The sequence below is a fragment of the Pseudoxanthomonas sp. genome (genome assembly GCF_035999195.1).
In the GTDB taxonomy this organism is placed as follows: Bacteria; Pseudomonadota; Gammaproteobacteria; order Xanthomonadales; family Xanthomonadaceae; genus Pseudoxanthomonas_A.
The window spans coordinates 1705971-1763641 of sequence record NZ_DASYGY010000009.1 but is presented as its reverse complement, the minus strand read 5'-3'; the positions used below and the strand labels follow the sequence as shown (position 1 = coordinate 1763641).

At 68.0% G+C, this 57671-nt stretch carries 48 protein-coding genes (2 of these 48 cut by a window edge); 29 read left to right on the top strand and 19 right to left on the bottom strand.

Annotated elements, in window-relative coordinates; translation table 11 throughout:
- On the bottom strand, positions 1-343 hold the beginning of the coding sequence (locus tag VGN58_RS15270; RefSeq protein WP_327484031.1) for an SDR family oxidoreductase. Its footprint begins 524 nt before the window's first position; the window shows 343 of its 867 coding nt (coding positions 1-343); it begins with the start codon at positions 341-343; its stop codon lies beyond the left edge, outside the window.
- 120 nt (positions 344-463) lie between these two features.
- On the bottom strand, positions 464-853 hold the full coding sequence (locus tag VGN58_RS15265; protein ID WP_327484030.1) for a sensory rhodopsin transducer: 390 nt from the start codon (positions 851-853) through the stop codon (positions 464-466).
- Between the two features lie 107 nt (positions 854-960).
- On the opposite strand from VGN58_RS15265, the gene VGN58_RS15260 reads away from it, so the two are divergent.
- Both VGN58_RS15260 and VGN58_RS15255 read left to right on the top strand, forming a co-directional pair.
- Positions 961-1923: a TIGR03885 family FMN-dependent LLM class oxidoreductase gene (locus VGN58_RS15260; RefSeq protein WP_327484029.1), complete on the top strand. Its 963-nt coding sequence runs from the start codon at positions 961-963 to the stop codon at positions 1921-1923.
- 3 nt (positions 1924-1926) lie between these two features.
- Positions 1927-4191 (top strand): glycogen debranching N-terminal domain-containing protein, encoded by a 2265-nt coding sequence (locus VGN58_RS15255; protein WP_327484028.1) that lies wholly within the window; start codon positions 1927-1929, stop codon positions 4189-4191.
- A 17-nt stretch (positions 4192-4208) separates the two neighbouring features.
- On the opposite strand, the gene VGN58_RS15250 is transcribed toward VGN58_RS15255, so the two are convergent.
- Entirely contained in the window at positions 4209-4895 is a 687-nt protein-coding gene (locus VGN58_RS15250) for a DUF4142 domain-containing protein (protein ID WP_327484027.1), read from the bottom strand.
- A 178-nt stretch (positions 4896-5073) separates the two neighbouring features.
- Here VGN58_RS15250 and VGN58_RS15245 point away from each other — a divergent pair, with 178 nt between their 5' ends.
- On the top strand, positions 5074-5256 hold the full coding sequence (locus tag VGN58_RS15245) for a hypothetical protein (RefSeq protein WP_327484026.1): 183 nt from the start codon (positions 5074-5076) through the stop codon (positions 5254-5256).
- A 20-nt stretch (positions 5257-5276) separates the two neighbouring features.
- On the opposite strand, the gene VGN58_RS15240 is transcribed toward VGN58_RS15245, so the two are convergent.
- From VGN58_RS15240 to VGN58_RS15230, 3 genes are read right to left on the bottom strand one after another with little or no spacing between them, the layout of a single operon-like run.
- A complete protein-coding gene (locus VGN58_RS15240; RefSeq protein ID WP_327484025.1) occupies positions 5277-5675 on the bottom strand; it encodes a response regulator in 399 nt (132 codons plus the stop codon).
- Between the two features lie 58 nt (positions 5676-5733).
- Positions 5734-5979, bottom strand: a complete 246-nt coding sequence (locus VGN58_RS15235; protein ID WP_327484024.1) for a hypothetical protein — start codon at positions 5977-5979, stop codon at positions 5734-5736.
- Positions 5980-6036: 57 nt separating this feature from the next.
- Complete coding sequence (locus VGN58_RS15230; protein WP_327484023.1) at positions 6037-8355, bottom strand: PAS domain-containing protein; 2319 nt, start codon at positions 8353-8355, stop codon at positions 6037-6039.
- Positions 8356-8578: 223 nt separating this feature from the next.
- On the opposite strand from VGN58_RS15230, the gene VGN58_RS15225 reads away from it, so the two are divergent.
- The 6 genes from VGN58_RS15225 (at position 8579) to VGN58_RS15200 (ending at position 17325) form a co-directional block, all read left to right on the top strand.
- Positions 8579-8983 carry a hypothetical protein gene (locus VGN58_RS15225; protein ID WP_327484022.1) on the top strand — a complete coding sequence of 135 codons (405 nt, stop codon included), beginning with the start codon at positions 8579-8581 and terminating at the stop codon, positions 8981-8983.
- Positions 8984-9118: 135 nt separating this feature from the next.
- Positions 9119-10801: an ABC1 kinase family protein gene (locus VGN58_RS15220; RefSeq protein ID WP_327484021.1), complete on the top strand. Its 1683-nt coding sequence runs from the start codon at positions 9119-9121 to the stop codon at positions 10799-10801.
- A 62-nt stretch (positions 10802-10863) separates the two neighbouring features.
- A complete protein-coding gene (locus tag VGN58_RS15215) occupies positions 10864-12027 on the top strand; it encodes a two-component system sensor histidine kinase NtrB (protein ID WP_327484020.1) in 1164 nt (387 codons plus the stop codon).
- Positions 12024-12377: a response regulator gene (locus VGN58_RS15210; RefSeq protein WP_327484019.1), complete on the top strand. Its 354-nt coding sequence runs from the start codon at positions 12024-12026 to the stop codon at positions 12375-12377. Before VGN58_RS15215 ends, VGN58_RS15210 begins: the two co-directional genes overlap by 4 nt.
- Positions 12378-12460: 83 nt before the next feature.
- Positions 12461-14365: a diguanylate cyclase domain-containing protein gene (locus VGN58_RS15205; RefSeq protein ID WP_327484018.1), complete on the top strand. Its 1905-nt coding sequence runs from the start codon at positions 12461-12463 to the stop codon at positions 14363-14365.
- Between the two features lie 32 nt (positions 14366-14397).
- Positions 14398-17325, top strand: a complete 2928-nt coding sequence (locus VGN58_RS15200) for a bifunctional diguanylate cyclase/phosphodiesterase (protein ID WP_327484017.1) — start codon at positions 14398-14400, stop codon at positions 17323-17325.
- 78 nt (positions 17326-17403) lie between these two features.
- On the opposite strand, the gene VGN58_RS15195 is transcribed toward VGN58_RS15200, so the two are convergent.
- A complete protein-coding gene (locus VGN58_RS15195; RefSeq protein ID WP_327484016.1) occupies positions 17404-18135 on the bottom strand; it encodes an SOS response-associated peptidase in 732 nt (243 codons plus the stop codon).
- Between the two features lie 353 nt (positions 18136-18488).
- Positions 18489-20420 carry a M61 family peptidase gene (locus tag VGN58_RS15190; RefSeq protein WP_327484015.1) on the bottom strand — a complete coding sequence of 644 codons (1932 nt, stop codon included), beginning with the start codon at positions 20418-20420 and terminating at the stop codon, positions 18489-18491.
- 143 nt (positions 20421-20563) lie between these two features.
- On the opposite strand from VGN58_RS15190, the gene VGN58_RS15185 reads away from it, so the two are divergent.
- From VGN58_RS15185 to VGN58_RS15160, 6 genes are all read left to right on the top strand, one after another.
- A complete protein-coding gene (locus tag VGN58_RS15185) occupies positions 20564-21214 on the top strand; it encodes a helix-turn-helix transcriptional regulator (RefSeq protein WP_327484014.1) in 651 nt (216 codons plus the stop codon).
- 226 nt (positions 21215-21440) lie between these two features.
- Positions 21441-23594, top strand: a complete 2154-nt coding sequence (locus VGN58_RS15180) for a TonB-dependent siderophore receptor (RefSeq protein WP_414710805.1) — start codon at positions 21441-21443, stop codon at positions 23592-23594.
- A 7-nt stretch (positions 23595-23601) separates the two neighbouring features.
- Positions 23602-24756, top strand: coding sequence for a PepSY-associated TM helix domain-containing protein (locus VGN58_RS15175; protein WP_327484013.1), 1155 nt, complete (start codon positions 23602-23604; stop codon positions 24754-24756).
- A 407-nt stretch (positions 24757-25163) separates the two neighbouring features.
- Positions 25164-25676, top strand: a complete 513-nt coding sequence (locus VGN58_RS15170) for a DUF2975 domain-containing protein (protein WP_327484012.1) — start codon at positions 25164-25166, stop codon at positions 25674-25676.
- A 1-nt stretch (position 25677) separates the two neighbouring features.
- Entirely contained in the window at positions 25678-25899 is a 222-nt protein-coding gene (locus VGN58_RS15165; RefSeq protein WP_327484011.1) for a helix-turn-helix transcriptional regulator, read from the top strand.
- A 58-nt stretch (positions 25900-25957) separates the two neighbouring features.
- Positions 25958-26956, top strand: coding sequence for an alpha/beta hydrolase family protein (locus tag VGN58_RS15160; protein ID WP_327484010.1), 999 nt, complete (start codon positions 25958-25960; stop codon positions 26954-26956).
- A gap of 175 nt (positions 26957-27131) precedes the next feature.
- On the opposite strand, the gene VGN58_RS15155 is transcribed toward VGN58_RS15160, so the two are convergent.
- The gene (locus VGN58_RS15155) at positions 27132-28067 is read right to left on the bottom strand and encodes an alpha/beta hydrolase (RefSeq protein WP_327484009.1); all 936 of its coding nucleotides are present in this window, start codon (positions 28065-28067) and stop codon (positions 27132-27134) included.
- 128 nt (positions 28068-28195) lie between these two features.
- Here VGN58_RS15155 and VGN58_RS15150 point away from each other — a divergent pair, with 128 nt between their 5' ends.
- Positions 28196-28789: a CGNR zinc finger domain-containing protein gene (locus VGN58_RS15150; protein WP_327484008.1), complete on the top strand. Its 594-nt coding sequence runs from the start codon at positions 28196-28198 to the stop codon at positions 28787-28789.
- A gap of 189 nt (positions 28790-28978) precedes the next feature.
- Here the strand turns inward: VGN58_RS15150 and VGN58_RS15145 are convergent, their stop codons facing one another.
- From VGN58_RS15145 to VGN58_RS15110, 8 genes are all read right to left on the bottom strand, one after another.
- Positions 28979-30265 (bottom strand): hypothetical protein, encoded by a 1287-nt coding sequence (locus VGN58_RS15145; RefSeq protein ID WP_327484007.1) that lies wholly within the window; start codon positions 30263-30265, stop codon positions 28979-28981.
- Positions 30266-30418: 153 nt separating this feature from the next.
- Positions 30419-31360 (bottom strand): SDR family oxidoreductase, encoded by a 942-nt coding sequence (locus VGN58_RS15140; protein WP_327484006.1) that lies wholly within the window; start codon positions 31358-31360, stop codon positions 30419-30421.
- A gap of 199 nt (positions 31361-31559) precedes the next feature.
- Complete coding sequence (locus tag VGN58_RS15135) at positions 31560-32612, bottom strand: SDR family oxidoreductase (RefSeq protein WP_327484005.1); 1053 nt, start codon at positions 32610-32612, stop codon at positions 31560-31562.
- A 165-nt stretch (positions 32613-32777) separates the two neighbouring features.
- Positions 32778-34151: an NTP/NDP exchange transporter gene (locus VGN58_RS15130; protein WP_327484004.1), complete on the bottom strand. Its 1374-nt coding sequence runs from the start codon at positions 34149-34151 to the stop codon at positions 32778-32780.
- A 34-nt stretch (positions 34152-34185) separates the two neighbouring features.
- Positions 34186-35262, bottom strand: a complete 1077-nt coding sequence (locus VGN58_RS15125; RefSeq protein ID WP_327484003.1) for an SDR family oxidoreductase — start codon at positions 35260-35262, stop codon at positions 34186-34188.
- 177 nt (positions 35263-35439) lie between these two features.
- Positions 35440-35946, bottom strand: coding sequence for a DUF1097 domain-containing protein (locus tag VGN58_RS15120; protein ID WP_327484002.1), 507 nt, complete (start codon positions 35944-35946; stop codon positions 35440-35442).
- A gap of 72 nt (positions 35947-36018) precedes the next feature.
- Positions 36019-36918 carry an SDR family oxidoreductase gene (locus VGN58_RS15115; RefSeq protein ID WP_327484001.1) on the bottom strand — a complete coding sequence of 300 codons (900 nt, stop codon included), beginning with the start codon at positions 36916-36918 and terminating at the stop codon, positions 36019-36021.
- Positions 36919-36943: 25 nt separating this feature from the next.
- Positions 36944-37684: an SDR family oxidoreductase gene (locus VGN58_RS15110; RefSeq protein WP_327484000.1), complete on the bottom strand. Its 741-nt coding sequence runs from the start codon at positions 37682-37684 to the stop codon at positions 36944-36946.
- 103 nt (positions 37685-37787) lie between these two features.
- Between VGN58_RS15110 and VGN58_RS15105 the strand changes: the two genes are divergently transcribed.
- A complete protein-coding gene (locus tag VGN58_RS15105) occupies positions 37788-38678 on the top strand; it encodes a LysR family transcriptional regulator (protein WP_327483999.1) in 891 nt (296 codons plus the stop codon).
- Between the two features lie 40 nt (positions 38679-38718).
- Here VGN58_RS15105 and VGN58_RS15100 read toward each other — a convergent pair whose 3' ends face one another.
- Positions 38719-41454, bottom strand: a complete 2736-nt coding sequence (locus tag VGN58_RS15100; RefSeq protein ID WP_327483998.1) for a protein kinase domain-containing protein — start codon at positions 41452-41454, stop codon at positions 38719-38721.
- A gap of 152 nt (positions 41455-41606) precedes the next feature.
- On the opposite strand from VGN58_RS15100, the gene VGN58_RS15095 reads away from it, so the two are divergent.
- The 7 genes from VGN58_RS15095 (at position 41607) to VGN58_RS15065 (ending at position 47495) form a co-directional block, all read left to right on the top strand.
- A complete protein-coding gene (locus VGN58_RS15095) occupies positions 41607-42497 on the top strand; it encodes an OmpA family protein (protein ID WP_327483997.1) in 891 nt (296 codons plus the stop codon).
- 55 nt (positions 42498-42552) lie between these two features.
- Positions 42553-43506, top strand: a complete 954-nt coding sequence (locus VGN58_RS15090; RefSeq protein WP_327483996.1) for a hypothetical protein — start codon at positions 42553-42555, stop codon at positions 43504-43506.
- The gene (locus tag VGN58_RS15085; RefSeq protein WP_327483995.1) at positions 43493-44311 is read left to right on the top strand and encodes a hypothetical protein; all 819 of its coding nucleotides are present in this window, start codon (positions 43493-43495) and stop codon (positions 44309-44311) included. The genes VGN58_RS15090 and VGN58_RS15085 overlap by 14 nt, the downstream gene beginning before the upstream one ends.
- Before the next feature lies 1 nt (position 44312).
- Entirely contained in the window at positions 44313-44618 is a 306-nt protein-coding gene (locus VGN58_RS15080; protein ID WP_327483994.1) for a hypothetical protein, read from the top strand.
- Positions 44619-44684: 66 nt separating this feature from the next.
- On the top strand, positions 44685-44957 hold the full coding sequence (locus VGN58_RS15075; RefSeq protein ID WP_327483993.1) for a DUF4282 domain-containing protein: 273 nt from the start codon (positions 44685-44687) through the stop codon (positions 44955-44957).
- Between the two features lie 124 nt (positions 44958-45081).
- Positions 45082-46149: a hypothetical protein gene (locus tag VGN58_RS15070; RefSeq protein ID WP_327483992.1), complete on the top strand. Its 1068-nt coding sequence runs from the start codon at positions 45082-45084 to the stop codon at positions 46147-46149.
- Between the two features lie 5 nt (positions 46150-46154).
- On the top strand, positions 46155-47495 hold the full coding sequence (locus VGN58_RS15065; RefSeq protein ID WP_327483991.1) for a hypothetical protein: 1341 nt from the start codon (positions 46155-46157) through the stop codon (positions 47493-47495).
- Between the two features lie 82 nt (positions 47496-47577).
- On the opposite strand, the gene VGN58_RS15060 is transcribed toward VGN58_RS15065, so the two are convergent.
- Positions 47578-48297: an XRE family transcriptional regulator gene (locus VGN58_RS15060; RefSeq protein ID WP_327483990.1), complete on the bottom strand. Its 720-nt coding sequence runs from the start codon at positions 48295-48297 to the stop codon at positions 47578-47580.
- 238 nt (positions 48298-48535) lie between these two features.
- Here VGN58_RS15060 and VGN58_RS15055 point away from each other — a divergent pair, with 238 nt between their 5' ends.
- The 5 genes from VGN58_RS15055 to VGN58_RS15035 all read left to right on the top strand — a co-directional run.
- A complete protein-coding gene (locus tag VGN58_RS15055; protein WP_327483989.1) occupies positions 48536-50548 on the top strand; it encodes a serine hydrolase domain-containing protein in 2013 nt (670 codons plus the stop codon).
- A gap of 64 nt (positions 50549-50612) precedes the next feature.
- The gene (locus tag VGN58_RS15050; RefSeq protein WP_327483988.1) at positions 50613-52772 is read left to right on the top strand and encodes a DUF819 family protein; all 2160 of its coding nucleotides are present in this window, start codon (positions 50613-50615) and stop codon (positions 52770-52772) included.
- 107 nt (positions 52773-52879) lie between these two features.
- Entirely contained in the window at positions 52880-54571 is a 1692-nt protein-coding gene (locus tag VGN58_RS15045; RefSeq protein WP_327483987.1) for an N-acyl-D-amino-acid deacylase family protein, read from the top strand.
- A gap of 135 nt (positions 54572-54706) precedes the next feature.
- Positions 54707-57043, top strand: a complete 2337-nt coding sequence (locus VGN58_RS15040) for a TonB-dependent receptor (protein ID WP_327483986.1) — start codon at positions 54707-54709, stop codon at positions 57041-57043.
- Between the two features lie 60 nt (positions 57044-57103).
- On the top strand, positions 57104-57671 hold the 5' portion of the coding sequence (locus VGN58_RS15035; protein ID WP_327483985.1) for a DUF1611 domain-containing protein. It continues 485 nt past the right edge of the window; only the first 568 of its 1053 coding nucleotides appear in the window; the start codon lies at positions 57104-57106; its stop codon lies beyond the right edge, outside the window.

Below are 57671 nucleotides of genomic sequence, written 5' to 3'. Positions count from 1 at the left end.
GCACCAGGCGCTCGGCCTGCGCGGGGTCGCTGATGTCGCAGGCGAAGGTCACCGCGTTGCGTCCGGCCTCGCGCACGAGGGTGGCGATGCGATCGGCGTCCTCCCCTTCGCACGGCAGGTGGACGATGGCCACATCCGCGCCTTCCCGGGCGAAGGCGATGGCCACGGCTGCGCCGATGCCACTGTCGCCGCCGGTGATGAGCGCCTTCTTGCCCTCCAGCAACCCGTGTCCTATGTAGCTCTCCTCACCATGGTCCGGGCGTGGATCCATGCGGTTCGTCTTGCCAGGAAACGACTGCTGCTGTGGCTTGAAGGGCGGCTTCGGATAGTCGGGGACCGTCATCGTGGTGTCTCGTCCGGAAGGTGAAGGATCAGTATCCGCAGCGCGCGAGAAGAGAATGCGAACATGGACCCCGCGCACGTGACGGCGGAGCGGCACAACGATGCGCGATCGACGTGACCATCACGCGGGATAGGCGAGCGAGGTCATCAACGCGTTCTCGGCTTGCCTCGAATCCAGCCGGGTGTGTTGCACCACCACCGGTACGCTGGCGACCACCACACTCGCGTACGGCGTCGCGCGCGGCAGCGGGGCCGGGTCGGTCAGATCGTTGTAGCGCAGGTGCCGCGTACGCCGGGCAGGTACCGTATGCCGGTAAGGCCCCACCGGTTCGCGATCGGTGTAGTAGATCGTGATCTCGATCTGCGCATCCGTATCGCCTGTGTTGACGATGCAGCACGCTTCGTGGCTTTCCAGCTCGGGAGCCGGACCATGGCTTCGGTCCGGCAGATAGCCCTCGGCTATCACCCACCTGGTGTGGCCGAGGGGGCCGTGGTCCACGGGTATCGACATGCATCGGCTCCATCGCAGGACGCATGCAGGCTGCAGTCGCGCGGGTGAGGAGAATGTGCATCGGTGGTTCACACCGGTACGACAGTCGCGTCGTCTACTGTCGCGACATGGCACTGATCGGCTACCACGCATCGCACGAACAGTTCGCCCCCGCGGAGCTGCTGTCGTGGGTCGCCAGGGCCGAACAGGCGGGTTTCAAGACCGCGATGTGCTCGGACCACCTGCATCCCTGGAGTCGTGCGCAGGGCCAGAGCGGGCATGCGTGGACCTGGTTGGGCGCCGCGATGGCGCGGACGTCCCTGCCGTTCGGCGTGGTCAACGCGCCGGTGGGCCGCTACCACCCCATCGTCATCGCACAGGCAGTGGCCACGCTAGGATGCATGTTCGGCAATCGCTTCTGGCTGGGTGCGGGTAGCGGGGAAGCCCTGAACGAGCATGCCGCCGGCGTCGCTTGGCCCTCAAAATCCCGACGCAACGCTCGCCTGCGCGAGGCGGTCGACGTGATGCGCGCACTCTGGCGCGGCGAGTGCGTGAGCCACGAGGGCAGCTTCACCGTGCGCGACGCGCAGCTGTTCAGCCGGCCCGCGCATACGCCGCCGGTCCACGTCGCTGCGCTGACCCCCGATACCGCGCGCTGGGGAGCGGGATGGGCCGATGGCCTCATCACCATCGGCACGCCTGCAGCGCCGCTGGCCGACATCCTGGCGGCCTTCCGCAGCGCCGGCGGTGCGGGCAAGCCAGTCCATCTGCAGGTCAAGCTGTCGTATGCAGCGACCGAAGCGCTTGCGCGGGATGGCGCGCTCGAGCAGTGGCGTTGCAACGCCCTGACGGCCCGCGCGACCGAAGAATTGCGGACGATCCGCGATTTCGAGCACGCAGCGCGCGATATCGGAATCGAACAGGTGCAGGATGCGGTCCACATCAGTGCCGACCCTGAGGTGCATGTCGACACGCTTGCGCGTTACCTGGCGATGGGCATCGATGGGATCCACCTCCACAATGTCAATCGATGGCAGGCAGACTTCATCGATGTGTTCGGCAGGCATGTGCTGCCGGCGCTGGGACGCTGATCGATGACGACGCACGGTGCCTCAGCCGACCATCCCCGTCATGATCGGGGGCTGGTCAATCTGCGTGCGCGGCCCCATCGACACATCGTCAGCCACGGCGAGACGGCGCTGGTGGTGGATGCCGCAGGCGAAATACATCCGGACGAGGACCTCGGCCTGTTCGTCCGCGGCACCCGCGTACTGAGTACGCATGCCTGGCGGGCGGGCGGGCGGAGACTGGTGCCGGTATCGCTGTCGGCGGCGCGCCAGGATCAGTGGCATGGCTACTACCTGGTGCCTGCGTCCGGAGACGATGACGGCGACCCGCGTGCCAACGCCGCCAAACAGGGCATCGAGGTGCTCGTCGTGCGTGTGGTCGGCGAGGGGCTGCACGAGGATGTCCGCATCACCAACCACGCCGGCCATCCCGTCTCCTTCGTGCTCGAATTACGTGCCGGCGCCGACTTCGTGGGACAGGACGAGGCCGGCAACGTGTCTCCCGGAAGGGGTCGCAGCACCTGCGTGATGGCCGATACCGCCGATCGGGTGGATCGGCGCTGGCGTTACCGGGCGCGCCGGACCGATCCCCGCGACGGAAAGGTGCGGCGTGTGGAGATGGTGGTGCGGCTGCAGGTCGATCGTCCGGCCGAAGGCGTGGTATCGCCCGATCAGTCGCACCGGATCCGCTTCCGTGTGGCGCTTCCGCCGCGCGGCCAATGGCATGCCTGCCTGGCGTGGAGCGTGGAACGGGATGGCGGGGTGCTGGACGCACCCCCGTGTCCGGGGCGCGCCTCGCCCTCGCTGAAGGAACGTGTGCAACCGACGTGGCTGGAGACGTCGCTGTCGGTGGGCGATGCACGGTCGGTGTGTCGCGCGGCCTACGTGGACGTCGTCGGACTGCTCGGTCGTGCGCAGCGCGATCTGCACGCGCTGCGTATGCCGCGTCTGGACGACGCTGATGCCTGGACCGTCGGTGCGGGCGTGCCGGCCTACCTGGCCACGTTCGGACGCGACATCCTGACCACGGGATGGCAGTCGGCGATGCTGGGCGACGAACTGATGCGCGGCGGCCTCAACGAGCTGGCGAAGACCCAGGGCAGGCGGCGCGACGACTGGCGCGACGAATCGCCCGGACGCATGCTGCACGAGGCACGGCTCGAGCCAGCGGCCTGCCTCAACGAGCGGCCGACGGCGCGGTACTACGGCAGCCTGACGTCGTCCAGCCTGTTCCCCTTCGTCGTGGGTCAACTGTGGCAATGGACGGGCGACCCCGCGCGCGTGCAACCGTTCGTCGATGCGGCGATACGCGCGCTGCGCTGGCTCGACGACGAGGCCCTGCAGGTGCCGGGCCCCTTCTACGCGGTGCGTACACGCTCATCGCAAGGCCTGGACAACCAGACGTGGAAGGACTCGTCCGAATCGGTCGTCGACAGGGAGGGGAACGTCGTCGGGCAGCCGGTGGCCACCTGCGAAGAGCAGGCGATCGCCTACATCGCCAAGCGCGACTTCGCAGACGTCCTCGAGGCCGTGGGTCGGCGCGACGACGCCGAGACCTTGCGCCGGCAGGCCGAGGCGCTCAAGCGCCGGTTCAACGAACACTTCTGGGTCGAGGAGACCGGGTTCCTCGCGATGGCGCTGGATGCTCGGGGCAGGCCGATCGCGTCGGTCGGCTCCAACGCGCTGCGGTGCCTGGCCAGCGGAATCGTGGAGCCTGGCACTGCACGACGCATCGTCGAGCGCGCCTTCGCACCGGACATGTTCAGCGGATGGGGGATCCGGACCCTGTCCTCGGACCATCCCGCCTACAACCCGCATGGTTACCATGTCGGCACGATCTGGCCGGTGGAGCACGGGCCGTTTGCCCTGGGCCTGCGACGCTACGGTTTCGTCGAGGCGTGCCAGCGGCTGTGCCTGGCCCAGTTCCAGCTGGCCGATCTGTGCGAGGGGCAACGCCTGCCCGAGTGCGTGACCGGACACGCCCGCGATGCGATGCATCCGTTCCCCGCCATCTATGCGGCGGCGAACGCTCCGCAAGCGTGGTCGGCATCGACACCGGTCGTGCTGTTGCAGGCCCTGCTCGGCATCCGCGCGGATGCACCCCATGACACGTTATGGCTCGATCCCGCCCTGCCGGAGTGGTTGCCGGAGTTGCGTTTGCAACGATTGCGGGTCGGTCGGGCGTCGGTGGATATCGACTTCGTCCGCGACGACACGGGAGCGACCCGCTTCGACGTGACAGGCGGCGACGAACGGCTGCGGGTGCGTCGCGGCGTGCCGGACGCACCCTGAGCCGGCGAGCCGCTCCGTCAGTTCGCGGGCGCGGCGGAAGCGAGGCGCTGTGCCTGCTCCAGGTGGGCCGCGACATGGCCGCGGGTTGCCGTCAGGTGCTGGCGCACCGGCTCGGACGTGGCGGCGGGGATCAGGCGCGTATCCAGCGCATCGAGCGCTTCGGTGTGGCCTTTGACCATCGCGTCGACGTAGGCGCGGGCGTACTCGTCGCCTGACTTGGCATCCAATGCCGCGAGCTCTGCCTCGCCCTTGCGTTGCTGCGTCATGGCGTCCTGGGCTGCGGCATCCGGATCGAGGGCCTGGGTCTTCTCGCGGTTCTCGGTATGCTGATCGATCATCATCCGTGCGAACGCGGCCACCTCACCCTTGACGCCCTTGTCCAACGCCTGCTCGCCGGCGGCGATCTCATGCGCATTGATCGCATTGAGCACGCCCAGCGCAGCAGGTTCTGGCATGCCGGCCGCCGGGGCCGTGCCGTCGGTTGCGGTGGAGGTCACATCGGCGGTCGCGTCCGTCACCGCATCGGCGGGCTCGGCAGCGGCCAGGGGAGTATCGGAGGCCATGTCGGCATCGTCGGGATGGGTACGGTCGTTGCAGCCGCACAGCAGCAGTGCAAAAGCGAAGGAAGCAGTGGCGGGGGCAGACAAGCGATTCATGGATTCGGTCCTCGATAAGGGGATGCGCATGGCAGGCAGGGTCGCCATGCCACGGCTCGCAATGTCGGCGCGAGGGCATGAAGAGGATGTCCGGAACGCGTCCCACCGGTGACCGAATGCATCACGTCGTGTCCACGCGCGGAGGACTAGAAGAACGCCATATCGTCCCGTCCAGCTGTGCGCCCTGCGCGGGTCAGCCGGCCGGTCAGCAGGAGAGGAAAACCCCATGATCACGTCCGCACTGCCTGGCTTGATATCGCATCCTGTCGTTCTTGCGACCGTGTCATTTTCGGCCGTGATCGCCGTGGTGGGCTATCTGGCCACTGCCGACAGGCCCCCGGTGACCAGACGCTGCGCATCGGCAGGGCTCTTCGCCGTCGCGATGGGCGCGGGCTTGCAGTACATCTAGATGAAGAGCTTGGACCTGATTCAGTTGCGGCGGGTGTCGCTCTGGCGCTTCGCGGCGAATGCCAGGCCCTCCAAGGCTGACGACACCGAAGCCAGATCGAACGGTTTGCGCAGATACGACAGCGATCGGTAGGCCTCGGGTAGTGCATCCGGGTCGTAGCCGGTAATGAGTACCGTGGGAATGCCCCGTTCGGCCAACGCATCGGCCAGCGGATACGAATACTCGGAACCCAGGTTCACATCCAGCAGGCCGACGTCCGGCATGTCGCCGCTCTGGATCGACTGCATCGCCTGCTGTACGCGAGCGAAGGGGCCCACCACGCGGCCGCCCAGCAATTCCACCGCTTCCTGCAGCGCCGAGGCGAGCAGGTACTCGTCTTCCACGATCAGGACGTTGCGTCCGCTCAATGAAGGGGACATGGAGCCTCCTCTTGATGTATCCGTGCCATGCGGCGCTTCCACAGTCACTCCATCCCGTTCATCGTCTGCGCGTCAGCACGTGCCCGATCACGGCGGTGATCAGCAGGCAGGTATTGGTGACTGTGAAGACCCAGTTCTCCAGCATCACCGAGTAGACGACGAACAGCGCCGATGCGCACGCCTGCCCGATAAAAAGCCACGTGGAGACAGTCCGATCCTCGGGACGGCGCGCCTGCTTCATGATCTGCCTGCCCAGCGTGACCAGCAGCACGATCGACGCGGTCCAGCCAATGATTTCCGCCATGGAACATCACCTCAGGCGTGATTATTGGCCTTCGGAGTGAAGAAGATGTCCTTGCCATCACGTTGCCGTCAACAGATCGGGCAAGCATGCCGCCAGCGCCTGCACGATCCGGCCCGCGTCAGTCGGCTTCTGCAGGACCGGCGCATCCCGCAGCGCCTCGGGCAGCACGAACGGGTCGTAGCCGGTGACGAAGACGAACGGGACCCGCAGTCCGGCCAGCCGCTCCGCCGTCACAAAGCTCGCGCCTCCGCCCAGATTGATGTCCAGCACTGCGCCGGTCGGCGGTACATCCAGTGCGTCGAGCGCGGAGGCCGTATCGGAGAACGGGCCGAGCACCGCAGCTCCCGCGGAGCGCAGCGCCGCAGCCGTATCGTTCGCAAGATAGAAGTCATCATCGAGCACCAGAATGCGGTGACCCCGCAAATCCACGCGGCCATGCAGGTCGTTCGATCCGCCCTCGACCCGGACGGGCACCGGCGCCTGCGTCTGCAGGATGCTGCTGCCATCCATCAGCGGAAACTCGATCGATGCCACCGCTCCCGTGGCCTCGAAGGCGATCCTGCCGATGCCGCCCAGTTCGTACGGCACGCGTTGTTCGATCAGGGACGTGCCGAAGCCGCAGCGCTGCGGCGGGAACCATCCGGCCGGCGCAGGATGCCGCTCCCGCCACTCCATACGCAGCCAAGGTCGCCCATCCTGCGGTTCGACCTTCCAGCGCAGCGAAACATGTCCATCCTCGCGGGACAGCGCGCCGTACTTCAGGGCGTTGGTGGTCAGCTCGTGCAGTGCGAGGGAAAGCACCTCGGTCGCCTTCGCCGGCAGGGTAAGGTCGGGGCCGGCAAGGTCATACTGCGCATCACTGTGCGCCTGCGCCTTCAGTTCCTGCTCGGCGAGCGCGTGGACGGAAACCCCGGCGTTGGCGGCCTGGGTCAACAGGGCCTGGGTACGCGCCAGCGACATCAGGCGACCCGACAACAGGCGGGCGTACTCGTCCACCGTGTCGGCCGACAGCCGGCTGCGCGTCACCAACGAGCCGAGCATCGCCATGATGTTGCGCACCCGATGCTGCAGTTCCGCCAGCAGGATCTGCTGGTGTTCGTGCGCCCGGCGTGTCTCGGTGACGTCCGTCGCGATTCCTGCGACACGGTGCACATTGCCTTCGGCGTCGTAGAGCGGGAAATCGGTGCTCATGATCCAGCGGAAACCGCCCTCGTCCTGGCGTTGGATGCGGAATTCCTGCGTGAGGGATTCCCCGGCGCGGACGCGATCCAGATTCCGCAGCACGGTCTGGCGATCATCCGGCACGACGTGCGCAGCCCAGTGACGGACATCGCCGAGGGCGTCCGCGACCGGCAGGCCGTAGATGGTCTCGAACGCCGGGCTGGCGAACTCCATGGCCAGCGTAACGGCCGAGCGGATCCAGAGGATGTTCGAGGATGCGCTGGCGAACTGTCGGAACCGCTCTTCGTTGATGCGGATGCGTTCGGCGCTCTGCTTCAGGTCGTCGATGTCGATCACGATGGACAGGGCGCCGGAGACCTCGCCCTGTGGGTCGAACATCGGCGCCGATGCGACGCGTGTCCAGCGTTCGCTGCCGTCGTCCGCCTCGAACAGGAACTCGATCCCCGGCACGACCACCTCGCCCCTCAGCGCGCGCGCGGTGGAGAAATCCGTGCGTTCTATCGGACGTCCATCCGCATGCCAGCCCCGCCAACACCCGACGTTGGCATCGTCCAGCGAGGGAATGCGATCCCCGGGGAGGTACTTCTTCATGACGTCGTTGGACATCACGACATCGCCGCTGCGGTCGACGATGGCCACGCCCACCGGCAGCAGTTTGAAGGCGAGCGCCAGCCGCTGCTCGCTCGCCTGCCGCTCGGCCTCACTGGCGTCGCGGGCGATGCGCGCGCGCTGGCCGAGGCTGGTGTCGAGCATCGTCACCAGGATGCCGTCCACCGTGCCGTCGGCTCCGCGCACCGGACAATAAGTGAGGGTCAGCCAGGTGTCTTCCACCATACTCCCGCGCTTCAAGGGATACGGCTTGTCTTCGAACGTGACCGTATCGCCTTGCCAAACCCTGTCGTAGATAGGCGCATTGATATGCCAGACCTCAGGCCAGCACTCGGCAGTGGGTTGGCCCAGTCCGGCCGGGTGTTTCTCACGCATGATGGCGGCATAGCCATCGTTGTAGATCTGTACCAGGTCCTTGCCCCACAGCAGGATCATCGGGAACCCGTGCCCCAGCATCACGTCCACGATGCTGCGCAGATGCGCAGGCCATTCGTCCCGCCCGCCCAGCGGCGTAGCGCTCCAATCGAATTCGACGACGCGCCGTGCCATTTCCCCGCGCGTGCCGCGGTCATCATCGATCGGCATTGCAGTACCTACGGCGATCTTCCCGATCCAGGAGTGAGAAGCGGGCCTCACACTCCGGCGAGTTCCGTGGGCCTGAATCTACCGATGTGTCGAGTGAAAGCAGCGTAAAGCGTAACGTGTGTACAGTGGCGCAGGAACCTTTCATCGGACCGCGGTGCGTTTTTCACGCGTCTCTTCAGGCAGCGTGCCATAGTCGACGTCCATACACCCAAGGAGCAGGGTCATGAACATGTCGATGGAATGCGCGACCGCAGGCAGTCAGCAAGATGGACTGTTGCTGTCGGGACAGCGTGTCCTGATCGTGGAGGAGAACTATCTCATCGCGGACAGGAATCGTGAATTGGTGACAGGCGAGGGCGCCAGCGTGCTCGGCCCGTTCGCCAGCGCCTACCCCGCGTTCCAGGCATCGATGACGATACCTCCCACGGTCGCGCTGTTGGATCTGGACCTGGATGGCAGGCCGTGCTTCAGATTGGCGGACGCTCTGGTGTCGCTTGGCGTGCCGATCGTGTTCCTCACGGGCTACGAGCCCGACATCGCTCCCTCGCGTCACGCCAGTGCCGCCTGGATCACCAAGCCTGCATGCGTGGATGACGTGCTGAAGGCGCTCTCTGCCGCGGTCGCATAGCAGGTGATGGCCCGGGCGCACTGTAACGTGCGTCCGCGGCATCCTGATCCTTGCGGGGACATGGTGTCGTCCGTTCACTCCACGATCACCGCATGCAGGCGAAAAACATCGCCTGCGAAAACGCGTGGAGACGCCATGAATTCAGCCACCTCCGCGCCCGTCGAAGGCAAACTGCCGCGCCGGGCCGCGATCCTGCGCTTCCTGTTCCGGTACAGGAAATCGGGCGTGTTCAACGGCCTCTCGCTCGAGCCCACGATGCTCGACGAGGGTGGCGACGATGATGGAAGTCCCGAGCAGTTCGCCGATGAGCTCGAGGCGCTCGGACCGACGTTCGTGAAGCTGGGCCAGATGCTGTCCACGCGTCCGGATCTGGTGCCGCCGGCCTATGCGTCCGCGCTGGAACGCATGCAGGAGGATGTCACGCCGGTGCCTTTCGAGGTGATCCGGGAGCAGGTGGAAGACGCGCTGGGTGTCAGGATCAACAAGGCCTATGCCAGTTTCGAGGAGGTGCCGCTGGGGTGCGCGTCGCTGGCGCAGGTCCACCGGGCGCGACTGCGCGATGGGCGCGAGGTCGCCGTCAAGGTGCAGCGGCCCGGCGTGGCGCAGCAGCTGATGGCGGACCTGGACCTGTTGCGCGGCATCACCGGCACCGCAGACCGGTTCACCGACATCGGACGCCACGTGCGTTTCTCCGAGTGGCTCGGGGAGTTTTCCCGCTCGCTGACGGCCGAGCTGGACTATGTCGCCGAGGCGGAGAACCTGGAGCGTTTCCGCGAGCACCTGGCGCCGTTCCGACAGTTGTGGGTGCCGGCGCCGGTGTGGGACTACACGGCCAAGCGCGTGCTGACCATGGAGCTGGCCGACGGGCGTCGGGTGGACGAGATTTCCGGATTGCGACGTACCGAGCAGGACATGACCCCGCTGGCGGAGGATCTGCTGCGCGGCTATCTGGACCAGATGTTCGTGCACGGCGAGATCCACGCGGACCCGCACCCGGGCAACCTGAGGGTGACCGAGGACGGTCGCCTGGCGGTCTTCGATCTCGGCATGGTCGCCAATGTGCCGCCGCGCCAGCGCGATCGGCTGCTCAAACTCCTGTTCGCCGCCGTGGACGGGCGCGGCGAGCAGGTCGCCGAGGAGTGCATCGCACTGGGCATTCGCCTGGAAGACTACGACGAGCCGAAGTTCCTGCGGGAAGTGGGCCAGCTGATCGCGCGTTACGGCGCGCACCAATCGTCGATGTCCGAGGGACGGGTGGTGCTCGACCTGGTGCGCATCGCCATGCAATGCGGACTGCGGCCGCCGCCGGAACTGAGCCTGCTCGGCAAGACACTGTTGAATCTCGATACGGCCTGCCATCTGCTGGCGCCGGCGCTCGATACGCAGCGCGTGGTGGAAGACCAACTGCAGCACGTGATGCGTGCCCGCCTGCGCAAATCGCTGTCATCGCCCAGCCTGGCCAGCGAGATGATGGAAGTGCAGGCGCTGCTGCGCGACGGCCCGCGAAAGGTGTCGGACATCCTCTCGCTGGTGGCCGAGAATCGCCTGCAGATGCGTCTGACCGGTCTGGAGGAGTCGCGGTTGATGGAGAATCTCCAGAAGATCGCCAATCGCATCTCGGTAGGCGTCATCACGGCGGCGCTCATCCTGGCGTCGGCGATGATGATGCGCGTGCCGTCCGCGCATACGCTGTGGGGTTATCCCGTCGTCGCATTGCTGCTGTTCCTGCTGGGTGTGGCGCTGGGTGCCGGCATCGTCGTCAGTTCGCTGGTCAGCGATCACCGGACGCGTTCGCGGGAGGAACGCGGACCCCGATAGTTCATTTTGCGGTGCCGCATACCCACATTGCATTCACGTCCGCATACTTACCGTCGATCGTCATGAATCAAGTTGACGAGCCGATGCTGGGACCACGTGGCCCGTTGTCGGACGAGGCGACCCAGTTCCGTCTGCTGCTCGACAGCGTCACCGATTACGCGATCTACATGCTCGACCCCGATGGATACGTGAAGACGTGGAATCCGGGCGGGCAGCGCATCAAGGGCTATTCGCCCCAGGACATCGTCGGCACCCATTTCTCGCGCTTCTATACGCCCGAAGACGTGGCCGCGGGTTTGCCGCAACGTGGGCTGGACGCGGCCCGGAATGACGGTCGCTTTTCCGCGGAAGGCTGGCGTCTGCGCAAGGATGGCACCCGCTTCTTCGCCAGCGTCGTCATCGACCCGATCTGGGTGGGCGATGAACTGGTCGGCTATGCGAAGGTGACCCGCGACATCACCGAGCGGGTACAGGCACAGCAACGCCTGCGCGAGGCCGAGGCGTCCCTGCTGCAGGCGCAGAAGATGGAAGCCATCGGCAAGCTGACCCTGGGGCTCGCACACGATTTCAACAATCTGCTCGGCGTCGTGATCAATGCGCTGGAACTGATCACGATGCGGGTCAGTCACGATCCCCGGCTGACAAGGAACGTGGATGCCGCGTTGCGAGCCGCAGAGCGGGGTGCCCTGTTGACCCGCCAGCTGCTGACGTTCGGACGGGGACAGAACCTGACGCCGCAACCGCACGACCTCAATCGCCTCATTCTCGAGCTGGCGGACCTGATGCGCCGCAGCTGTCCGGAAAACATCGAACTCCGCTTCGATCTGGCCCCCGGGTTGCCCGTCCTGCAGGTCGACAGGTCGCAGCTGGAAGCCGCCATCCTGAACATGGTCATCAACAGCCGCGACGCCATGCCCGAGGGCGGCGAAATCCTCATCCGGACCTGGCGTGCACATACCGCCATGCCGGCAGCGACGGAGCACGCGGCACAGGACATGGTGTGCGTCAGCGTCCAGGACACTGGCACAGGAATTCCGTTGGAGTTGCAGCAGCGGGTCTTCGAGCCTTTCTTCACCACCAAGGATATCGGCAAGGGCAGCGGACTGGGCTTGAGCCAGATATTCGGGTTCGCCCTGCAGTCCGGCGGCTTCGCTTCCCTCGACAGCGAACCGGGGAACGGCACGACGGTGTACGTGCATCTGCCGGTCGGGAGCACGAGCGAATGATCCGGGTGCTGCTGGTGGAAGACGAGGTCGATCTCCTCGAGATTGTCTCGGAAGGGCTTGATGCCCACGGTATGCACGTCACCGGTGCGCGCTCCGGCGCGGTTGCCCTGTCGCACTTGCGAGGTGGTGGCGCTTTCGATGTGTTGGTATCGGATATCGCCATGCCGGGAGGCGTCTCAGGCATCGATGTCGCCGTCGAGGCATCGCGTGCGCACATGCCGTTGCGCATCATCCTGACGTCGGGCCATCCGTTGTCGCACTTTCCTGCCTTGCCCGAAAACGTCACCTTCCTGAGCAAGCCCTATCGCCTCAGGCAGTTGCTCGAGGCCATGCAGGCGGCGATACCCTAAGCGCGGCCCGGACTGTTGGGGCATGTGCGGGTGGTGAGGCAGGCGGCCCGTGTCTACGCCGCGTAAACGGGCGCGGCGCGAGGATGCCGGGATGTCCAAGACGACAGGACGTTGACATGTCCATCTGGCGGCTCAGGGACGGAAGCGCGGACACGGCGTGGCTGGCGGGCCTGGTGGGAGCGGGTGCGTGGCAATCCACCCGCTGGGCCGACGGGACAGGTGATGTTCCCGCCCTTTGGATACCGGCCGGGGTGCTGTGTGCGTGGCTGTTGATGAGGCCACGGTCGACGTGGCCCATGGCATGCCTGGTGGCGCTTTCGGCCGACGCGGCGGGTCAGGTGCTGGCGGGTACACGTCTGATGCCTGCCGTCTTCCTTGCGGTTTGCCATCTGGCCGAAGTGCTGTGCGTTGCGGTCTTCATGCGGCGTGCCATCCCGGACGCCCGGGATCCCCGGCACTGGGGGCATGTCGGGCGTGTCGCGACGGTCGGCACGCTGGCGGGCTGTGCGATATCGGGCCTGTTGGCACTTGCGGTCTACCGCGCCTTCTCTGGCGCCGCGACGCTGGAAACGTGGTTGGCCTGGTACGGCGCTCATGTGCTCGGCATGGTGATCGTGGGGACGACGGCATGGGTGGTCCACGTGAAGGGGATCCGGGCGCTGGTGCCCCCCGGGCGCCGCGTCGGCTTCGTGCTGGGCATGGTGTTGCTCGTGGGGGGCGTGGGCCTGGCATTCCGCTTCCGCTATCCCGTCCTGTTCCTCACCTACCTTCCCCTGCTGATGGTGGCCTTCCGCTACCGGTTCGGCGGTGCGGCGGTAGGCGTGTCGTTGTTCGCGTTCATCGCCGTGGCCAGCACGGTGGCCGGCCATGATCCCTGGACGGAGGTGGTCGAGCCGGCATGGCGGACCGCGCTGCTGCAGCTTTACCTGGCCGGCGGATGCCTGATCACCATTCCGGTGGCGTTGGCCATGGCGGAGCGGGATCGGTTGACCGCGCGTGTGCGGGAAAGCGAACAGCGGTACCGCCTGCTTGCCGATTTTTCGGGTGACCTGGTCGTGCGCCTGGATGCCTCGGGTGAACGGACCTATGTGTCCCCCTCGGCGCTCGACATGCTCGGATGGATGCCCGAAGAGATGCTGGGGACCCGCTGGGACCTGCTGCATCCGGACGATCGCGAAGCGCAGCGACAGGCGATGCGCGAAGTCGTGGCGTCCGGCCTGCCGCAGACGCATCGCTACCGCGTGCGGCACAAACGCGGGCACTTCGTATGGACGGAAGTCGTCATGCGCGCCGCACCGCCGGATCCGACCGGGGGCGCCGTGCTGATCCTGTCGGGACGCGACATCAGCAAGCGCGTGGCTGCCGAGCGTGCGCTGGAAGCCAGCCGCGCGGACCTGCAGCGACTGACCATGATCGATGCACTGACCGGCATCGGAAATCGGCGACAGCTGGAGCAGCAGTTGGCGCGGGCCATCACGGGATTGGGTACGGAGCGCCACGCGGTGGCGCTGTTCTTCCTGGACATCGATCACTTCAAGGGCATCAACGACACCCATGGCCACGCGACGGGCGACGGCGTGATCCGCGCTTTCGCGCAGCGGCTCCAGCGTCAGGTCGGCGTGGCTGGCCTGGTGGTGCGATTGGGTGGAGACGAGTTCGTCGTACTGCTGGAGGGTGACATCGGCACGACGAGCGCCACCGGCATCGCGCGCAAGGTACTGGCCGCGGTCAGGGCGCCGATCCGCATCGGTGAGCGCATGCTGACCGTGACCACCAGCATCGGCATCGCCTTCGCGCACGGCCCTGCAAGCCAGGACGATCTGTTGTCAGCGGCCGACGAGGCGCTGTACAAAGCAAAACAGAAGGGCCGCGACCGCTACGAGGTCGTGGTCATCGCTGCGACGGAAGGCGGCGCCCGGACAGGCAAGGCAGAGCCCGGGCATGGCCGCGAGGCGGGGGGGACAGGGAGCGGGGTTCGATGGGGCTGAAGAGGCGATCGCCGGCTGCGGGGCTGGCGCGCATGAAGGTGGTGCGTCTGGTCGGTGTCTTGCTGGGGCTGGTGATCAGCGTCGGCCTGCTGCTGGCTATCCTGCTGGATCGTGCTGCGCGTATCGAAGCCGCACGACGCCAGAGCATGGCGGTCACGGTAGGCGTCGACCGTTTGCTTCATCTGGAGATACGCAATCTCGAACGCGCGCTGCGTGGCATGGCGGTGGTCGCCGACGGATATGCGGACGACCGGGGCGACCGGGAGCGTTGGGATCTGTCGGGCGAAATCCGCGGCGTGATCGCGCGCCATGCGGAGCTGCAGGATATCGATCTGTACGGGCGGGACGGACGCGCCCTCTACCGCGGTGTCAGCCCCTTAGGAGACGACACGCTGCCGGACATCGACGCGAACGCGACGGCGTCGGCGCTGCGTGTCGGACCGCTGGTGCATACGGGCCGCACCGAGCCGATCGTACCGTTGATGCTGCAGACCCCGGAAAGGAACTGGCTGGTGGCACGCCTGCGTACCTCAGAACTGCAGAGGATGCTCGAGGATCTCGACGTCGGCGAGCAGGGCAGTGTGGGCATTCTTTCCCCTCAAGGAACGGTTCTTGCGCGCCGGGGCGCTAGCGGCGCGCATGTGGGCAAGCGCGTGCCCGTCCCTGCCACACTGTTGCCGGGATCGACGGTCCAACAGGACCTCGTGAGCCAGCTCGATGGGGTGGAACGGTTCGCCAGCTTCTCGTCCACCAGCGGCTACCCGTTCGTGGTCGCGGCGGGGCTGGCCAAGCGTGAAGCGCTTGCGCCATGGCGCACCCAAGCGGCGATCGCCGTCAGTCTGCTGCTGCTGTACTGGGCAGTCACGCTTTACCTGCTGCGAAAGTCTTCCCGTCTGGAGGCCGCCCGTGATCGCGCCCACGATGCGTTGTCGCGACATGCGGACTGGCTGGCCAAAGCCCAGCTGGCGTCGCAGACGGGGGTATGGGCAATGGAGCGAAACAGCGAGCAGGTGCAGGCCTCGGATCACGCCGCGCGTCTGTTCGGCTTTCCTGCCGTCTCCGGGCCGCTGCCGCTGGAAGCGTTCTTCCAGCGGATGCACGAGAGCGACCGGGCGCAGGTGCAGACGGACTTCGCCCGCGCCTGGAATGAAGGCAAGCCGTTCCATGCCGAATACCGCATCCTGCTGCCTGACGGACGGCAGCGCTGGATCAGTGCGCAGGGCGCGCCGGTACACGATGGCGACGAAGCCCCACGGATGACGGGGACGGTCATGGACATCACCGAGCGCCGCCACCAGGAGGAACAAGTGGAGCGCGCAGAAGCGCAGTTCCGCGAGCTGTTCGAGCTGAATCCGTTGCCGTTCTGGGTCTTCGACATCCACAGTCTGCGGTTTCTCGCGGTGAATGCCGCCGCGATCCGGCGCTATGGGTATACGCGCGAGGAGTTCCTCGCCATGACGATCCTGGAGATCCGTCCTTCCCATGAGAGCGCGGCCGCGCGCGCGAGCGTGGACGATCGTTCCGAACCGCGCGATGCGGATCGTGTCTGGCTGCACAGGACCCGGGACGGGCGGGAGATGCATGTGCGCATCCACAGCAGCAGTATCCGCTTCGACGGCCGCGACGCGCGCTTGGTGCTGGCCGAGGACGTCAGCGAGCGCGTGGCCTACGAGGCGGATCTCGCGTGGCGTGCCGCGCACGACGAAGTGACGGGACTGCCGAACGTGCGCGCGTTCCTGAAGGCACTGGACACGATCGGGCCGGAAGAGCCCGATGCCGCCTATGCGGTGATCCATCTGCAGATAAGGGAACTCGATCTGGTCGCCTCCACACTGGGTCCGCGTGCACGCGATGGGATCATCCTGGAGGTGGCACGGCGCCTGTCGAGCTCGGTGGGAGCGGCGCGCGCGATCGCGTACAGGCCGGCAAACGTCTTCTTGGCCGCGGTGCCCAGCGTCGAGTGGGACGCGGCGGTCGATGCATTGCGGGCGGTGCTCGAGACACCCGTCGTTTCCGAATCGGGCAGCCACCGGATCGAAGCATGGATCGGCATCGCGTTCCAGCAACGCTCCGATCAGCCGGCCGAGGAGGTCGTGAGCCATGCGGCGTTGGCGGCCCTGCATGCCAGAACCGAGAACGCGCCGATCATGCACTACACGGATGCCCTGGCCGAGAGTGCGAACAAGCGGATCGCGACAGTCGGCAAGCTGCGAAGCGCGCTTGCGCGCGACGAGTTCGAGCTGCACTTCCAGCCCATCCGTCGTGTGTACGATGGACGCGTCGTGGCCGCCGAAGCCCTGCTGCGCTGGCGGTCGCAGGAGGGCTATGTGTCTCCGGCGAGCTTCATTCCGCTGAGTGAGGAGTCCGGGCTGATCGTGCCGATAGGCGAGTGGGTGATCGACCAGGCGGCAAGGGCACAGTCCGTGCTGTCCGCTGCGGGCTTTCCGGAGGTCGCGGTTGCGGTGAACGTGTCGGCTGTACAGTTCATGGCGGCCTCGGTTCCCCGCCTGATCCGCGATGCCAGCGCGCGCTACGGCCTGGCGCGCGGCGCCCTGCACGTGGAGCTGACCGAAAGCGCCATGCTCCGGCGCCCCGAAGTGGCCAAGCACGCGATGGAGGAGTTGCAGGGCGACGGCGTCTGCGTATCGGTGGACGACTTCGGAACCGGCTTCTCCAGCATGGCCTACCTGCGGGACCTGTCGTTGGATCACCTGAAGATCGATCGCAGGTTCGTCGACCATGTCGACGAGGATGTCGGGAATGCGTCGATCTGCCGGGCGCTGGTCGCCCTCGGAAGGGGGCTGGGACTGACCATCATCGCCGAGGGGGTCGAGCGGGCCGAGGAATATGCGTGGCTGGCAGAGCACGGTGTGGATCATGCGCAGGGCTATTACATCGCGCGCCCCGCGCCGCTGGAACAGTTCATGGCGTGGTTGAGGCAGGCAGACGGACACGCATGATCCGCAACTGCGCGGTCGTAGCACCTGCATGCAGCGAGGCGGTCGGCTTCCGGCCTCGGGATGCGATTTACCGCAATGTCATCCCTCGTCCCAAGGATCCTCGTCTTCCCTGGGATGCATCGATAGGGGGACCTCCGCTTCCGGATCGACAGGTTCCAGCAATGTGTACGCGTCCACTTCGGTTCTCGCGATCTCGCGACTCACCGTGTAGCTTTCCAGCACGGGTCGCTGTGCGCGCCGCAACAGCGAACGGTGACTGGATAACGAGCCACTCAGCCAGCGCACGGCGGGCGCGCCCTCCAGGAAGACCGGTCCGTCCTGCGTCAGCGGTGCAGGGATCGCCGGGTTGGGCGCTGTCAGAAGGGTGAAACTCAACAGCGACGTCCCGTCCTCGCCTTTCCACTCTTCCCAAAGGCCGGCTGCCAGCAGAGCGCCGCCATCGCGTCGCTGGATGAAGTGGGGCCAGGGCGGTTTCCGCTGACGGTCCCACTTAAAGTAGCCGCTCATCGGTACCAGGCAGCGTCGCGTCTGCCAGGCTTGGGCAAAGATGCGGCTCTTCGGCGCGCGATCCACTCGCGCGGTAACGGTCGTGTAAGACGTGAACGGTTCCTTGGACCAGCGAGGGACGAGTCCCCAGATCATCTCGCTCAGTAGCACAAGGCGGTCGTCGGACATTATGACGACAACCGCAGGCTTCCCCTTGCTAATGTTGTAGTGCGCCGGAGTGTCCACGATGGCCTGCGCGATGGCCGCGGGCAGAGTACTGGCCAGTTGATCCACGTCTGCGATGGCTTGTACGAAACGGCGCATGCGGCCACCCTAGGCTCCCCGACGTGAGCTGGGGGTCTAGGTGAGTGGGTGCCTGCAAAGGGGTTTTCGCCCAGGCGCGGACATGGGCCAGGTTGACGCCGGACAGGACGGGTCATCCCGAGACGTCCGGTACCGGCCGAAGGCTGCCTTTTCGGAAGTGAGTCAGAAAGTGAGGCAGGTTGTTCTGCCGCCTGCCATTTAGCTAACAAATACAGCCACTTGAGTGAATTGTTCGATTGCTGGTGGGCCACCAATGCCGTCGAAGCGTTTGCACTTACGTTGAAGTCCACAAGATTCTGGGAGTCGTTGGCTCACGCCTCCCCAGTCACCTCGTCAAAGTGAGAGAGCGACTTCTACGGTGATCGTGACGTCAGGAGGCGCGTCAGCCGGTCAGGGCGGTCGCGCATTCTGCGCAGATGCGGATAGCGAGTGCCTCCGTCATAGTCGATCTCCAGGTCGTATCGATCCCCACCTTGACGGATCCGCACGGCGACGCGTCTGTCGACGCTTTTCCTGATTGCGCTCAACAGCGCTTCACGGGAAAACGCTTCGCCGTTGATCGCCTCCAGCACTGCACCGGGGCCGATACCTGCGCGGAACGCCGGACTGTTCCAGATGACCGACTGCACCCTTCCGTGCGTGTCGACCACCATGCCAATCGAGTGGCGCACGTCGTAGCCTCCGATCTCCGCCTCATTCTGCAGAAACGTGGCCGTCGGTGTGTCGTCGTAGACCAGTTCCCAGCCGGCGCGACCCAGGCCGCCCAGTACCAGTGGCACGTGCGTGTCGAGCCGTTCGTCGACATGTTTCGACCAGTCGATGGGCACCATCCTGTGCAGGGCGGCGCAGAGATCATCGAAGGTGTACGTGTGCGGACCTGGCCCGAGGTCGGCCGAGTAGAACGCGGCAGCCAAGTCGTCCAAGCCGTATCGGCCGCCGGAACCATCGCGGAGCATCATGTCGACCTCCAGCCAGAGCAGGACTCCCTCGGTGTAGTAGTCCTTGCGGCGCTGCCACTCCGGCCACACCGCCGCGCGGCCCGACATGTAGAGCGGGTCATTGGTGGTGTCGCGGAGCGTCTTCCACGCCCGGCCGTTCGCCGCCTCGACGTTGGCCGCATCCAGTGCGAGCTTGTCCAGCGTCTCCTGATGGCTGCGGAGACCGCTCCTGGCCGCCAGCACTCGCCCCCAGAACTCGGTCTGACCCTCGTAGCTCCACAGCATTCCGTTGCGTATCGGGGTGTTCGGTGTCGGCGTCCATTGTCCGACCGGCACGCGGAAGCGGCCGTTCCATGCGTGCACGTGCTCGTGGACGATCAGGTCGAGGTTGTTGAGCTGGCGGGAACGGTCCCGGAAGTAATCCGCAGGGAGATGGATTTCAGCCGAACCGGCGTGCTCAATGCCCCCGGGAGGGAACGCGTCGCTCAGGATCACCATGGCCTCGAACCTTGCGTAGGGCGCTCGGCCGAATACCGCGTGGGTTTCCCGCAGCATGCGGCGCATGTCGGCCGCGTCCCGATCCGTCAGATCCGGAGTTTCCCCGCTATCCGACAGCAGGCTCAGCCGGAAGGCGGGCTGTCCGGCCGGGCCCATGTCGTAAGTGCGGACATGTCTGGCCGCTATCGCCGGCGCGTCCAGCAACGTGTCCAACGTCGTGACCGCGTACCTCACCGATCCGTCGGAGGCTTCTTCGGCACGCAATGAAGAAACCGCATGCAGGCCGCTCGGGAGACGAACAGCGGCCTGGACGGGGATGTTGCTTGCGTACCAGCCTGCGGGGTAGAGCAGCAGCCTTTGCCACTGCACCGCGACCAGATCGGGGCCTAGGATCGCGTCGCCCGGCCTGACGACGTACTGGAACTCGACAGTGATGTCGTCGACACCTTCAGGCACATCGAGGTGGAAGGCGTGCATTTCGAGCTCATCCCGCCGCCACTCCAGACGCTGCGAGCCGGCAAACATCATCAGCCCGGCCAAATTTGCCGCCGACAGCGTACGCGCGTGGCTCGATGGTTCCCACGCCGGGTACAGCAGGGTTGTCCTGCCCGGCATCTGCACAGGAATGGTTTCCCGGACACGGAAGACCCAGCGATTCAGATCGCTGGCATCGACCTCCAGGCGTATCGTGCCGTCGAATCTGCGGTCTTGCGGTGTCGGTGTCTCGGAAAGCGGCAGCCCCCACTGCGGACGACCACCTGCTGCCGATGCCGCGCCCGCCATGATCAGCGCGCAAAGGATCAGAGCCAGGTAGCGGGAGATGACACCAGGACCTTTATCGCTTTCCACTTCGTCATGCCTCGCTGTCGTCGCCCAGACATCCGGGGCACGTACGATAGGTGCATATAGACAGATTGTAAACAAGAGACTATTTGAAAAGATCGCCTCGATCAGGCACGCTGCCCGCTTTCTGCGGACCGCCACATACTGAAATGCCGAATCGTTCCCCTCGCGCCGCGGCCCTTGCGCCGCATTTCCCTGTCGCCGATGCGATAGCGGCGCTGTTCCGGCCTCATGTCGAAGTCGTCGTCCACGATCTTCTGACGATGAAGATCGCTCACATCGCCAATCCGATCTCCAAGCGCAAGGTGGGCGACAGCTCCAGCGGCGATCGCTTTCCGGACGAGGCGCTGACGCATCAGATGATCGGCCCCTACCGGAAGACCCAGGCGGATGGCCGCAACATGCGGTGCATGACGGCGGTGTTGCGCGATGAGAAGGGACATCCACACGGAATGCTCTGCATCAATTTCGATGTAGGCATGTTGGAGCGCGTCCGCGAGAGCCTTGGGACACTGGCCTTCCTGCCCCCGTCCCCGGAGCCGGAGAGCTTCTTCCACGATAACTGGCGACAAGTGCTGGAGCGCATCGTCAGCAACCATGAAACCGAGCAGGGGATGTCAGTCAGGGCACTGGATACGTCGGGACGCCTCACCCTGATTGCCCGACTGCACGAGGCCGGGATCCTGGATATACGCAACGCCGCACCCGCCGTCGCCAGCAGGATGGGCATCTCCCGTGCATTGCTCTACCGATATCTGAAAAACGTTCGGGAATCGATCCGGCCGGCGCACAGTCCTTGACTGCAATCGCCTGGCGCTCGACGTGCGTCATGCGCTGGCGCCACGTCAGCTTCCGTCCCGTAGTCGACCTGTAAGGCCTGTCTGATCGGCCTCTCCTGGAGGGGGCATTCGGAGCTCATCGCGTGCGGATCGGCGCCATCCGAGGGCGCCTTTCCGCGGGACCTGCTGCCATTGACGGGGCTAGGTGGTAGACTGGTGTTGATAATCATTCGCATCAATCCCCCTCATGCAGCTTCGCTCAATTCAGCAAACGATGTTGGCCACGGCCCTGTCCTTGGCGTTCTTTCAGGCTCATGCCCAATCCGCGCCTGAGGCGGTGCCGGCCTCCGATGTGACGGAACTGGATTCGGTCCAGGTGCTGGGGCGGGCGCAGACGCTGTACAAGGCCGACGACGCGGCCGTCGGCACCCGCACGGATACGCCGCTCGTCCTGGTCCCGCAGTCGGTGCAGGTCATGCCGCGCGAGCTGATCGACGACCAGGCCGCGCGCCAGGTGACCGATCTCTACCGCAGCATCAGCGGGATCAGCTTCTTCAGCTACGCGGGCGTCACCCTGCGTGGTTTCCGCCAGGAGAACGTGCTGTACGACGGCCTGCGCGGCGATCCCTATGCCGGCTTCTCGGTCCCACAGCTGTTCAACATCGAGCGGGTGGAAGTGCTCAAGGGGCCGGCCGGCGCGCTGTACGGCGGCGGCGATGCCGGCGGCGTCATCAACTACGTCACCCGCAAGCCGCAGGCCAAGGCGCAGCGACGGGTGGAGCTGCAGGCCGGCAACGAGGATTTCGTCGCCGGTTCGATGGAAGCTACCGGGCCCGTCACCTCAACCGGCAACGTGCGCTACCGGCTCGGCGCCTATGCCGACGGCGAGGAGGGCGTGCGTTGGAATGCCGACAGCCAGAGCGTGATCGGCGACGCGTCTGTCGCCTTCGATGTCGGCCAGACGGGCGAGCTGATTCTGCAGTACACCGATATCACCCAGACCCTCGGCGGCAACCGGCTGCGCGGCGTGCCCGTGAACGACAACGGCGCGTTCCTCACCAGTCGCCGCTGGAACCACAACGAGGCCACCGACTTCCTCGACATGCAGGCCAAGGTGGTGCTTGCGCAGTATCGCTTCTCGCCGTCACAGGCGTGGGATGTGGATTTCGCCGCCCGCTGGTTCGAGAACAGCGAGCACCAGATCTACCACGAGCCGATGGGACTGATCGATCGCGACGGCGACGGCACTGCCGAATGGATGACGCGCCAGCTGCGCAACCAGTACCGCGACAACGACGCTTATGCCGCCAATGGCAACGCGGTCTGGCGTTTCGCCACCGGAAACATCGAGCACAAGCTGCTGTTCGGCGCCGACTACTATCGTGGCGATGCCGACTTCCGCGCACAGACGGCCAACAGCGCGGACCTTCCGCGCAACGCCGGCCCGGTACCGGGCATCGACCTGTTCGATCCGGTCTACGGCGTCACGTCGTACCGGGACTACGACCTCGCCGGACTGCCCTGGCGCGACACGCGCACGCGCGGCCTGCGCTACGGCGGTTATCTGCAGGACGAGGTGACGGTGACGCCGCGCTGGTATGTGCTGGCCGGGCTGCGCTGGGACGGCTTCGAAGACGAAGACCTGATCGCGGGCGCCCGCGTGGACGGCCACGACGTCAGCTGGCGCCTGGGCAGCACCTTCGTGCTGCGCGACGGCCTGAACGCCTACGCCAGCGTGGCCAGCGGTTTCGTGCCGCAGGCCACCGGCAACCAGAACCCGGCCGCGGGCGGGCCGTTCGATGCGGAGCAGAGCCGGCAGTGGGAAGTCGGCCTGAAGACGCTGCTGGCCGAGGGGCGGCTGACGCTTAATACCGCGTTGTACCGGATCGAGCGCAGCAACATCGTGCAGGCGACCGGGGAGGTGGTGGACGGCGTCAACCAGCTGGCGGCGCTGGGACTGGTGCGCAGCGAGGGACTGGAAGTCGACCTCCTGGCCGACGTGACCGACCGCTGGGTAATCAGCCTGGCCTATGCGTACAACGATGCGCGGGTGGTCGATGCCGGCAGCAACGGTATCACCAATGCGTCGGGTGACCGTTTCGCCAACGCACCGCGCAACAAGCTGGGATTGTGGACGCGCTACGACCTTCCCGCCATCGCGTCGGCCATCGGGTTCGGCGCCGACTACACCGACGAGCGCATCAGCCTGGACGGACAGCGGGTCAAGCCATACACGATCTTCGACCTGAGCTGGCAGACGCAATGGCGCGACTGGAAGTTCCAGGCCAACATCAAGAACCTGTTCGACAAGGTCTACGCGGCGAGCGGCTTCATCGAGCGCAACGGCCACTTCCCGGGTGAACCGCGACGGCTGTACCTGCAGGCGGCCTATACCTTCTGATCACGCCATGCACGCGCCGCCGCCAGCGACCGCAGCCGCCTCCCTGCCTACGCCGTCGGCCAGGGCGGGCACGCGACGTCGCTGGTTCGATCTGCACAGTTGGATAGGACTCAAGCTGAGCCTGTTCATGGGCTTCATCTGCCTCACCGGCACGCTGGCGGTGTTCGCGCAGGAACTGGACTGGCTGCTGCATGCGGAAATGCGCGTGGTGCCCAGCGAGCAGCGTGCGAGCTGGGGCACGATGGTGGACGCCGTGCAGCGTGCCCATCCCACCTGGGAACTGCAGGGACTCACCGCACCGCATGCGTCGCGCTTTGCCGCACGCGCCCAGATGCGCACCGATGAGGGCAAACTGCGCTTCGTCTGGGTCGATCCGTATACCGGCAAGGTGACCGGCGATACCCACTGGTTCAACGCCCACCGTTTCCTGCGCAACACGCATCGCCACCTCATGCTGCCGGTCAAGTACGGCGTGCCGCTGGTGGCGGCCTTGTCGATCCCGCTGCTGCTCTCCCTGATCAGCAGCTTTTTCATCTACAAGCGCTGGTGGCGCGGCTTCTTCAGCTGGCCGCGTGCGGACCGTCCACGCCGCTTCTGGGGTGACATCCACCGGTTGTGCGGCGTGTGGAGCCTCTGGTTCGTGGCCCTGATCGCGATCACCGGTGGGTGGTATCTGGTCGAATCGCTGGGCGGGAAGGCCGAGCCGCCGCCGAAGATCGCCCTGCCCGGCGACGGCAAGCGCGATGCGCCCGCCCACGCCGATCGGGCGGCCATCGACCGCGCCGTGGCCGCGCTGCAGCAGCGCTGGCCCGAACTGCAGGTGGCCGGCGTGCAGCCCAGCATGGCGGGCACCGGCCTGCTCATCGAAGGCCAGGCACAGGCCTGGCTCGTGCGCGACCGCGCGAACGCGGCAGGCTTCGATCTGCGCGATGGCCGCCTGCTCGACCTGCAGGACGGCCGCGACATGAGCGTGCACCAGCGCATCGCCGAGATGGCCGACCCGCTGCATTTCGGTTCGTTCGGTGGGTGGCCCGTGCGTCTGATTTGGTTCCTGTTCGGCGCTGCACTGACGGCGCTCAGCTTTACCGGGGTCTACCTCTACGGATTGCGCGTCGCGGATCAGTTACGGTCGGCGCGCAAACGGAGACCACATGACGCCTGATCCCGGTCCTTGGCGACTCGCATGGCGGCGCATGGGGGCGTGGCGATGGGTATGGCTCGCGCTTGCCCTCGTCTGGCTCGTACTCATCCCGCTCGAGGCCATGAAATAGGCGCACTCTTCGGATAGGCAGCGCCTATCCGGCGGCGCGCTACCCGACCGCCGTGTCAGCCAGGGCGATCAACCCTGCGCGTGCTTCGGTCTGTGTGATCGAACCCCTCGCTGTTGCGCCGCATTCCCGGCAAGCCAGGTCTTCCGCCCGATCCCGCGCCCGCCTGCGCCACGGGAAGAGGCTCCTCGCCACGGCGTCGTCCGGGCGAGCGGGGCGTGCGGCTACCATGACTTCCCGCATATTTATCGTTATACGATATGCCATGTATCGTTTAACAACATTCCGCCTGGAGCGATCCATGAGTCGTATGCCCGCCCGAGCCCTCGCCGTCACCCGACCGATCATCCTCGGGCTGACCGTCCTCAACCTGCTCTACCTCCTCTCCGTCATCGCCCTGTTCTGCGGCAGCTTCTTCATCGAGGACTGGCCGTGGAAGCCGCTTGGCCTCGACCTCGCCACCCTGGATCCGCAGGTGCCGCTGGGCATGCGGGCGATCATGCTGATCGGCATCGTGGGAGCGGCGATCGTCCATACCATCCTGCGGCGCCTGTTGGCGATCATCGACACCGTGCGGAGCGGGGATGCCTTCGTACGTGCGAACGCGCAACGCCTGAACGTGATCGCCTGGAGCGTGCTGGCCGTCGAGCTGCTGCGGCTGGCGGTACTCGCCATCACCAAGCTGACGTCGATACCCGGACAGATGGACGGCTTCTCGCCCACGCCCTGGCTGGCCGTGGTGCTGCTGTTCGTGCTGTCCGGCGTGTTCTCGCACGGTGCGCGCATGCGCACGGACCTGGAAGGGACGGTCTGACATGGCCATCGTCGTGCGCCTGGACGAACTGCTGCACGCACGCCGGATGACGCTCACCGAGCTGGCCGCGCGCGTCGACATCACGCTGGCGAACCTGTCGATCCTGAAGACCGGCAAGGCCAAGGCGATCCGGTTCTCGACCCTGGACGCCATCTGCGCCGCACTGGACTGCCAGCCCGGCGAACTGCTGGTCCACGATCCCTCACTGACCGCCGACGACTGATGCGGGACGGCGCGCGCCGTCTCCATCGCCACTCTTCTCTCCCAAAGGGAACCCCTCCATGTTTCGTACCCTGATTGCCGCGGTCGCGGCGACATTGGCCTTTGCGTTGCCCGCCATCGCGGCCAGTCCCGCCGCAGGACCGGCCGACTTCCTCTCCGAGACCGACTGTTTCGACGCCACCCCGGACTACCGGAGCTGGCTGGATTCGGTCGCGCAGCGTCTCGATGATCCGGCGCGCTCGATGCCGCGGCTACAGGCGCTGGTGCCTCCCGATACCTTCGCCTTCGCACGTTCCGCATTCGATTGCCGCATCGTGTCGTATGAGAGCGGCGGGCACACCGTATCCGGCTACGTCGTCAGGCCCCGGTCGTGGACGACGCAGGGCACGCTGCCGCTGCTGGTCTACAACCGCGGCGGCAATGGCGCGTACGGCAAGCTCGATTCGCTGCAGGTGTTCCTGAAGCTGCTGCCCCTGGCCAAGGCAGGCTTCATGGTGGTGGCCAGCCAGTATCGCGACGCGGACGAATTCGGCGGCGGGGATGTCGACGACATCATGCGGCTGATCGACCTGTCGCTGGCGATGCCGGAGGTGGACGGCAGCCGCATCTTCCTGCTCGGCCAGAGCCGCGGCGCCATGATGAGCTATCTGGTCGCACGTCGACGCGACGACATCACCGCCATCGCCACGATCGGGGGCGCGTCGGACCTGCTGGCGGGCCTGGCGTGGCGGCCCGAGATGGAGCGCATGTATCGCACCCGCATTCCCGGCTACGACAGCGACAGGCACGCCGCGCTGCGCGCGCGCTCCGCGCTTCACTGGGCGGAGCAGCTGCCCGCCGGCATGCCGGTGCTGCTGCTGCACGGCGAGGCCGACGATCGCGTCAGCGTGGAGGAGTCGCGCAGGATGGCGGCCCGGCTGCAACAGCTCGAACGTCCGCACAAGCTGCTGGTCTATCCCGGCGACGACCATGGCCTGCAGCGGAACTGGCGCAACGCCCGCACCGAAATCCTGGACTGGTTCGAGCGGGCGGGCGAGCGCCACGCCGGCGCGAACTGATCCGGCCCTTCGCCCTGGCCACCCGTCGCGCGCCGCAGGCGCTGCCTGCGTCCGGTGGCGTCGCGTCGCGATCAGGGCAGGTGTGGGGCGGGAGGAGGGGCAACCTCCGACCGCTGCGGACCTCCGCGTCCCTCGCCTTCGGGACGCGACACTGCGCCCGCTTCCTGCCGGCATTTCAACGCCGGACATGCCGGTCCAGGAACTCGAGCATGCGTGCGGCGATCTCGCCGCCATGCGTCTCGATGGCGAAATGGCCCGTGTCGAGGAAATGGACCTCGGCCTTCGGATTGTCGCGCCTGTAGGCTTCCGCACCGGCAGGGATGAAGAACGGATCGTTCCTGCCCCAGATCGCCAGGGTCGGGGGTTGGTGCTGGCGGAAGTACGCATGCAGCTGCGGGTATTGCCGGACATTGCTGCCGTAGTCCAGAAGCAGGTCCATCTGCGGTTCCTCGCCGATGCGTGCGATCGCGGCGGATGCCAATTGATAGCTCTCGGGCGCGATCAGCGAGGTATCGCGGACGCCTTCGGTGTACTGCCACTTGATCATGTCGGGCGTATTGAAGCGGCGCAGCGCTTCGCGGTTCGCGGCGGTCGGTGCGTCCCAGGCCTTGCGCATGTCGGCCCAGCCTTCGCTCAGGCCTTCTTCGTAGGCGTTGCCGTTCTGGCTGACGATGGCGGTGATCTTCCCGGGATTCGCCACGGCCAGTCGCCAGCCGACCGGCGCGCCGTAGTCGAACACGTACATCGCATAGCGATCCAGGCCCTTCTCGACCGTGAAGGCATCGATCACCGACGCCACGTTGTCGAACGTGTAGTCGAACGCGACCCCCGGCCCGACCGTCGTCTGGCCGAAGCCCGGCAGGTCGGGGGCGATCACGCGGTAGCGCTGCGCCAGCACCGGGATCAGGTTCCGGAACATGTGGGAGGAAGCACCGAAACCGTGGAGCAGGAGAACCGCAGGCGCATCGACCGGTCCGGATTCGCGATAGAAGACGCTCACCCCCTGGATGTCGGCGGTGCGGTAGTGGACCGGGGCGGCGGGTTGCGCCGCGCCAGCGGGAACGGTGCTGGCCAGCGTGGCGGCCCCCAGCAGAAGGCTCGGGAGGTTCATGGCGGATCTCAGAAAGGAAGGAGGGCTTGACGGAATAACCTTTGAAAATTGCATTTAAAGGTTACTTCGTGCCGCAGTCTGGACCGGTCGTGATAACCTGTCAACCATCTTTTTCGAGGTTACTCGCCATGGATGCTGTTGCACCGCGTGTCGGCACCGGCGGAAGGCCGGACGCCCCCCAGGTCGGGGATCACCTGGCCCTGGATCTGCTGAACACCGAGGCGCTCAGCCAGGGACAGGCGATCGATCACTGGGAGAGCGGGGAAGATGTGCACCGCTGGCTGGTGCGGCAGGGCATCGCGTCGGCAGGCGAACACACGCCGTCGGACCTGCTGCAACGCGGCCGCGACCTGCGCAAGGCGGTGCGGGAAGCGATCGCCGCGCGCAAGGCAGGCGAACCGTTCGATGTGCAGCCGCTCAACGTGCATCTGGAGGCGTATCTGACCGCGCCGCGACTGCAGCGGGATGCGGCAGGCGGATGGGCGATGACCCGTCTACCCGCCAACGGCACCGCCGCCTCACTGCTCGGCCCGGTGGCCGAAGCCGCAGCGCACCTTCTCGTGGAGGGCGACTTCGCCCTGGTCCGGCAGTGCGAACACCCCGACTGCATCCTGTGGTTCTACGACCGTACCAAGTCCCACAAGCGGCGCTGGTGCAGCATGGCGCAGTGCGGTAACCGCCAGAAGGCGGCGCGGTTCCGCAAGCGCAACCATGCGGAGTGAAGGGATGGGCTGTCCGGATGTCCTGCGCCGCGATCGACCGATGCGCTCTCCGTTCGCCCCGTTGGTGGTGCCTGCAATAGCTTGAGCGATTCTCCGGCGCTTGCGCCTGCGGCGGGTCCTACGACGTAACCCGCGGTGGGCTGGGCGGCGGACGGCGATGGGTTCCGCTCGCACGATGCAGGGCGAGCATCAAGGCCGGGCGATTCCTGCCGGGGGTTTGCGTCGCGCGTTGTCGTACCGTCGCCCCAGCCAGACCGCGAGCAGTGCCCACGCGGTGGCGAGCGGGATGGCGACAACCGGCAGGCCTGCCGGCCCTGCACCCGCGCGTCCGCTCACGGCATCGATCTGCGCGCCGAGCACATCGCCAAGGCGATGGACGAAGGTATCGATGAAGGCCCTGGCCTTGTACCGATGGTCGCGCGCGAGGTGCATGAAAAGCAGCTCCCGGGCGGGACGCGCGATGCCACGCTGGATCGCGCGGCTCGCCGCTTCCAGCACGTAGAGGACCGCGATGCCGCCGTGTGCTGCCAGTCCCGCGAATCCCGCCGCGGTGGCCAACGGCAGCACCACCAGCGCATGCCCCGGGCCGACGCGGTGGCCGATGCGGGTGCCCATCGCAAGCTGCAGCACGAGGAACACCGACTGCGTCCACATGTCGATGTCCGCCAGCAGCGCGGCCATCGCGTCCTGTCCCGCGCTCGCACCGGCGACCATCTGCAGGCGGGTCAGGTAGACCAGGGTGGTCATCACCGCCAGCAGCAGCACGTAACCGGCGATGCCGGCGAGGTAGGACGAACGGATGACCGCAAGGGCGCCGTCCCATGCGCCGCCTCCCATCGGCGCCGCCGCATCGGCATGGTGTTCCTGCGTCCCGTCGCCCGCGTCGTTGCGGCCCGGTGTGAAGCGGATCAGCCGACGCGCGCACAGGATGCCCAATGCCAGGAACACGGCCGACAGCGGCAACAGGTTGGACGCACCGATCGGCTGCGCGAGCCGCGACGTCAGCCACGGCCCGAAGATCGCGCCCAGGGTGCCGCCGATGGCGATCAGCGCGAACAGCCGTGTGCCCTGTTCGTGGGTGAAGCGGTCGGACGCCAGCGCCCAGAACACCATGGTGCCGAACACGTTGAGCACGCTGAACCACACGTAGAACGCCTGTCCGCTGCGCAGACCGACGGCGGCCGAACCGAACGTCATCGACGCCCACAACAGCAGCAGCGTCAGTGCGAAGAAGCCGTACGTCATGGCGATGGCATGCGGTCGGCGTACGCGCCCCATCAACAGACCGAAGGCCGGATTGAGCGCCAGCGTGACGAGCGCCGTCGCCATGAACAGTCCGCGCACGTTCTCCAGGCCGCCGGCCATGCCCACGGCATCGCGCACCGGGCGCAGCAGCATCAGCGCCGTCAGCACGCAGAAGAAGCCGAATGTAGCGGCCAGCAGCGGCGCGAGTTCTTCACGACGCACATCGAACACCGTCTTCGTCCATCCGGCGAACCTTCCGGCCGTTCGCAACGCCGACCGCCTCATTCCCGCTTCGAGCCCAGCCCGTGCGCGCGGGCGGCAACGTTGCCGATGCGGCACGATGCGGGCGCGACGACGGCGCACGAAGGCCCGCGCGGAACGTGGTCAGGACGCCGGATGGCGTATTCCATCCGCGCCGAACACCGCGCCGGTCAAGCGCTCCGAGACCTGCCACAGGCGTTCGGCGACCGCCGTGTCCTCGGCCTGCGGCGGCACCCTGGACGGTGCCGGATGGCCGCGCGTTTCGCCCAGCCGGTCCGGCCCGTAGTACCCGCCGGGCGCCGCGGACGGTGCGGTCGCGGCGAACAGCGGCGGGAGCGCGCCCTGCTCGGCGGGCTGGAACAGGAACCACAGGTAGCGGCGTGCCAGGCCGGGCAGGCTGGTGGCGCCGGCGCCGTTGGGAAGCAGGTCGGTACGCGAGATGCCGGGATGCGCAGCGAGGCTGCGGATGCCCCATCCTGCCTGCGTGCTGCGACGCTGCAGCTCGAAGGCGAACATCAGGCAGGCCAGCTTCGATTGCGCATAGGCGACCATCGGCGCGTAGTGGCGCGTGGACTGCAGGTCGTCGAAGTCGATCGTGCCATTGCGCGCGGCGACGCTGGACAGCGATACCACGCGCGCGCCACGCCCTTCGCGCAGCAAGGGCAGCAGCCGGGCGGTCAGCGCGAAGTGTCCCAGATGATTGGTGCCCAGTTGCAGCTCGAAGCCGTCGACGGTTTGCCTGCGCTGCGGCGGCGCCATCACGGCCGCGTTGTTGACCAGCAGGTCCAGGCTGCCGTGCGATCGGCACAGCGTGTCGGCGAAGGCGTCGATCGACGCCAGGCTGGCCAGGTCGACCTGGCCGAACCGCACCTGGGCGCGCGGCGCGGACCGGCGGATCTGTTCGACCGCCGCGGCGCCCTTGGCGCCATTGCGTCCCGCCACGATGACGTTGGCGCCCGCACGGGCCAGTGCGGTGGCGATATGGAAACCGATGCCGCCGGTTCCGGTGACCACGGCGGTTCGCCCGGTCTGCGGAGGAATGTCGGACGTGGTCCAGCTTGCCATGGTCGTTGCCTCATGAATGGAGAGTGGGGTGCATGCGCGTCGCACAAGGCATACGCCCTGGTCGCAGTGCATGCGTTCGGTACGGGCGGGGCTGGCACGCCGACGTCGGCAAGCCATCGACGAGGCGCCAGGACACCGCCGCGAGGGACCGGCAGGGAAACCGCACCGGTGCAGACACTCCGATGCGGGTGATGCGCGATCAGCGGGACGACGATGGAAAGCGTGCGCCGGTGATCTGCTCGCTCAGGTCCCACAGGCGTGCAGCGACGGTGGTATCGCGGGCGATGGCGGGAATGGCGGCCAGGCCCAGCGGTCCCGCGATCTCGTTCGGGCCGGTGGGCCCGTAGTAGGCGCCACCCTCCGCGGTGGGCGCCGTCGCCGCATACAGCGTGGGAATGGCGCCCTGCGCCGCAGTCTGCAGGTTGGCGCGGTTGCTGGCCCACTGGCGTCCCTGCGGACTGTCCAGGCCGGGGCCGCGTGCGACCAGTTCCGTCACGGCGACACCGGGATGGGCGGCCATGCTCTGGATGCCCCAGCCGCCGGCATCGCTGCGACGCTGCAGTTCCAACGCGAAGGAGAGGCAGGCCAGCTTCGACTGCGAGTACGTCGCCATCGGCTCATAGGCGCCGGTCGACTGCAGATCGTCCAGGTTCAGCGTGCCGCGATGGACGGCGATGCTGGACAGGGTCACCACGCGCGGCGCATCGCTCTTGCGCAGCAGCGGCAGCAGCTCGGCGGTGAGCAGGAAGTGACCGGCGTAGTTGGTGGCGAACTGCATCTCGAGCCCGTCCACCGACATGCCGCGTTCCGGCGGCGCCATGATCGCCGCGTTGTTGATCAGGCCATCCAGATGCGGCAGCGAATCGCCCAGGCGCTCGCCCAGCTCACGGACCGAGGACAGGCTGGACAGGTCGACGGCCTGGAACTCCACCTGCGCGGCGGGCACCTCCTGACGGATCTTCTCGATCGCGTCCTGGCCGCGCTGTGCATTGCGCGCGGCGATGACCACGCGTGCGCCCGCGGACGCCAGCGCCTTCGCATCCTCGAAGCCCATGCCGCTGGTGCCGCCGGTGACGACGAAGATGCGCCCCTTCTGCGACGGCATGTCGGCCGTGCTCCAGGTCGGCGGCGGTGGTGTCTGCGCTGCGACGTCGAGCGAGGCGACGCCGCCGAGCAGCAGCCCGAGCGCGGCAAGACGCCCCCGCCAGGCGGACGGTGCGGAAAGGGAGCGGGTGTTCTGTTCGGTGATCATGGGCAAGTCCTCGTGGGGGAGTGGGTCGTGCGTCGGTACGGGAAGCGCCGGTTCGTGCGCGGCGTCATGCGTATGCGGGTGATCCGGTTTCACGGGAGCGCTGGTGTTCGCCGAGCCCCGCATGCGCGTGGTGGTGCAGATGGCGTGCATGCACGCGTCGTGTCGTCATCGCCCGTCTCCGGGCGATGGACGCGCGCGCTGCGGCATGGCTCTGGTGGCGGATCGCGATTCGGCGGCGGTCCGGCGCGCCTGCGCGCGCCCCAGCCACAGACCAAGGGCGGCCCAGGCGACGGCCATCGGCACGACCACGCCGGCCAAGCCGCCCAGGGCCAGTCCGAGCCGGCCCAGCACACCTTCGGCCTGTGCGCCGAGCACGTCGCCGGTGCGGTACATGAACGTGTCGACGAAGGCCTTGGCCTTGTACTTGTCTTCGCGGCTCACCGCGGTGAACAACGCCTCGCGGGCCGGCCGGGTGATCCCGCGCTGCACGGCGCGGTTGGTCGCCTCCAGCAGCACCAGCACGACGAACGAACCGTAGATGGCGAGTCCGACGAAACCGAGCGCGGTGGCCACCGGCAGGATCGCCAGCGCCACGCCCAGACCGAAGCGCTGGATGAGCTTGCCGGTCAGCGTGAGCTGCAGCACCAGCACGGCGACCTGCGTCCACATGTCGATGTTGCCCAGCATCGCCGCACGCGCGTCCATGTCGTCGGTCACGGCGGCGACCATCTGCAGGCGGGTGAAGTAGATGAAGGTCGCCATCACCGTCATCAGCACCACGTAGCCGGCGATGGCGGTCAGGTAGCGCGAGCGGAACACGGCGGCGAGACCGGCCCACGCACTGCCGCCGATGCGCGCCGGCTCCGCTGTCGCGCGCGGTGTGGAGGCCGATGCATCGGCCGTCGCCTTGTCGGGCGCCACCTTCAGCAGCAGCCAGGCAGTCCCCAACGCCACGAGCAGGAAGCCGCCCGCGACGAGCAGCAGGCTCGGCGTTCCCAGTGGCACCGCCAGGCGCGAGGTCAGCCACGGCCCGAAGATCGCGCCCAGCGTGCCGCCGACGGAAATCAGCGCGAAGAAGCGCTTGCCCTGGTCGCTGCTGAACCGGTCCGCGAGCAGCGCCCAGAACACCATGGTCACGAACAGGTTGAACACGCTGAACCACACGTAGAACACCTGCCCGCTGCGCTCGCCGACCGCGCCCGGCGCGAACACCAGCAAAGCCCAGAATCCCGTCAGGCTCGCGACGAAGAAGCCATAGGTGGCGCCGATGAACTGCAGCCGCCGCAGGCGCGCGACCAGCCAGCCGAACACCGGGTTCACCGCCAGCGTCGCCAGCGCGGTGCCGACGAACAGCCAGCGGATACTTTCGATGCCGCGCTCCATGCCCAGCGCATCGCGCGCGGGCCGCAGCAGCATCAGGGCGGTGAGCACGCAGAAGAAGAACAGCGCGGCGATCAGGACCGGCGCGACCTCTTCGCGCTGGAGATTGAACATGCGATACGGCAGGGTCGTGCGCGGGGGCGTCGCGTTCCGGTTCATCGGCGGGAGTCCTGGGTTGCGCTGTCCGTGGAACTCAGTCGGCCGTGGCGGACGGAAAGGGCGCGCCGCTCAGTGTTTCGCTGACGTCCCACAGGCGTTTGGCGACCTCGGCATCCATCGCGGCATCGGGGACGCGTGCGTGGCCCACGTCGCCGCGCGCCTCCAGCAGTCCGGTCGGTCCGTAGTAATGTCCGCCTTGCGCATCGCGCGCGGTCGCGGCGTACAGCGTGGGCAACGCACCCTGTTCCGCCGTCTGGAAGAAGCGCCACAGCGGCGTGCTGCGGCCCTGCGACGGCAGCAGGTTGGTGCGCGACAGGCCGGGGTGGCTGGCGATGCTGGTGATGCCCCAGCCCTGCGCATCGCTGCGCCGCTGCAGCTCACGCGCGAACATCAGGCACGCCAGCTTCGACTGCCGGTAGGCCGCCGCCGTATCCCACTCGCGCTCGAACTGCAGGTCGTCGAAGTGGAGCTCGCCACGCCGTGCCGCGATGCTGGACAGGGTGACGACACGCGGCGCATCCGACTTGCGCAGCAGCGGCAGCAGGTCGGCCGTCAGCGCGAAGTGGCCGAGATAGTTGATCGCGAACTGCGACTCGAAGCCATCGGGCGTGACGTCGCGCTGGGGCGGCTCCATGATGCCGGCGTTGTTGATCAGGCCGTCCAGGCGCGGCAGCGACGCGGCGAGGCGGTTTCCCAATGCATGCACCGATGCCAGTTCGCCCAGGTCGAGTGCTTCGAAGCGCACGTTGGCGCCTGGGGCATCCTTGCGGATGCTGGCGATCGCGTCCTCGCCGCGTTGCGGATTGCGTGCGGCGATGATGACCTCGGCACCCGCGGCGGCCAGTGCCCTTGCGGTTTCAAAGCCGATCCCGCTGGTACCTCCGGTCACCACGAAGATGCGTCCGGCCTGGGGCGGCATGTCGGCCGTGCTCCAGTCCGGCGTGGGCGCCGGCTGCGCGACCGTGCCGCTGGCGGTGCAGGCGGAAAGCAACAGCGCACCGAGGGTGGCGAGCACCGCCGTCCACCGGTTGCGCATGCGATGCGTCGCATTGCCGACGGACGATGAAGAAACGGGATGCGGAAGCACGTCGTGGTCAAGCCGGTGGATCACGGTCGGCACCTCGGAGGGAGAGCGGTGGGGGAGGCCTGCGTGCGATCAGCAGGTGATGCACTGTGGAACGCGGACTTTAAGAAGCGTTTAAGGCACGGCCGCTCGCGAGAAACGTCGACGATGTGCATGACGATCGGCGCCGGCATGTCCGATCCACCGGTGCCTGCGGATGCCGACTCAGTGGGCGTGGCGTGCGGATGCGCGCGAGAACCGCATCGATACGGTGTGCGAGATCCAGCCGGCACTGCTGCCCAGCGCGCCTGCGCCGAACAGCCTTGCCACGCTCTCGAACGAGGGTTCGAGATGGGCGGCGAACCATGCCACCAGGCCGAGAAAGTAGCCCAGCAGATTGCCCATCACGGGCAGGCCACGCAACGACACCACCAGGATCGCGACGCACAGCACGACGATGGGCAGCGCAACGCCCGCCGCCACCCCGCCGGACAGCGCCTGCAGGGCCAGCGTCGCCATCAGGCCGACGACGAGACCGACACCGACACAGGCGAGATTCTCGATGGCCGCCCGCAGGTGCAGACCGCGCGTGTAGAACGCGATCCAGCCGATGAACATCGCCCACACGGGCAGGGCCAGCGACTGGCTGAGCGTGGCGGCCGCAGCGGCGGTCACCGCCGCGACCAGGGTCGTCGAGACATAGGTGCGCCGCGACATCATCGTCGTGTTCATGGGGTTCTCCGCAAGGGATGGGTGGGATACGCGCGAACCGATGGCATGCGCGCCATCGATCACCGGGCGCGGTCATGCGGAGCCGTGCGGGGTGAGCAGATGCTCCAGGCCCAGGTTGCGGTACAACTCGCGACGCACGCGGTCGCCCACCGCATTCACCACCTCGGCGCCGTCCTGCGACGGGTCGACATGCACGCGGAACGGGCGTTGTCCATGCGGCAACCCGATCACGCGGACGATCGCGGCCGCCACGTCCGCGACATCCGCATCCGCCGGTTCCAGCGACTTCAGTCCCTCCAGGATGCGGCCGGGCAGGCCGGCATACGGACCATGGTCGTACTCCGCTGCGCGAGCCGCGTCCGCAGGCGTCCCCGCGTGCTCGAAATGCCGGGTGCCGGAGGTATAGGCGCCGGGCAGCACGATGGTCGTCTCGATGCCCCAGCGCGACAGCTCTGCGGCATAGGACACCGCGACCGAGTCCATCGCGGCCTTGGCGGCGAAGTAGGGTGCGAGATACGGCGGTGTTCCGCCCCGCGTGCTGCTCGAGCCGACCCAGACCAGCAGCCCGTTGCCCTGCCGGCGCAGGTGCGGCAGCAGCGCGCGGTTCACGCGCTGGGTGCCGACCACGTTGACGTCGTACTGCTCGATGAACTGCTCGGGCGTGAAGGCTTCGGCCGGTCCGAACACCATGTGCCCGGCGTTGTGCACGACCACGTCGATGCGGTCCGCCTCATGCAGGATCTTCGCGATGGCATGCTGCACCGATGCGTCGGACAGCACGTCCAGTTCCAGCGTGCGCAGGTCCACGCCATGGGCGTCCGCGTAACGCGTGGCCTCGCCCACCTGCGGCGCGTTGCGCGCCTGCGCGTCGCGCATGCTCGCGTACACCGTGTGGCCCGCGTCGGCGAGGCGGCGCGCGGTCAAGGCGCCGAACCCGGACGATGCGCCGGTGACCAGGATGATCTTGCTCATGTCGATATCTCCTGAAGGAGGAGGCTCACGCCATGCCGCCGTTGGCGCGCACGACCTGGCCGTTGATCCAGCCGCCATCCGGGCCGGCAAGGAAGGACACCACCGAGGCGATGTCGTCCGGCGTGCCGAGGCGTTCCAGCGGATTCATCTTCGCCATCCGTTCGATCAGCTCGGGCGATTTGCCGTCGAGGAACAGGTCGGTCGCGGTCGGACCGGGTGCGACGGAATTGACCGTGATCGAGCGCCCGCGCAGTTCGCGCGAGAGCACGGCGGTCATCGCCTCCACGGCGGCCTTGGTGGCGGCATAGGGCCCGTAGGTCTCCAGCCGCAGCGGCACCACGCTGGAAGAGAAGTTGATGATGCGGCCGCCGTCGCGCAGGCGTCGGGCCGCCTCGCGCATGCCGTTGAAGCTGCCCTTGAGGTTGATGGCGACCAGGCGGTCGAAGCGGTCGTCGGCGTAGTCGGCGATCGGGTCGAGATCGAGGATGCCGGCATTGTTGACCAGCACGTCGATGGCGCCGTAACGCGCTTCGGCCGCATCGAACAGCGCGCGCATGGCGGCGGGGTCGCCGACATCGGCCTGCAGGGCTATCGCGTCGCCGCCCGCGGCGTGGATGCGGTCCACCAGGTGGTCGGCGTCGTCGCGCCGCGTGGCGTAGTTGACGATGACGGCATGGCCGTCGGCGGCCAGGCGTTCGGACACCGCGGCGCCGATGCCGCGGGAGCCGCCGGTGACGATCGCGACCGGCCGGGAGGTTGCGTTCATGGGGGTCTCCACATTCCGCCGGAGTGGCGTGGGACCACCTTATTGGCGATCTTCATCCGGATAATCGGGCACAATCCGATATCACCATTCGGATATCCGGTTAATGGATCGCTTCGATGCCATGCGGGTGTTCGCGCGGATCGTGGAACGGCGCAGCTTCACCCGCGCGGCCGACGATCTGGCCCTGCCGCGCGCCACCGTCACCGACGCCATCAAGGCACTGGAAGCCCGGCTGGGCGTGCGCCTGCTGCAACGCACGACCCGGACGGTGACGCCCACGCTCGAAGGCGAAGCCTTCTACGGCCGCTGCCTGCGCCTGATCGCCGATGTCGAGGATGCCGAGAGCGCTTTCCGCGATGTGCGCCCGCGAGGTCCGCTGCGCATCGAGGTGCACGGCACGCTCGCGCGCAACCTGCTGTTTCCCCGCCTGCCGGCCTTTCTCGACCGCTATCCGGAGATCGAGCTCGACGTCGGCGAAGGCGACCGCTATGTCGACCTGGTGCGCGAGGGCGTGGACTGCGCGGTGCGGGTGGGGGAACTGCGCGACAGCGATCTCATCGCCCGCCGGCTGACCGCGCTGCCCGAAGCCACCGCCGCATCGCCGGCCTACTGCGCACGCCACGGCACGCCGGATGCGATCGAATCGCTGCAGGCCGGCGGCCACCTCATGGTCGGCTTCCGGTCGTCGTCGCTCGGCGGGCTGTTGCCGCTGGAGTTCCAGCGCAACGGCAAGGTCGAACGGGTCGCGCTGCCGACCCGCGTGCGGGTGAGCGGCGCCGAGTCCTATGTCGGTGCCGCGTTCGCCGGGTTCGGCATCATCCAGGCGCCGCGTTACCGGCTCGACGGCTACTTCGGCGACGGCCGGCTGGTGCCGTTGCTGGACGCGTATCCGCCGCTGCCCAGCCCGGTGTCCATCGTCTACCCGAAGACGCGCCTGCCTTCGCCGCGGTTGCGGGCATTCATCGAATGGGCGCAGGACGCCCTGATGGACTGAGCAGCCCGGGTGGTACGGACCGCGCTGTCGGTGCGCAGGTTCATGGCTCCCCGAGCAGCTTCTGCCAGCCCTCGATCTGCGCCTGGTCGGCCACGCCCAGCCGGGTCAGGGACGCCACCGCGGATTCCAGCAAGGGGCGGCCTTCGCGGCTGCGGCCGGACTGGATCAGGATCTGGCCGCGCAGCGCCTGCAGCCGGTGTTCCCACCCGGGCGTGGAATCGCCGGCGGTCAGGGCAGGCACGCTGAGCCCCTCGGCCATGTCCAGGGCTTCGGCGTACCGCCCCTCTTCCGCCAGGTGCCCCGCCAGGGCATAGCGGAAGCTGTGCGCGGCCACGTTGTCCTGGCCGAAGTGGCGGCGCAGTCCGCTTTCGGCCTGGCGCAGGTAGGCCAGGCCGGCGTTGCGGTCGCCGCAGTCGTATTCCTTGAATCCCAGGTTGCCGGTCTCGATCAGCGTGGCCTGCCGTTCTTCGCCGTAGCGCTTCGCCATGCGTTCGCGCACCGTGCGCGCGATGGGCAGGGCCTTGTCGCACTGGCCGGCGTAGTCGTGGATGCTGGCGACCAGCGACATCTGCACCAGCGTGCTGTAGTCGTCGGGACCGAGGATGCGCTCGGTGGTGGCGGCGGCCGCCTGCGCGATCGGCAGCGCCTCGGCATACCGCCCCAGGTTGCGCAGGGCGCGCGCCAGCATCACCCGGTATCCGGCGACGGTGGATTCGCCGATGCGGGTCGGCGTCAGCAGCGGATCGGCCAGCACGGCCTGCAGCAGCGGAATGGCTTCGTCCGCCTTGTCGGTGCGCAACAGGCCATCGGCGATGTTGGAGCGGATCAGCGCCGCCATCGAGGCGTCGTCGGGACGCAGTGCGCGCTGCAGGGTGTCGGCGCGCCGGTGCGCCACCAGCGACGGCTCTATCTGCAGTTGCTGGAAATGGAACTGGCCACGCGCGATGGCGGCGTGCAGCGCGACCGTGTTCTCGCCGTCGAGCCGCGTCCTGCCGGCCAGTCGATCGGCCTCCTGCAACTGGCGCTCCGCCTCGGCGAAGGATTCGGGCGTGCCGGCATAGGCCAGCGTGCGCACCAGTCCGTAGCGCGCCACGAGGGTCTGTTCGTCGTCCACGCCGAAGGCGCGGCCATAGTCCTGGACGGCCTGGCGCAGGTGCCGTGCCGCGCGCTCGCGGTCGCCCAGCGTGCGCCACGCGTCGCCGAGCGCGGCGTGGATGCCGCCGCGCACGGCCGGGTCCTGGTCGAAGCGCGTCGCCAGCGGCGTGCCCGCCTTCTCCAGCATCTGCCGCACCGTGGGATCGCCCTCGAAGCCCGCGCCGCCCGGACTGAGGGCGCCGATCAGGTCGTCGCTGAGGAAGCGCGTCACCGCCTCCGCGCGCGCGGCCTGCATCGCCGCGCTTTTGCGCTGCTGTTCGCTGCGCCACCACAGCGCCGAACTGGCCAGCAGGCCGACGCTCAACATGGCGATGGTGGCGATGACCCACGGCCTGCGTGCGCGCGTGTGTTCCAGCGCGCGTTGCACGCGCCGCGCAGCGTCCGCGGCGGCCGCCTGCTGGTCCGCCCGGTCGCGGCGCTGCGCCAGCGCGGACAGCCGATCGATCAGTTCGGCCACGCTGCCCAGGCGTTGCGCGGGATCGCCATCGGTGGCGCGGCGGATGTCGTCCACCAGCAGGGGATCGTCGATGTCGCGTTCCCAGCCGGGCGCCATCGGCCGGCGCAGATCGCCGACCAGCCATTGGTAGAGCAGCACGCCCAACGCATACACGTCGCTGCGGACCGTGGCCGGCTGCCCGGCGATCAGTTCCGGCGCCAGGTACAGCGGCGTGCCGGAGCCGTCGCCGCTGTGGGCGGTGGTCACGGTCATGCCCATGCCGGTGATGCCCAGCTCGGCCAGGCGCTCCGGCTGCAGCAGGCGGCTGTTGCCGAAGTCGGTCAGGCAGGGCTGCCAGTCGTCATGGCGGCGCGCGCGCACCAGCACGTTGGCAGGCTTGATGTCCTTGTGCAGCACGCCCACGCCGTGCGCGGCGTCGACCGCCGCAGCGATGCGCAGGAAGAACGCGAGCTTGCGCGCGCGGTCCCAGCGGGCGAGCGCGCCGTGTTCCTCCGCCCACTCGGGCAGGGCCTGGCCGCCGTACTCGCACTCGAGGAAGAACGGTTCGTTCTCGAAGTTCCAGTCCAGCACGCGGACGAAGTCGTCGCGCTCGCCCAGCGTGTCGCGCAGCACGCGCATCAGCGTGGCCTCGCGCTTGATCGCCGCCAGCCGCTCGCCGCCCAGGCTGAACTTGAACACGCGCGCATCGCGCGTGCGCGGCTGCCGCGCCAGCCAGACCTCGCTGCCCAGCGTGCGGCCCAGCGCACGCTCCAGCACGAAGTGTCCGCGGCCCGGCACCGGCTGGCCGGCGCTGAAGTCGAGCGCGGTCTCCCGCCGCTGGCCCTGCGCCACCCGTTCGACCGGCCCGTCCAGGCGATAGCCCACGCGCGGGACGGTGGCGATGCGGTCCTCGCCGGCCGCGTCCAGCGCCTTGCGCAGCTTGCCCACGGCGGTGGCCAGGACATGGTCGACGGTGATCCTGCCGGTCCATACCTGGTCGAACAGTTCTTCCTTGGTCACCACCTCGCCGACGTGGCGCAGCAGCACCGACAGCACCTGCAACGGCTTGTGCTCGATGTCCACCGCCAGGCCGGCGACCCGCAGCTCGTGGCGGGCCTCGTCGAATTCGACGGTGCCGAAACGCCAGCGGTACAGCGGCACATCGGAAGAAGGAGAGGGGGCCATGCGGCCGATGATAACGCCGGTTACACGGGCGTTCGTGCCGCCGGAAGCCGCGTCATGGCGCGCTTGAAGGTTTCTTGAAAGCGCCATGAGGACGCGCGACGGGCGCCGCCACCAAGCTCCCTCCGTGCCCGGCGCCGGCCGGGGGAGAGGGGATGGACGTGAAGACCAGGGGACCAGCAGCGGGGTGGAGCGTGTATGCGTGCGGCGTGGCGCTGGCGTGGGCGTTGACGGGCACGGCGGCCGCGCAGCCTGCATCGCCCGCCCGCAGCGTGCTGGGCCCCTGGGTGGGCACCTATGTCTGCGCGCAGGGGCTGACCGGCCTGACGCTCAGCATCACCGAGGCCACGCCCACCCGCGCCAGCGCGCTGTTCCACTTCTATGCCGACCGGCGCAATCCGCGCGTGCCGACCGGCTGCTTCACGATGGACGGCACCTACGACCCCGCCAGCGGCCGACTGCAGCTCAAAGGCAAGGAGTGGCTGCTCAAGGCGAGCGGTTACCGGGTGGTGCACTTCGATGGCCATGTCGATGCCGAGGGCCGGTCTTTCACCGGCAAGGTCAGCGGTGGCACGTCGTGCAAACAGTTCGATCTCGGCCGCACGGCCCCACCGGCGACACCGCCCGCGGCGTGCGCCGTCGCCATGCCGACGATCCAGCCCGACCTTCATGATGCCGGCCGCATCGGCGATGCACTGGCCGGCGATGGTCGCGTCGACCTCAACATCCTGTTCGATTTCGCGCGCGCCACGCTGCGTCCGGACAGCCTGCCGCAGCTGGACGAGCTGGGTCGCGTACTGCAGACCCCCGCGCTTGCCGCGCGCCGCATCGGTATCCACGGGCATACCGATGCCGTCGGCGAGGCCGACGCCAACCTGCGCCTGTCGCGGCAGCGCGCGGCCACCGTGGCCGAGTACCTGGGCCGCACGTTCGGCATCGCCGCGTCGCGCCTGGACGTGCAGGGCTTCGGCGAAAGCCGGCTGAAACGGCCCGATGCGCCGGACGCGGACGCCAACCGCCGGGTCGCGGTCGTGCTGCTGGATTGAACCGCCGTGCCGTGCGCCGCGGTGGCGCACGGCGTGGTCCACCTGGAGAGGAGCGATGCCGAAGAAAACCCCGATTGCGATGCTGGCGCTGTCCGTGCTGCTGTTGTCCGCCTGTGGCGGCGGCAACGAGCTGGCCGACGGCCAGGAGGAAGCCGGCGTGCCGCTGGACGAACTGGAGCAGGCCGCTATGGCAGGGCCCGACGGACCCGCGCCGCTGCGCTGTCCGGCGAAGGTGCGCAAGACGCTGACCGGCCCCGACATCATCGGGCTGCGCCTCGGCATGACGCTGGAGGAGGCGATGGCCACCACGCGCTGCAGCCTGGGCGAAGACGCGGTGGTCACCGAAGAAAAGCGCTGGCTCGATCGCCTGGACACGCATGGCGTGGCGCTGGGCACGCAGTTCTTCACGGTCGAGAAGGGCAGCTACCGGCCCTGCAATTTCGCCAGCGAGTGGCAGGAGTGCCGGGGCAAGCTGAAGTGGGAGCACACCGACGAGATCGTCAGCGTGGCCACGCCCGGCGTGCCGGGCAAGGAAACGGCGATGGTGCTGTGGCGTACGCAGAAGTTCCGCGACGGCCAGATGCCGTCGGTGGATGCCACGCTGCAGGCGCTGACCGCCAAGTACGGGCAGCCGCAGGTGCGCGAGAACAACGATTCGCCGCGCGGCTACTCGGCCGGCACGCGTGACCTGCAGTGGATCTACGACCGCGCCGGCAATCCGTTGTCGGAGGCCAATCCGCTGTTCGGTCGCTGCCGCAATGGCGTTTCGGGGGGAGCCGACACCGCCAGTGCGCGCTGGACCGAGGGCTGCGGCCTGAACATCAGCGCACGCGTGGTGCTGAGCGGCAGCAATCCCGGCCTGGCGATGGAACTGCACACCGCGATGATCCAGCAGAGCGACACCTACGCGCATGTCGAAGGCCTGCAGGCGGAACTGCAGCGCATCGGCCAGCAACGGCGCGATGCCGAAGTGAAGGAGGCCGGCGATGCCAGCGATGTCCGCCTCTGACGCGCGCAGGCGCGCGCCTGCCTGCCTGGTCCTCGCACTGACCGTCGCGCTCGCCGCCTGCGACGGCGGGCAAGCGGAGGGCGAGACCGCATCGGCGTCGGTGTCGACGGCGCAGGAGGCCGGCACATCGCCCGTGGCGGCATCGCCCGAGGCACCCGCGTCGGCGGACAAGGCCGCCGACGCATCGGACGCACCGGCGGCGCCCCGTTTCGGCGACCGCCAGCTCGACCATCCCGACGACCTGCAGATCCTGATGCTGGCCTACCGGCTGGAAGGGCGCGTGCCGCCGATCGACGAGTGGGCCGCGACGCAGTCGCGCGTGGCCTACGCCGACGAATTCAAGCGTCCCGCGCTGCTGAAGGAGGAACAGGAGCGGCTGCAGGGCATCTACGACGGCACGGCCGACGTCGGCCGCCTGCGGATGAACGTCAACGCGCGCTTCGGCGAGTACGACGCCGGCCGCGGCGGCTACTACCTGGATGCGTTCATGCCGGGCAGCGCGTTCAACTTCAGCGTGCAGCCTTCGCCATCGGCCGGCACCCAGCAGATCAGCCTGCAGGTGGACAACCCGGAGGAGCTGAACTTCTGGCCGTTGGACGCGGCGGCGGCGCAGGACGTGCTGGTACGCAACAGCGGGATGCGCAGCGTGGTGCTGGACAGCCGCTTCGTGATCACCGGCATCAGCCGGCGCAACGACGGACGGGTCATCAGCGCGCGCCTGGCCGGCTACGCGATCGGCAGCGACCACTACAACAAGGCTGCGACCTTCGGCGAGTTGCGGTTCGACGGCAAGGGAGCGGACTGACATGACCTGCTGGCGCAAGGCGATGCTGGCGGTGCTGGTGCTGTTGCTCTCCGCATGCGGCGACGCGGTGACGGGCACCTATGAGGACTCCATGGGGCTGACGCGGCTGCGCTTCGAGCGGGGCGGTGCGGTGGTGCAGTCGTCGCAGCTGGGCGGCGTGGACAGGCAGATGCGTTACGCCGTGGACGGCGACCGCATCCGGCTGCGCCATCCCGAGGTCGACGGCGCGACGCTGGTGCTCACGCGCGTGGACGACGACACGCTGTCCGGCCCGATGGGCGTGACCTACCGACGCGTGGCCGACTGAGGCCCCGCGGACACCCTGCCGCGCGCCAGGCGCGGCACCCCTGCAATCCAACGAGGAGACACGACGATGCGGGACTGGCTGTACTTCGACGCGATGGTGACGCCCAAGATCATCACCTTCATCTACTGGATCCTGCTGGCCGGCGCCGCCGTCTCCGGACTGGTCCTGATGGTCAAGGGCTTCGGCCTGATGCGTTACTCGGGATTCGCGGGCTTCGGCATGATCGTGGCCGCCCCGATCCTGGCGGTGCTGTCCGCCCTGCTGGCGCGCATCTACTGCGAAATCATGATCGTGCTGTTCAAGATCAACGAAGCGCTGCAGGACATCCGCCGGAAGTAAGGCGCGCACGACGACCCGGCAGCGGACGCAGGGTCCGCTGCCGCCATCTTCATTCACAGGGGACAAGGCCATGACGGCAAGCATCGCGTATCGACGTACCACACCCTCTTTGTCAGCACAGGACATGCCTGCAAGGCAGGCGATGCGGTTGGCCCGGTGCCTGATGGCGCTGTCGCTGCTGCTCGTGCTGCCGCAGCCCGGCCTTGCCGTGGACCGTGGCCGGCAGGTCGTCGTCACCAAACCCGACGATGCGGCACGGTTGATGGATGCCGTGGAGAACGCGGTCTGGGCGGCCGACGGCACGCCGGCCTCCAAGGCTGTGTACGTGGTCTACAGCACGGATTGCGCGTGGAGCAAGCGACTGTTCGACGACACCCGCGCGCTGGCCGGCAACGTGCAGTTGCGCTGGATCCCGGTGGCGGGCAGCACGGCGGCGTCGGTGGTGGCGGGACGCGACGCGGCGAGCGTCGCCAACGCGTTCGCCGGCCGCGCTGCACGCGCAGGCGATGCCAGCGCCCAGCGCGCACTGGTCTACAACCACGGCGTGATGGACAGCATCACCTACCAGTTGCGGCCTTACGACCGCTCCAAGACCTTCGCGTTCCCCACGCTGGTGTATCGCAGCGGCAAGAGCGTCAAGGTGGTCGCCGGCAATCCGCGCAACCTCGCCGCGTTGTCTTCCGAGGTGTTGAACGAGCCACGTGCCGCGTCGCTGGTGCCGGCCGGCATCGCACTGTCGGCGCAGCCGGCGACGCTGCTGCGCAGTCGCAACCTGCCCAAGTGGGCGCACCTCAACGAAACGCCGATGATGTTCCGCGCGGCGCCGTCGCCGCAGGCACCGGTCATCGACGATCTGGACAAGGACTTCCTGGTGCCGGTCAGCGGCATCGTCGGCACGACCGGCTGGATCGAGGTCGCGCCGTGGGGCCTGGACAAGCGCAAGGCCTACGTGCACGACCCGCTGATGGCGCGCATGGCGCTGCTGGATTACCGCGTCAAGCCGCAGGGCGGGCAATGGCAGGCGCTGGCGACCGTGCAGGTACGGGAATTCCCGGACATGGCAGCGCATGTCCTGGAAACCTTGCCGCCGGGCGTGCGTTACCGTCGCAGCGGTGTGGTCGAACACGCGGGCCGCGTGTGGGACCAGATCGTGCTGTATGCCGACGGTGCCGTGGGCTACGTAGCGCGGTGACCTCGATGAAAGCCCCCGCCGGCCGTGGCGCCTGGTCGCGCGTGGCGGTCGTGCTGTGGCTGGTCGCGGGCGGAGCGGGGGCGGCCGGCCCCGACGAGGCCAGCCTGCGGTACTACCCCAGCGTGGAGCAGGTGCAGGCGGACGTGGAAGCGGCGTCTCCCGGCCGCCCGCCGGGAGAGGTCGATGGGCGCATCGCCGGCCATCACCTGCTGCTGGCCGAGGTACTGGAAGCTTCCTGGGGCGGCAGGTACGGCCCCGACGCGTTTGAACATCGCGCACCCCACCGCGCGAAGCGACTGCGGGAGACCTATCTGCAGGCCCATGCCGCCGTCCGCGCACGCAGGTGGCCGGCGAAGCAACCCGAGTGCACCGGTCGCACGGTGGCCGAGCAGGTCGCCCTGGGCACCTGCGCCCGGGTGAACTACATGGAAGCCGAGAGCAGGCAGCAACATGATGTCGCCGAGGTCCGGCAGGTCGCCGAGCGCTACTTTCCGGCGGAGTACCGGGAGGTCTTCGTCGCGCATTCGCCTGCACAAGGCCTGGCCGATACCAAGGCCAGGGCCGTGCAGCAGCGCGAAGCGAAGCAGCGTGCGGACGACGCCAGCCGCGCATCGGCGCGGCAGAAGGCCATGGCGCGCCGCGTGGTCGCCGGAGGCATCCTGTTCCTGTTGCTGGTTCCGCTGGCGCTCTTTGCGCTGCTGATCGCGCGCGCCCGACGCCACCGTCGGCGCGATACCAGCACGCTGACCCGGATCGCTTCGACAGACGATCTGCATCTGTTCGCGGCGTTCGGTCGGGTGACGGATGCGCAGCGCCATACCACCACGCATGTCACCACGACGACCGACAATGTGTATGTCCATCCCGACAGCTACCAGTCGCGGGCGCCGTCGACGACCACGACGGTCACCACCACGCAGCATCTGGCGCTGTCCGTCAGCACCGACTATGGCCGGGAACTGCAGGAGCGCTTCGTCGATCTTCGGCTCGCCGTCAGGCCCGGCCACCGCGTCGCCATCGTCTACGGCGGCGACACGCGGTCGCGTCAGGGTGTGGCGGTCGCGGTGGTGAACCTGGACACGCGGGAGGTGGCGGTCGATACCCGGCAGGCACGGGCCATCGCGTCACGGCTCCCGCTGCTCAAGGCGGCGTTCTGGGGCCTTTCCCTGGCGGCCGCCGGCACGGCGGTGGACCTGGCGGCCGGCCTCTTCGTGTTAACCCTGCCTGCGCTGGCCCTCGGCGCGATGGTCGCGCTGCTGCTCGCCTTCGCCTGGCAGCGGTCGTTGTGGGCCAACATCCGTGGGCGGATAGAGGCCTACGCCCGGCATCTGGCGACGACACACTGAAGGCCGTCGCGGCGGTGGAAGAGCGGGGACATCGGGGCGTGCTCCGCAGCTCCGGCCGCTGACGGAGCTGCGGCAACGGGCGTCAGCCCCTCGGCTTCGGCGACGCTTTCTTCCGCGGGGTTTTCGCCGGCGTCGCGGCCGGTGGCCTGAGGCTGTGCGCCTTGCCCTGCTGGGCGAGGCTCTCTTCGCCGTGCAGCGTCATCAGCGATTCCATCAGCTGTTCGTCCGAACTCGAACACACGCCGAGCAGCAGCACCTCGTCGCAACCTTCGGCGGCGATGTAGGCGTGGCCCATGTTGGAGTCGATGTAGACCGACTGGCCGGTCTCCAGCACGATCGGGTCGTAGAACTCGGTGTGCACTTCCATCCTGCCCTCGAGGACGTGGATGTATTCCTCACCGGAGTGGTGGACCAGCGCGCCGAACTCCTCGATGGTCTTGGCGCGCACGCGGGTGAGCACCGGGATCATGCGCTTGCGCCGCAGCTCGGGGCACAGGTAGTAGTAATCGTAGTTGGGCGTGGTGACGCGGATCGCGTCCTCGATGCGGCCGATACTGCGGCGCGCGGTCACCGGCGGCTCCACCGTCTCCACGTCTTCGGCGAACAGCTCCGACATCCGCAGCTGCAGGCGCTGCGCCAGTTGCAGCAGCTTGTCGTAGGTCAGCGTCAGGCGGTCGTGCTCGACCTTGGACAGGGTGGAGAGCGGAATGCCCGAATGCTCGCTCATCTGCTTGAGCGTCCATCCCTTGCGTGCGCGCAGCGAGCGCAGCAGGCCGCCGATGGTGGGGTGATGTGACGTCATCCTTGCGGGATCTCCTGGGACCCGGGTGCTTCTGCTGGCGTGTCCAGCACGGCGGCATGATCGCCTTCCGCCATGGTCAGTGGAAAGAGTCGCCGGCTCGGAGCGTTCCCGCCCACGACTTTCGGCACGGGTTGACAATTCTCTGATTGGGATCATTATCGCCGAATCAGGATATATCCGCCAGCCGGCTGCGGACCTCGCCGGCCCCGCTCCATCGCCTCAGTCGGGAGATCACTCGATGCGTTCGATTCACCAGATCCTGTGCGGCGCCGCGTTGACCGCGCTGGTGGCCGTGCCGCTGCTGGCGCAGGACGCCGCCGTTCCGCCCGCGCCGGTTCCCGCCACGTCGCCGGCGCCCGCCGCCGCAGTGCCTGCCGCGAGCGACGCGCCGGCCGGTGCGCCCGCACTCACCCGCGAAGACGTGGGGGCCTGGCTCGACGGCTTCATGCCGTATGCCCTGGCCAACGGCGACATCGCCGGCGCCGTCGTGGTGGTGGTGAAGGACGGCCAGGTGCTGGTGCAGAAGGGCTACGGCTACGCCGATCTGGCCACGCGCACGCCGGTCGATCCCGACGCCACCCTGTTCCGCCCCGGCTCGGTGTCCAAGCTGTTCACCTGGACGGCGGTGATGCAGCTGGTCGGGCAGGGCAAGCTGGACCTGGACGCCGACGTCAACCAGTACCTCGACTTCGAGATCCCGGAACGCAACGGCAAGCCGGTCACCCTGCGCCAGGTGATGACGCACACCACCGGCATGGAGGAGCAGATCCGCGGGCTGATCACGGCGAAGGAGGACGAGATCACCCCGCTCGGCGACGCGCTGAAGCACTGGACGCCGCAACGCATCCACGTGCCTGGTGCCACGCCCGCGTATTCCAACTATGCCACCGCGCTGGCCGGCTACATCGTCGAACGCGTCTCGGGCCAGTCCTTCGACGACTATCTCGACGCGAACATCTTCAAGCCGCTGGGCATGACCCGGTCCAGCTTCCGCCAGCCGCTGCCGCCGGCACTGCTCGCCGGCATGTCGAAGGGCTATGCCAAGGCGTCGGACGGCGAAGCCAAGGACTACGAGTTCATCAGCCTGGCGCCGGCCGGCAGCCTGGCCGCCACCGGCACGGACATGGCGAAGTTCATGATCGCCCACCTGCAGGACGGCGCGTTCGGCGAGGCGCGCATCCTGGATGCCGCCACCGCGCAGACGATGCACGGCACCGGGCAGGCCTCGGTCGGTCCACTGAACCGCATGATGCTCGGCTTCTACGAGACCTCGGTGAACGGGCATCGCGCCATTTCGCATGGCGGCGACACCCAGTGGTTCCACAGCGACCTGCAATTGTTCCTGGATGACGGCATCGGTCTGTTCGTATCGATGAACAGCGCCGGCCGCGACGGTGCGACCGGCCATATCCGCTATGCGCTGTCGCGCGGTTTCGCCGACCGTTACCTGCCCGGCACGCCGGCGAAGGCGGCGGGCGTGTCGAAGGAAGACGCCAAGGTGCATGCCGCGCAGCTCGCGGGCACGTACACCAGCAGCCGCCGTCCGGACAGCAATTTCGTATCGCTGGCCAACCTGCTGGGGCCGATCAAGGTCGTCGCCAACGAGGACGGCACCATCAGCGTGACCGCCGCGATGGGTCCGAACGGCGTGCCGAAGAAGTGGCGCGAAATCGCGCCCTACCTGTGGCAGGACACCATCAGCACCGACCGCCTGGCCGCCGATGTCGTGGACGGCAAGGTCACCCGTTTCAGCATGGAGCCGTACGCGCCGATCATGGTGTTCGAGCGGCTGTCGGCCTGGCGCGCGCTGTCGATGCCGCTGCTGGTCGCCAGCCTGGCGATCGTGCTGCTGACGGTCATCGCTTGGCCGGTGTCGGCGCTGGTGCGGCGCTACTACGGCGTGCGCTATGCCTTGAGCGGCATCGATGCGCGGGCGCACCGGCTGGTGCGGATCGGCGCACTGCTGTCGCTGCTGGCGACCGCGGCGGCGCTGGGCCTGGTGGTCGGCATGCTCAGCAAGCTGGAAATGACCAGCCCCGGCACCGACGGCCTGATCATCGCCATGCGCCTGTTCGCCACCCTCGCGCTGCCGCTGGGCGCCGCCATCGCGGTCTGGAATGCATGGCATGTGCTGCGCGGACGCCGCAAGTGGCTGGCCAAGCTGTGGGCGGTGCTGCTGGCGCTGGCCTGCCTGTTCCTGCTGTGGATCGGCATCGCGCACCACGTCGTCGGCTTCGGCGCGAACTACTGATCCGCCACGGCCGGCGATCCCATCGCCGGCCATTCCTGCGTCCTTCTTCCCGCACGAGGCCGTCGTGTCCCTTCGACTCGAACTGCACAACGAACCCCTGCCGATGTCGGCGCCGTTCCGCATCGCCGGGCATGTGTTCGAGGCGATGCCGGCGACGGTGGTGACGCTGCGCGACGGCGATCGCATCGGTCGCGGCGAGGCGGCCGGCGTGTACTACAACGACGATCATCCGGACACGATGATCGTCACGCTGGAGGCGCTGCGTCCGCGCATCGAAGCCGGCCTGGAGCGCGCATCGCTGCGCGATCTGCTGCCGCCCGGCGGCGCCCGCAATGCGCTCGACGCCGCGCTGTGGGAACTGGAGGCGCAGCGCACCGGTGAGCCGGTGTGGCGGCTGGCCGGACTCGACGGCGTGCGCCCGTTGCTCACTACCTTCACCGTGGGCGCCGACGACCCCGCCGTCATGGCCGATCGCGCCGCCGCCTACGTGCAGGGCCCGATGCAGGCGCGCGCCGTGAAGCTGAAACTCACCGGCGACGCGACACTGGATGCCGCACGCGTGCACGCGGTGCGGGCGCGCTGCACGGAGGCCTGGATCGGCGTCGACGCCAACCAGGGCTACGACGGCACGACCTTGCCGGACCTGATTCCCGCACTGGTCCAGGCGCGCGTGTCGCTGCTGGAGCAGCCCTGCGTGCGTGGCCGCGAACACGAACTCGACGGCATCGAGCGTGCGCTGCCGTTCGCCGCCGACGAAAGCATCCTCGATCTCGCGGAACTGGAGGCGCGCCACCACCGCTTCGATGTCATCAACATCAAGCTGGACAAATGCGGCGGGCTGACCGAGGGCCTGATGATGGCGCGCCGCGCGCGCGAACTCGGCAAGCAGGTGATGGTGGGCAACATGTGCGGCACCAGCCTGGCGGCGGCGCCGGCCTTCATGCTGGGGCAGTTCTGCGACATCGTCGATCTGGACGGGCCGATCTTCCTGAAACAGGACCGGTTGCCCGGTGTGGCGTATGCCGACGGTCGCATCGACTGCCCCGACGCGGTCTGGGGGGCCGTCGGCATCGGCATGATCTCGGCGCCCGCCAGCTCGCTGATCCCCGCCGACAACGCGTTCGCCCTGCTGGCGGTGTTCTTCGCGCTCGCCGTGATCGGCGCGTCGCTGGAGAAGACGAAGCTCGGGCGGCGCGTCTCCGGGGTGATGTTCGTCATCGCGCTCGCCATCCTGCTGTCGCACTTCGACATCATCCCGGCCTCGGCGCCTGCCTACGATCTCATCTGGACCTATCTCGTCCCGCTGGCGATCGCGCTGTTCCTGCTGCGCGCCGATCTCTTCAGCATCGTGGTGGAAGGCGGGCGCACGCTGGTGGCGTTCCTGTTCGGCGCCGCCGGCGTGGTGGCCGGCGCCTGGCTGGGCGCGCAGCTGCTGGACCTGGGCCCGTTCGGTGCGCAGTACGCGGCCGTGTTCAGCGCGACCTACGTCGGCGGTTCGATCAACTTCGCGGCCGTGGCCGAAGCCATCGGTTTCCGCGACCCCACCGCGCTGGCGGCGGGCGTGGCGATCGACAACGTGATCGGCCTGTCCTATCTGGTGATGGCGGGCGCCGCGGCATCGTGGGCCATGTTCACGCGCCGCTTCGCATGGCGCGCGGACACCCTGGTCGATGCCGTCGTCGAGGCCGACGACGTGCGCCGCGTGCCGACCGTCATCGACCTGGCGTTGGCGCTGGGGCTGTCGTCGCTGGCCTGCGCGGCCGGCAATGCGATCGCCGCCGCGCTGGGGCAGGCGAGCTACGCGATCCTCTACATCACGCTGCTGATGGTGGCGATCGCCACCCTGGGACGGCGCTGGCTGAAGGCGATCGCGGGGCCGGAACTGGCGGCCACGCTGTTCATGTACCTGTTCTTCGCCCTGCTGGGTGCCGGCGCGGACATCGGCGCGATGCTGGGCGCGGCGCCGGCGCTGTTCGGCTACGTGCTGATCATCTTCGCCACGCATGTGGTCTTCATGCTGCTGGCGGCGCGGCTGTTCAAGCTCAACTACGGCGAGATCATCATCGCGTCCACGGCCTGCATCGGAGGACCGCCGATCTCGATCGCCTATGCCGTGCTGTTCGGCTGGCGCAAGCTGGCGGTGCCTGCGGTGGCGACGGGCGTGCTGGGTTATGCCCTCGGGAATTTCGTGGGGATCGGCGTGTTCGAGATGCTGGGGCCTTGAGACGGGCCGCATCCGGCATTGACCCTGGCGGCGGGCGCTGCGGCCGCTCGTTCGCGCTATCTGGAATCGACTGGAGGACAACGATGCATCGACTGCCTGTTTCCGTGATGGCTTCCCTCATCGCCGTGGCGCTCGCGTGCTGCGCGAGCGGTACGGTAGGCGCGGCCGATGCGCCGCGCTACGACCTGCTGATCCGCAACGGCGTGGTGTACGACGGCAGCGGCCGTGCGCCGCAGCGCGTCGACGTGGCCGTGCGCGGCGACCGCATCGTGGCGTGGCTGCCTGCCGGGCAGTCCGCCGAGGCGGCGCAGGTGCTCGATGCGAAAGGCAGGGCGGTGTCGCCGGGCTTCATCAACGTGCTGAGCTGGGCCACCGAGTCGCTGATCGCGGATGGCCGCGGCGTCAGCGATACCAAGCAGGGCGTGACGCTGGAGATCTTCGGCGAAGGCTGGTCGATGGGGCCGGTCACCCCACGCATGAAGGCGGACGCGCTGAAACAGCAGGGCGACATCCGCTACGACATCCCGTGGACCACGCTGGGCGGCTACCTGGAGCATCTGGAGCAGCGCGGCATCACGCCGAACGTGGCGTCCTTCATCGGCGCGACCACCGTGCGCATCCACGAACTGGGCGAGGACGACGTGGACCCCACCCCGGAACAGCTGGCGCGCATGCAGGACGTGGTGCGGCAGGCGATGCGCGAAGGTGCGCTGGGCGTGGGCAGCTCGCTGATCTATCCGCCGGCCGCATTCGCCGAGACGCCGGAACTGATCGCGCTGGCGCAGGCGGCGGGGGAATCCGGCGGCGGCTACGTGTCGCACATGCGCAGCGAGGCCGACCGCTTCCTCGAAGCCATCGACGAGACCATCGCGATCGCGCGAGCCACCGGCCAGCGCGCCGAGGTCTACCACCTGAAGGCGGCCGGCGAGAAGAACTGGCCGAAGATGCAGCAGGCCATCGACCGCATCGCCGCGGCGCGCGCCGACGGCCTGAAGGTCAGTGCCGACATGTACGTGTACACCGCCGGCGCCACCGGCCTGACCGCCAGCCTGCCGCCGTGGGTGCAGGCCGGCGGCCATGACGCGATGATCCGGCGGCTGAAGGATCCCGCCACGCGTGCGCGCGTGATCGCCGAGATGCGCGATCCCGATGCGCCCTGGGAAAACCTGCGCCTGCTCGCCGGCTCGGACGAGCGGCTGCTGCTGATCGAGTTCAAGAGCGAGGCGCTGAAGCCGCTGGGCGGCAAGACGCTGGCGGCCATCGCGCGCGAACGCGGCACGTCGCCGGAAGACACGGCGATCGACCTGATCATCGAGGACGACCACCGCATCGGCACCGCCTACTTCCTGATGAGCGAAGAGAACATCGAGCTGGGCCTGAAGCAGCCCTGGGTCAGCCTGGGCTCCGATGCCGAATCGTCCGCACCGGAAGGCGTGTTCCTGAAATCCAGCACGCATCCGCGCGCCTACGGCAACGTCGCGCGCTTCCTCGGCCATTACGTGCGCGATCGCGGGCTGATGCCGCTGGAGGAGGGCATCCATCGCCTCACCGGGCTGCCGGCGGCGAACTGGAAGCTGACCGACCGCGGCTGCCTGCGCGTCGGCTGCCATGCCGACATCGTCGTCTTCGACCCCGCCACCATCACCGACCACGCCACCTACGACCGCCCGCAGCAGTACGCCAGCGGCGTCAGCGAGGTCTTCGTCAACGGCGTGCAGGTGCTGCGCGCGGGCGAACACACCGGCGCCACGCCGGGCCGCGTGGTGCGCGGCCCGGGCTGGATGCGGTCGGCGGAATAGGACGCCGCGGCGGATTTTCCAAATGTGTTGACAATTCTCTGATTGGGATCATTATCGCCAATCAGGATGGTGTTCGCGCACCGGGTCCATGCCGGCGCCCCATCCCTCCTTTCCAAGTCGCCCGGGAGCGCAGGCATGAACCAGTCCCAGTCCGCACGGCCGTGGTACCGCAAGCAACTCTCCCTGGCGATCGCCGGCGCACTGGCCTGTTGCGCCGCGCCGGCGCTGGCGCAGCAGGCCGAACCGGCCGCCCCGGCCGATGACGCGTCCGCCACCAACCTCGACACGGTGGTGGTGACCGCCAACAAGCGCGTGGAGAACATCCGCGATGTCGCCGCCTCGATCAGCGTGATCGGCGAGCGGCAGCTGGAGAACATCGGCGCGGTGTCGCTGTCCGACTATGCCGCCTACATCCCCGGCCTGCAGGTGCAGAACGACGGCAGCCCGGGCCTGACCCGCGTCTCGCTGCGCGGCATCGCCGCGCTGTCGTCCGGTGCCACGGTGTCCACCTACATCGACGACGTGCCGGTCGGCTCCAGCGGCATCTACCAGGGCGCGAGCACGCTGATGCTCGACCTGCTGCCGTACGACATCAGCCGCGTCGAAGTGCTGCGCGGCCCGCAGGGCACGCTCTACGGCGCCGGCGCGGTCGGCGGCCTGTTGAAGTACGTCACCCGGTCGCCGGACCTGTTCGGCGAAGAAGCGCGCGTCGGTTTCGGCCTGCGTTCCGTGCAGGACGGCGGCCATGCGTGGAATGCCCGCTTCGGCGCCAGCCTGCCGCTGAAGGAGGACCGCCTGGGCCTGCGCATGAGCTTCGCGCGCAACGGCATCGCCGGCTTCACCGACAACGCGGTCGATGGCCGCGAGGACATCAACAAGGGCGAGCAGATCGGCGCGCGTACGGCGCTGTCGTGGGATGGCGAGACGTTCGACCTCGGCCTGTCCGTGCTGCACCAGCGCATCCGCAGCGACGACCGTGCCGGCGTGGCGCTGGATGGCGACACGCTGGACCCGCTGTTCGGCGAGGACGACGACCTGGCCTGGCAGCCGCGCCCGTTCTCCAAGGACCTGACACTGGCGTCGCTGAGCCTGGACTGGGACCTGGGTTGGGCCAACTTCATTTCGGCGACCGGCTGGTCGCAGACCGACACGATCGACCAGATCGATTCGACCGTGCAGTTCGGTGAAGTGGCCGACCTGCTGCTCGGCCTGCCGGAGCCCGGCAGCTCGTTCGTGCGCTACGAGTTCGACCTCGACAAGGTCACGCAGGAATTCCGCCTGCAATCGAAGGGCGGCGGTACCTTCGAATGGATGGTCGGCGCGTTCTACACGAAAGAGGACGCGCTGCAGAGCCAGTTCGCCTGGCTGGGCCAGCGCGACGGCACGCCGCTGCCGGCGCCGCTGGACGATGCGTTCGGCACGCTGGCGATCATCAACCTGCCCAGCACGTACAAGGAATACGCGCTGTTCGCCAACGGTTCGTGGCGCTTCGGCGAGCGCTTCAAGATCGACGCCGGCCTGCGCCAGGCGCGCAACGAGCAGTGGTTCAGCCAGAACGTGCCGACCGGCATCCTGGCGCCCATCGGCGAGTCGCCGGGCGAGTCCAGCGAGGACGTGTTCACCTGGAGCCTGAGCCCGCAGTTCAGGCTGTCCGAGAACGCCATGCTGTACGCGCGCGTGGCCACCGGCTACCAGCCGGGCGGTCCGAACGTGGCGCTGGCCGGCGTGCCGCCACAGGTGGATTCCTCGATGCTCGACAGCTACGAGATCGGCATGAAGTCGCAGTTCGCCGACCGTCGCGTGACGCTGGACGTGTCGGCGTTCCGGATCGACTGGGAAGACATCCAGGTGGCGTCGTCGTTCAACGGCGTCGGCGGCCTGGTCAACGGCGGCAAGGCGACCAGCGAGGGTCTGGAGCTGTCGTCGCTGTTCCGCGCCACCGACAATCTGACGCTGGGCTTCAACGCCGCCTACACCGACGCGAGCATCAAGAATGATTTCGAGCCGACGGTGATCCCGCAGGGCGCGTTCGACGTGATCCTGTGGACCGGTCTCGCCGGCGACCGCATGCCGTACACGCCGAAACTGTCGTGGACCGGGACGGCCGAGTACGCGTTTTCCGTGGGCGGCCTCAACGGCCAGGTGGGCGGCGCGCTGCGCTGGGTCGACGACCGCGTCAACGAGACCACCGAACGGCAGCGCGTCACCGCGCCGGGCGATCCGGACACGCTGCTGGCGCCGGACGACATCACGGTGCCGCTGGAACTGGACAGCTACCACGCGCTGGACCTGTACGCCGGCATCGGCAGGAACAACTGGGAGCTGCGCCTGTACGCCAACAACGTCACCGGCGAACGGGCGTGGTCGACCCTGACGCCGATGGACGGCGCGCTGTCCGGTGTCAGGTCGCACGTCACCGGCGTGCCCATCCAGCCGCGGACCTTCGGGCTGGAACTCGACGTCCGCTTCTGACCGCGCGCCATCCGCTTCGCGCGGATGGCGTCCGCTCTTTCCGTGCTCCGGACTCCGCCCATGCAGACCGCTCTTCCGGCGTCGTCCGACGTCGATGCGCTTCCGCAACCGTACCTGCTGTTCCTCGGCGATACCGTCGAGCCCGGCTACGCCAAGACCGCGTTCGGCCTGCGCGACTGGGCGCGCGACCGCTGCGTCGGCGAATTCGCCTGCGACACGGCAACGGTCAGCGCCGGCCTGCCGTTCCTGTCGCCGATGCAGGCGCGCCAGGCGGGTGCGCGTGCCATGGTGATCGGCGTGGCCAATCCCGGCGGACGTATTCCGCCGGCATGGATTCCGTTGCTGGTGCAGGCACTGGAAGCGGGACTCGACCTGATCGGTGGCATGCACATGCGCCTGTCGGGCATCGAGCCGCTGCGCACGGCGGCGCGCGCGCAGGGTCGCCGACTGATCGACGTGCGCGAGCCGCCGGCGGACATCCCGGTGGCCACCGGCGCGAAGCGCAGCGGGCACCGGCTTCTGACCATCGGCACCGATTGCGCGCTCGGCAAGAAGTACACGGCGCTGGCGCTGGCGCGCGCGTTCCGGGCGCGTGGTATCGATGCCGATTTCCGCGCCACCGGCCAGA

Bases quoted from the DNA above. Each gene is read 5' to 3' on its own strand.
- VGN58_RS15185 (WP_327484014.1), top strand. From the start codon at position 20,564: ATGCCGAATCGTTCCCCTCGCGCCGCGGCCCTTGCGCCGCATTTCCCT.
- VGN58_RS15220 (WP_327484021.1), top strand. From the start codon at position 9,119: ATGAATTCAGCCACCTCCGCGCCCGTCGAAGGCAAACTGCCGCGCCGG.
- VGN58_RS15055 (WP_327483989.1), top strand. From the start codon at position 48,536: ATGCGTTCGATTCACCAGATCCTGTGCGGCGCCGCGTTGACCGCGCTG.
- VGN58_RS15255 (WP_327484028.1), top strand. From the start codon at position 1,927: ATGACGACGCACGGTGCCTCAGCCGACCATCCCCGTCATGATCGGGGG.
- VGN58_RS15250 (WP_327484027.1), bottom strand. From the start codon at position 4,895: ATGGCGACCCTGCCTGCCATGCGCATCCCCTTATCGAGGACCGAATCC.
- VGN58_RS15230 (WP_327484023.1), bottom strand. From the start codon at position 8,355: ATGCCGATCGATGATGACCGCGGCACGCGCGGGGAAATGGCACGGCGC.
- VGN58_RS15155 (WP_327484009.1), bottom strand. From the start codon at position 28,067: ATGAACCTCCCGAGCCTTCTGCTGGGGGCCGCCACGCTGGCCAGCACC.
- VGN58_RS15070 (WP_327483992.1), top strand. From the start codon at position 45,082: ATGCCTGCAAGGCAGGCGATGCGGTTGGCCCGGTGCCTGATGGCGCTG.
- VGN58_RS15215 (WP_327484020.1), top strand. From the start codon at position 10,864: ATGAATCAAGTTGACGAGCCGATGCTGGGACCACGTGGCCCGTTGTCG.
- VGN58_RS15130 (WP_327484004.1), bottom strand. From the start codon at position 34,151: ATGAACCGGAACGCGACGCCCCCGCGCACGACCCTGCCGTATCGCATG.
- VGN58_RS15120 (WP_327484002.1), bottom strand. From the start codon at position 35,946: ATGAACACGACGATGATGTCGCGGCGCACCTATGTCTCGACGACCCTG.
- VGN58_RS15240 (WP_327484025.1), bottom strand. From the start codon at position 5,675: ATGTCCCCTTCATTGAGCGGACGCAACGTCCTGATCGTGGAAGACGAG.
- VGN58_RS15060 (WP_327483990.1), bottom strand. From the start codon at position 48,297: ATGACGTCACATCACCCCACCATCGGCGGCCTGCTGCGCTCGCTGCGC.
- VGN58_RS15105 (WP_327483999.1), top strand. From the start codon at position 37,788: ATGGATCGCTTCGATGCCATGCGGGTGTTCGCGCGGATCGTGGAACGG.
- VGN58_RS15260 (WP_327484029.1), top strand. From the start codon at position 961: ATGGCACTGATCGGCTACCACGCATCGCACGAACAGTTCGCCCCCGCG.
- VGN58_RS15110 (WP_327484000.1), bottom strand. From the start codon at position 37,684: ATGAACGCAACCTCCCGGCCGGTCGCGATCGTCACCGGCGGCTCCCGC.
- VGN58_RS15160 (WP_327484010.1), top strand. From the start codon at position 25,958: ATGTTTCGTACCCTGATTGCCGCGGTCGCGGCGACATTGGCCTTTGCG.
- VGN58_RS15210 (WP_327484019.1), top strand. From the start codon at position 12,024: ATGATCCGGGTGCTGCTGGTGGAAGACGAGGTCGATCTCCTCGAGATT.
- VGN58_RS15085 (WP_327483995.1), top strand. From the start codon at position 43,493: ATGTCCGCCTCTGACGCGCGCAGGCGCGCGCCTGCCTGCCTGGTCCTC.
- VGN58_RS15115 (WP_327484001.1), bottom strand. From the start codon at position 36,918: ATGAGCAAGATCATCCTGGTCACCGGCGCATCGTCCGGGTTCGGCGCC.
- VGN58_RS15195 (WP_327484016.1), bottom strand. From the start codon at position 18,135: ATGCGCCGTTTCGTACAAGCCATCGCAGACGTGGATCAACTGGCCAGT.
- VGN58_RS15245 (WP_327484026.1), top strand. From the start codon at position 5,074: ATGATCACGTCCGCACTGCCTGGCTTGATATCGCATCCTGTCGTTCTT.
- VGN58_RS15065 (WP_327483991.1), top strand. From the start codon at position 46,155: ATGAAAGCCCCCGCCGGCCGTGGCGCCTGGTCGCGCGTGGCGGTCGTG.
- VGN58_RS15100 (WP_327483998.1), bottom strand. From the start codon at position 41,454: ATGGCCCCCTCTCCTTCTTCCGATGTGCCGCTGTACCGCTGGCGTTTC.
- VGN58_RS15075 (WP_327483993.1), top strand. From the start codon at position 44,685: ATGCGGGACTGGCTGTACTTCGACGCGATGGTGACGCCCAAGATCATC.
- VGN58_RS15180 (WP_414710805.1), top strand. From the start codon at position 21,441: ATGCAGCTTCGCTCAATTCAGCAAACGATGTTGGCCACGGCCCTGTCC.
- VGN58_RS15225 (WP_327484022.1), top strand. From the start codon at position 8,579: ATGAACATGTCGATGGAATGCGCGACCGCAGGCAGTCAGCAAGATGGA.
- VGN58_RS15080 (WP_327483994.1), top strand. From the start codon at position 44,313: ATGACCTGCTGGCGCAAGGCGATGCTGGCGGTGCTGGTGCTGTTGCTC.
- VGN58_RS15140 (WP_327484006.1), bottom strand. From the start codon at position 31,360: ATGGCAAGCTGGACCACGTCCGACATTCCTCCGCAGACCGGGCGAACC.
- VGN58_RS15040 (WP_327483986.1), top strand. From the start codon at position 54,707: ATGAACCAGTCCCAGTCCGCACGGCCGTGGTACCGCAAGCAACTCTCC.
- VGN58_RS15205 (WP_327484018.1), top strand. From the start codon at position 12,461: ATGCCGGGATGTCCAAGACGACAGGACGTTGACATGTCCATCTGGCGG.
- VGN58_RS15235 (WP_327484024.1), bottom strand. From the start codon at position 5,979: ATGGCGGAAATCATTGGCTGGACCGCGTCGATCGTGCTGCTGGTCACG.
- VGN58_RS15135 (WP_327484005.1), bottom strand. From the start codon at position 32,612: ATGATCACCGAACAGAACACCCGCTCCCTTTCCGCACCGTCCGCCTGG.
- VGN58_RS15170 (WP_327484012.1), top strand. From the start codon at position 25,164: ATGAGTCGTATGCCCGCCCGAGCCCTCGCCGTCACCCGACCGATCATC.
- VGN58_RS15045 (WP_327483987.1), top strand. From the start codon at position 52,880: ATGGCTTCCCTCATCGCCGTGGCGCTCGCGTGCTGCGCGAGCGGTACG.
- VGN58_RS15095 (WP_327483997.1), top strand. From the start codon at position 41,607: ATGGACGTGAAGACCAGGGGACCAGCAGCGGGGTGGAGCGTGTATGCG.
- VGN58_RS15175 (WP_327484013.1), top strand. From the start codon at position 23,602: ATGCACGCGCCGCCGCCAGCGACCGCAGCCGCCTCCCTGCCTACGCCG.
- VGN58_RS15165 (WP_327484011.1), top strand. From the start codon at position 25,678: ATGGCCATCGTCGTGCGCCTGGACGAACTGCTGCACGCACGCCGGATG.
- VGN58_RS15200 (WP_327484017.1), top strand. From the start codon at position 14,398: ATGAAGGTGGTGCGTCTGGTCGGTGTCTTGCTGGGGCTGGTGATCAGC.
- VGN58_RS15090 (WP_327483996.1), top strand. From the start codon at position 42,553: ATGCCGAAGAAAACCCCGATTGCGATGCTGGCGCTGTCCGTGCTGCTG.
- VGN58_RS15265 (WP_327484030.1), bottom strand. From the start codon at position 853: ATGTCGATACCCGTGGACCACGGCCCCCTCGGCCACACCAGGTGGGTG.
- VGN58_RS15150 (WP_327484008.1), top strand. From the start codon at position 28,196: ATGGATGCTGTTGCACCGCGTGTCGGCACCGGCGGAAGGCCGGACGCC.